Source organism: Actinomadura sp. ATCC 39365, assembly GCF_054392275.1.
The window spans coordinates 9958907-10013527 of sequence record NZ_CP184335.1 but is presented as its reverse complement, the minus strand read 5'-3'; the positions used below and the strand labels follow the sequence as shown (position 1 = coordinate 10013527).

General features: G+C 73.0%; 56 protein-coding genes and 1 pseudogene (2 of these 57 only partly in view). 28 read left to right on the top strand and 29 right to left on the bottom strand.

Going from position 1 to position 54621, the window contains the following annotated elements; genetic code table 11:
* Positions 1-852, bottom strand: the 5' portion of a protein-coding gene (locus tag ACNF49_RS47880) for a LysR family transcriptional regulator (RefSeq protein ID WP_482941868.1). The gene continues 42 nt to the left of window position 1, outside the view; only the first 852 of its 894 coding nucleotides appear in the window; its start codon is at positions 850-852; its stop codon lies beyond the left edge, outside the window.
* A 73-nt stretch (positions 853-925) separates the two neighbouring features.
* On the opposite strand from ACNF49_RS47880, the gene ACNF49_RS47875 reads away from it, so the two are divergent.
* Both ACNF49_RS47875 and ACNF49_RS47870 read left to right on the top strand, forming a co-directional pair.
* Positions 926-1582, top strand: a complete 657-nt coding sequence (locus tag ACNF49_RS47875) for a type 1 glutamine amidotransferase domain-containing protein (protein ID WP_482941867.1) — start codon at positions 926-928, stop codon at positions 1580-1582.
* Between the two features lie 138 nt (positions 1583-1720).
* The gene (locus tag ACNF49_RS47870; RefSeq protein WP_482941866.1) at positions 1721-2686 is read left to right on the top strand and encodes an alpha/beta hydrolase; all 966 of its coding nucleotides are present in this window, start codon (positions 1721-1723) and stop codon (positions 2684-2686) included.
* Here ACNF49_RS47870 and ACNF49_RS47865 read toward each other — a convergent pair.
* Complete coding sequence (locus tag ACNF49_RS47865; protein WP_482941865.1) at positions 2664-3182, bottom strand: helix-turn-helix domain-containing protein; 519 nt, start codon at positions 3180-3182, stop codon at positions 2664-2666. The two genes, ACNF49_RS47870 and ACNF49_RS47865, sit on opposite strands and share 23 nt — an antisense overlap.
* Before the next feature lie 27 nt (positions 3183-3209).
* Here ACNF49_RS47865 and ACNF49_RS47860 point away from each other — a divergent pair, with 27 nt between their 5' ends.
* The 4 genes from ACNF49_RS47860 to ACNF49_RS47845 all read left to right on the top strand — a co-directional run bounded on the left by ACNF49_RS47860 (position 3210) and on the right by ACNF49_RS47845 (position 6745).
* A complete protein-coding gene (locus tag ACNF49_RS47860) occupies positions 3210-3707 on the top strand; it encodes a hypothetical protein (protein WP_482941864.1) in 498 nt (165 codons plus the stop codon).
* A gap of 134 nt (positions 3708-3841) precedes the next feature.
* Positions 3842-4942, top strand: coding sequence for an acyl-CoA dehydrogenase family protein (locus ACNF49_RS47855; protein ID WP_357984021.1), 1101 nt, complete (start codon positions 3842-3844; stop codon positions 4940-4942).
* Between the two features lie 19 nt (positions 4943-4961).
* On the top strand, positions 4962-5936 hold the full coding sequence (locus ACNF49_RS47850; RefSeq protein ID WP_482941863.1) for an acyl-CoA dehydrogenase family protein: 975 nt from the start codon (positions 4962-4964) through the stop codon (positions 5934-5936).
* Positions 5933-6745, top strand: coding sequence for a TIGR03619 family F420-dependent LLM class oxidoreductase (locus ACNF49_RS47845; protein WP_357984015.1), 813 nt, complete (start codon positions 5933-5935; stop codon positions 6743-6745). The genes ACNF49_RS47850 and ACNF49_RS47845 overlap by 4 nt, the downstream gene beginning before the upstream one ends.
* Positions 6746-6761: 16 nt before the next feature.
* Here the strand turns inward: ACNF49_RS47845 and ACNF49_RS47840 are convergent, their stop codons facing one another.
* The 7 genes from ACNF49_RS47840 to ACNF49_RS47810 all read right to left on the bottom strand — a co-directional run bounded on the left by ACNF49_RS47840 (position 6762) and on the right by ACNF49_RS47810 (position 15953).
* Positions 6762-8744, bottom strand: a complete 1983-nt coding sequence (locus tag ACNF49_RS47840) for a CHAP domain-containing protein (RefSeq protein WP_482941862.1) — start codon at positions 8742-8744, stop codon at positions 6762-6764.
* A 266-nt stretch (positions 8745-9010) separates the two neighbouring features.
* On the bottom strand, positions 9011-9760 hold the full coding sequence (locus tag ACNF49_RS47835; protein ID WP_357984009.1) for a glucose 1-dehydrogenase: 750 nt from the start codon (positions 9758-9760) through the stop codon (positions 9011-9013).
* Positions 9747-11807, bottom strand: a complete 2061-nt coding sequence (locus tag ACNF49_RS47830; RefSeq protein WP_482941861.1) for an acetate--CoA ligase family protein — start codon at positions 11805-11807, stop codon at positions 9747-9749. The genes ACNF49_RS47835 and ACNF49_RS47830 overlap by 14 nt, the downstream gene beginning before the upstream one ends.
* Positions 11804-13318, bottom strand: a complete 1515-nt coding sequence (locus tag ACNF49_RS47825) for a class I adenylate-forming enzyme family protein (protein WP_482941860.1) — start codon at positions 13316-13318, stop codon at positions 11804-11806. Before ACNF49_RS47825 ends, ACNF49_RS47830 begins: the two co-directional genes overlap by 4 nt.
* Positions 13319-13333: 15 nt before the next feature.
* Positions 13334-13657, bottom strand: a complete 324-nt coding sequence (locus tag ACNF49_RS47820; protein ID WP_352319442.1) for a VOC family protein — start codon at positions 13655-13657, stop codon at positions 13334-13336.
* Positions 13654-14016: a Zn-ribbon domain-containing OB-fold protein gene (locus tag ACNF49_RS47815; RefSeq protein WP_357983999.1), complete on the bottom strand. Its 363-nt coding sequence runs from the start codon at positions 14014-14016 to the stop codon at positions 13654-13656. Before ACNF49_RS47815 ends, ACNF49_RS47820 begins: the two co-directional genes overlap by 4 nt.
* A gap of 113 nt (positions 14017-14129) precedes the next feature.
* Positions 14130-15953 carry a serine/threonine-protein kinase gene (locus tag ACNF49_RS47810; RefSeq protein ID WP_482941859.1) on the bottom strand — a complete coding sequence of 608 codons (1824 nt, stop codon included), beginning with the start codon at positions 15951-15953 and terminating at the stop codon, positions 14130-14132.
* A gap of 168 nt (positions 15954-16121) precedes the next feature.
* On the opposite strand from ACNF49_RS47810, the gene ACNF49_RS47805 reads away from it, so the two are divergent.
* On the top strand, positions 16122-16712 hold the full coding sequence (locus ACNF49_RS47805; RefSeq protein WP_482941858.1) for a cysteine hydrolase family protein: 591 nt from the start codon (positions 16122-16124) through the stop codon (positions 16710-16712).
* Entirely contained in the window at positions 16712-17449 is a 738-nt protein-coding gene (locus ACNF49_RS47800; RefSeq protein ID WP_357984133.1) for an SDR family NAD(P)-dependent oxidoreductase, read from the top strand. The genes ACNF49_RS47805 and ACNF49_RS47800 overlap by 1 nt, the downstream gene beginning before the upstream one ends.
* Before the next feature lie 14 nt (positions 17450-17463).
* On the opposite strand, the pseudogene ACNF49_RS47795 reads toward ACNF49_RS47800, so the two are convergent.
* Positions 17464-18659 (bottom strand): annotated as a pseudogene (locus ACNF49_RS47795) (serine hydrolase domain-containing protein).
* A gap of 29 nt (positions 18660-18688) precedes the next feature.
* On the opposite strand from ACNF49_RS47795, the gene ACNF49_RS47790 reads away from it, so the two are divergent.
* Positions 18689-19597, top strand: a complete 909-nt coding sequence (locus ACNF49_RS47790; protein ID WP_482941857.1) for a cyclase family protein — start codon at positions 18689-18691, stop codon at positions 19595-19597.
* A gap of 10 nt (positions 19598-19607) precedes the next feature.
* Here the strand turns inward: ACNF49_RS47790 and ACNF49_RS47785 are convergent, their stop codons facing one another.
* Positions 19608-20741, bottom strand: a complete 1134-nt coding sequence (locus ACNF49_RS47785; protein ID WP_482941856.1) for a cytochrome P450 — start codon at positions 20739-20741, stop codon at positions 19608-19610.
* A gap of 49 nt (positions 20742-20790) precedes the next feature.
* On the opposite strand from ACNF49_RS47785, the gene ACNF49_RS47780 reads away from it, so the two are divergent.
* Entirely contained in the window at positions 20791-20940 is a 150-nt protein-coding gene (locus tag ACNF49_RS47780; RefSeq protein WP_482941855.1) for a hypothetical protein, read from the top strand.
* On the opposite strand, the gene ACNF49_RS47775 is transcribed toward ACNF49_RS47780, so the two are convergent.
* The 3 genes from ACNF49_RS47775 to ACNF49_RS47765 are packed head-to-tail and all read right to left on the bottom strand — an operon-like array spanning position 20925 to position 24692.
* Positions 20925-22412, bottom strand: coding sequence for an AMP-binding protein (locus ACNF49_RS47775; protein ID WP_482941854.1), 1488 nt, complete (start codon positions 22410-22412; stop codon positions 20925-20927). The two genes, ACNF49_RS47780 and ACNF49_RS47775, sit on opposite strands and share 16 nt — an antisense overlap.
* Before the next feature lie 2 nt (positions 22413-22414).
* Positions 22415-23482, bottom strand: coding sequence for an LLM class flavin-dependent oxidoreductase (locus tag ACNF49_RS47770; protein ID WP_482941853.1), 1068 nt, complete (start codon positions 23480-23482; stop codon positions 22415-22417).
* A gap of 46 nt (positions 23483-23528) precedes the next feature.
* A complete protein-coding gene (locus ACNF49_RS47765) occupies positions 23529-24692 on the bottom strand; it encodes an MFS transporter (RefSeq protein WP_482941852.1) in 1164 nt (387 codons plus the stop codon).
* Between the two features lie 74 nt (positions 24693-24766).
* Between ACNF49_RS47765 and ACNF49_RS47760 the strand changes: the two genes are divergently transcribed.
* The gene (locus ACNF49_RS47760) at positions 24767-25768 is read left to right on the top strand and encodes an ROK family transcriptional regulator (protein WP_357983968.1); all 1002 of its coding nucleotides are present in this window, start codon (positions 24767-24769) and stop codon (positions 25766-25768) included.
* A 39-nt stretch (positions 25769-25807) separates the two neighbouring features.
* On the opposite strand, the gene ACNF49_RS47755 is transcribed toward ACNF49_RS47760, so the two are convergent.
* Both ACNF49_RS47755 and ACNF49_RS47750 read right to left on the bottom strand, forming a co-directional pair.
* Positions 25808-27238: an ATP-binding protein gene (locus tag ACNF49_RS47755; protein ID WP_352319971.1), complete on the bottom strand. Its 1431-nt coding sequence runs from the start codon at positions 27236-27238 to the stop codon at positions 25808-25810.
* The gene (locus ACNF49_RS47750; RefSeq protein ID WP_482941851.1) at positions 27235-28884 is read right to left on the bottom strand and encodes an NAD(P)/FAD-dependent oxidoreductase; all 1650 of its coding nucleotides are present in this window, start codon (positions 28882-28884) and stop codon (positions 27235-27237) included. The genes ACNF49_RS47755 and ACNF49_RS47750 overlap by 4 nt, the downstream gene beginning before the upstream one ends.
* 84 nt (positions 28885-28968) lie before the next feature.
* Here ACNF49_RS47750 and ACNF49_RS47745 point away from each other — a divergent pair, with 84 nt between their 5' ends.
* Entirely contained in the window at positions 28969-29541 is a 573-nt protein-coding gene (locus ACNF49_RS47745; RefSeq protein ID WP_482941850.1) for a TetR/AcrR family transcriptional regulator, read from the top strand.
* Here the strand turns inward: ACNF49_RS47745 and ACNF49_RS47740 are convergent.
* Complete coding sequence (locus ACNF49_RS47740; RefSeq protein ID WP_357983958.1) at positions 29531-30292, bottom strand: SDR family oxidoreductase; 762 nt, start codon at positions 30290-30292, stop codon at positions 29531-29533. The genes ACNF49_RS47745 and ACNF49_RS47740 overlap by 11 nt on opposite strands.
* A 24-nt stretch (positions 30293-30316) precedes the next feature.
* Positions 30317-31171: an RNA polymerase sigma-70 factor gene (locus ACNF49_RS47735; RefSeq protein WP_482945685.1), complete on the bottom strand. Its 855-nt coding sequence runs from the start codon at positions 31169-31171 to the stop codon at positions 30317-30319.
* A 95-nt stretch (positions 31172-31266) separates the two neighbouring features.
* Between ACNF49_RS47735 and ACNF49_RS47730 the strand changes: the two genes are divergently transcribed.
* Together ACNF49_RS47730 and ACNF49_RS47725 are read left to right on the top strand one after the other, a co-directional pair.
* On the top strand, positions 31267-31944 hold the full coding sequence (locus ACNF49_RS47730; protein ID WP_357983952.1) for a ThuA domain-containing protein: 678 nt from the start codon (positions 31267-31269) through the stop codon (positions 31942-31944).
* 51 nt (positions 31945-31995) lie between these two features.
* Positions 31996-32883: a hypothetical protein gene (locus ACNF49_RS47725; protein ID WP_482941849.1), complete on the top strand. Its 888-nt coding sequence runs from the start codon at positions 31996-31998 to the stop codon at positions 32881-32883.
* A gap of 63 nt (positions 32884-32946) precedes the next feature.
* On the opposite strand, the gene ACNF49_RS47720 is transcribed toward ACNF49_RS47725, so the two are convergent.
* The 3 genes from ACNF49_RS47720 to ACNF49_RS47710 all read right to left on the bottom strand — a co-directional run bounded on the left by ACNF49_RS47720 (position 32947) and on the right by ACNF49_RS47710 (position 35337).
* Positions 32947-33570 (bottom strand): MerR family transcriptional regulator, encoded by a 624-nt coding sequence (locus ACNF49_RS47720; RefSeq protein WP_482941848.1) that lies wholly within the window; start codon positions 33568-33570, stop codon positions 32947-32949.
* Between the two features lie 15 nt (positions 33571-33585).
* Complete coding sequence (locus ACNF49_RS47715; RefSeq protein ID WP_357983939.1) at positions 33586-34434, bottom strand: LysR family transcriptional regulator; 849 nt, start codon at positions 34432-34434, stop codon at positions 33586-33588.
* 93 nt (positions 34435-34527) lie between these two features.
* Positions 34528-35337 carry an alpha/beta hydrolase gene (locus tag ACNF49_RS47710; RefSeq protein WP_357983936.1) on the bottom strand — a complete coding sequence of 270 codons (810 nt, stop codon included), beginning with the start codon at positions 35335-35337 and terminating at the stop codon, positions 34528-34530.
* Between the two features lie 107 nt (positions 35338-35444).
* Here ACNF49_RS47710 and ACNF49_RS47705 point away from each other — a divergent pair, with 107 nt between their 5' ends.
* Positions 35445-36515 carry a thiolase C-terminal domain-containing protein gene (locus ACNF49_RS47705; protein WP_482941847.1) on the top strand — a complete coding sequence of 357 codons (1071 nt, stop codon included), beginning with the start codon at positions 35445-35447 and terminating at the stop codon, positions 36513-36515.
* A 3-nt stretch (positions 36516-36518) separates the two neighbouring features.
* Here ACNF49_RS47705 and ACNF49_RS47700 read toward each other — a convergent pair whose 3' ends face one another.
* On the bottom strand, positions 36519-37469 hold the full coding sequence (locus ACNF49_RS47700; RefSeq protein ID WP_482941846.1) for an N-acetylglucosamine kinase: 951 nt from the start codon (positions 37467-37469) through the stop codon (positions 36519-36521).
* 79 nt (positions 37470-37548) lie between these two features.
* Between ACNF49_RS47700 and ACNF49_RS47695 the strand changes: the two genes are divergently transcribed.
* Genes ACNF49_RS47695 through ACNF49_RS47675 form a run of 5 tightly spaced genes read left to right on the top strand, consistent with a single transcriptional unit; the run spans position 37549 to position 42413 of the window.
* Entirely contained in the window at positions 37549-38418 is an 870-nt protein-coding gene (locus ACNF49_RS47695) for a MurR/RpiR family transcriptional regulator (protein ID WP_357983927.1), read from the top strand.
* Between the two features lies 1 nt (position 38419).
* Positions 38420-39154 (top strand): sugar isomerase domain-containing protein, encoded by a 735-nt coding sequence (locus ACNF49_RS47690; RefSeq protein ID WP_357983924.1) that lies wholly within the window; start codon positions 38420-38422, stop codon positions 39152-39154.
* Between the two features lie 17 nt (positions 39155-39171).
* The gene (gene ngcE / locus ACNF49_RS47685) at positions 39172-40584 is read left to right on the top strand and encodes an N-acetylglucosamine/diacetylchitobiose ABC transporter substrate-binding protein (protein ID WP_482941845.1); all 1413 of its coding nucleotides are present in this window, start codon (positions 39172-39174) and stop codon (positions 40582-40584) included.
* Positions 40584-41495 (top strand): carbohydrate ABC transporter permease, encoded by a 912-nt coding sequence (locus tag ACNF49_RS47680; RefSeq protein ID WP_357983917.1) that lies wholly within the window; start codon positions 40584-40586, stop codon positions 41493-41495. The genes ngcE and ACNF49_RS47680 overlap by 1 nt, the downstream gene beginning before the upstream one ends.
* Positions 41496-42413 (top strand): carbohydrate ABC transporter permease, encoded by a 918-nt coding sequence (locus ACNF49_RS47675; protein WP_357983914.1) that lies wholly within the window; start codon positions 41496-41498, stop codon positions 42411-42413.
* Positions 42414-42655: 242 nt separating this feature from the next.
* On the opposite strand, the gene ACNF49_RS47670 is transcribed toward ACNF49_RS47675, so the two are convergent.
* A complete protein-coding gene (locus tag ACNF49_RS47670; protein WP_482941844.1) occupies positions 42656-43123 on the bottom strand; it encodes an NUDIX domain-containing protein in 468 nt (155 codons plus the stop codon).
* Positions 43124-43136: 13 nt separating this feature from the next.
* Complete coding sequence (locus ACNF49_RS47665) at positions 43137-43892, bottom strand: DUF5919 domain-containing protein (protein ID WP_482941843.1); 756 nt, start codon at positions 43890-43892, stop codon at positions 43137-43139.
* A gap of 287 nt (positions 43893-44179) precedes the next feature.
* Between ACNF49_RS47665 and ACNF49_RS47660 the strand changes: the two genes are divergently transcribed.
* Positions 44180-44392 (top strand): hypothetical protein, encoded by a 213-nt coding sequence (locus tag ACNF49_RS47660; RefSeq protein WP_482941842.1) that lies wholly within the window; start codon positions 44180-44182, stop codon positions 44390-44392.
* A 157-nt stretch (positions 44393-44549) separates the two neighbouring features.
* Here ACNF49_RS47660 and ACNF49_RS47655 read toward each other — a convergent pair whose 3' ends face one another.
* Together ACNF49_RS47655 and ACNF49_RS47650 are read right to left on the bottom strand one after the other, a co-directional pair.
* The gene (locus tag ACNF49_RS47655) at positions 44550-44711 is read right to left on the bottom strand and encodes a hypothetical protein (RefSeq protein WP_482941841.1); all 162 of its coding nucleotides are present in this window, start codon (positions 44709-44711) and stop codon (positions 44550-44552) included.
* Between the two features lie 201 nt (positions 44712-44912).
* Positions 44913-45389 carry a MarR family winged helix-turn-helix transcriptional regulator gene (locus ACNF49_RS47650; RefSeq protein ID WP_482941840.1) on the bottom strand — a complete coding sequence of 159 codons (477 nt, stop codon included), beginning with the start codon at positions 45387-45389 and terminating at the stop codon, positions 44913-44915.
* 67 nt (positions 45390-45456) lie between these two features.
* On the opposite strand from ACNF49_RS47650, the gene ACNF49_RS47645 reads away from it, so the two are divergent.
* From ACNF49_RS47645 to ACNF49_RS47630, 4 genes are all read left to right on the top strand, one after another.
* Entirely contained in the window at positions 45457-46299 is an 843-nt protein-coding gene (locus tag ACNF49_RS47645; RefSeq protein ID WP_482941839.1) for an alpha/beta fold hydrolase, read from the top strand.
* A gap of 486 nt (positions 46300-46785) precedes the next feature.
* The gene (locus ACNF49_RS47640; RefSeq protein WP_482941838.1) at positions 46786-46989 is read left to right on the top strand and encodes a hypothetical protein; all 204 of its coding nucleotides are present in this window, start codon (positions 46786-46788) and stop codon (positions 46987-46989) included.
* Positions 46990-46993: 4 nt separating this feature from the next.
* Positions 46994-47128 carry a hypothetical protein gene (locus ACNF49_RS47635; RefSeq protein WP_482941837.1) on the top strand — a complete coding sequence of 45 codons (135 nt, stop codon included), beginning with the start codon at positions 46994-46996 and terminating at the stop codon, positions 47126-47128.
* Positions 47129-47179: 51 nt separating this feature from the next.
* Positions 47180-47731, top strand: a complete 552-nt coding sequence (locus ACNF49_RS47630; protein WP_357983887.1) for a GNAT family N-acetyltransferase — start codon at positions 47180-47182, stop codon at positions 47729-47731.
* Here ACNF49_RS47630 and metE read toward each other — a convergent pair.
* Complete coding sequence (metE, locus tag ACNF49_RS47625) at positions 47722-49866, bottom strand: 5-methyltetrahydropteroyltriglutamate--homocysteine S-methyltransferase (protein WP_482941836.1); 2145 nt, start codon at positions 49864-49866, stop codon at positions 47722-47724. The two genes, ACNF49_RS47630 and metE, sit on opposite strands and share 10 nt — an antisense overlap.
* Before the next feature lie 82 nt (positions 49867-49948).
* Here metE and ACNF49_RS47620 point away from each other — a divergent pair, with 82 nt between their 5' ends.
* The gene (locus tag ACNF49_RS47620; protein WP_357984130.1) at positions 49949-50788 is read left to right on the top strand and encodes a LysR family transcriptional regulator; all 840 of its coding nucleotides are present in this window, start codon (positions 49949-49951) and stop codon (positions 50786-50788) included.
* Positions 50789-50815: 27 nt separating this feature from the next.
* Here the strand turns inward: ACNF49_RS47620 and ACNF49_RS47615 are convergent, their stop codons facing one another.
* Both ACNF49_RS47615 and ACNF49_RS47610 read right to left on the bottom strand, forming a co-directional pair.
* Positions 50816-51496 carry a DNA alkylation repair protein gene (locus ACNF49_RS47615; protein ID WP_357983881.1) on the bottom strand — a complete coding sequence of 227 codons (681 nt, stop codon included), beginning with the start codon at positions 51494-51496 and terminating at the stop codon, positions 50816-50818.
* Positions 51493-52164 (bottom strand): TetR/AcrR family transcriptional regulator, encoded by a 672-nt coding sequence (locus ACNF49_RS47610; RefSeq protein WP_357983878.1) that lies wholly within the window; start codon positions 52162-52164, stop codon positions 51493-51495. Before ACNF49_RS47610 ends, ACNF49_RS47615 begins: the two co-directional genes overlap by 4 nt.
* A gap of 98 nt (positions 52165-52262) precedes the next feature.
* Here ACNF49_RS47610 and ACNF49_RS47605 point away from each other — a divergent pair, with 98 nt between their 5' ends.
* Complete coding sequence (locus tag ACNF49_RS47605; protein WP_482941835.1) at positions 52263-53417, top strand: acetyl-CoA C-acetyltransferase; 1155 nt, start codon at positions 52263-52265, stop codon at positions 53415-53417.
* 124 nt (positions 53418-53541) lie between these two features.
* Positions 53542-54621 carry the 5' portion of a glycoside hydrolase family 3 protein gene (locus ACNF49_RS47600; protein ID WP_357983873.1) on the top strand. The gene runs 399 nt beyond the window's last position, so 1080 of the gene's 1479 nt are visible here — the first part of the coding sequence; its start codon is at positions 53542-53544; its stop codon lies beyond the right edge, outside the window.

Genomic DNA, 54621 nt, shown 5'->3' with positions numbered 1-54621 from the left:
CCGCACCCGCCCCACGGCCGGCCTGGCCGGCGCCCCCGACCGTACGGCCAGGTAGCCGGTGTTGATCGGCGGCTCCGCCGGCTCGGCCAGCACGACCAGCGTGCCCTCGGCCAGGTCACGCCGGCACAGGTACACGGGCAGGACGGACACGCCCATGCCGGCCCGCACCGCGCTCAGCACGCCGCGCAGGTCCGGGATGACGACCTGCGCGGCCATCGACGGCCGCCGCCCGAAGACGGCCCGCCAGTAGCGGCGCACGATGGGCAGGTCCTCGGCGTAGGCCACCACGGGGACCGCGGCCAGCTCCTTGGGCCCGACCCGGCCGGGCGGCAGCGCGCGGGCCACGGACGGCGCCGCCACCAGGACGAACTCCTCGTCGTAGACCGGGTCCGCCTGGACACCGCGCACCCGGGGCCGGATCGTGGACAGCACCAGGTCGAGCCGTCCGGCCGCGAGGTCGGCCAGCAGGTCGTCGGCCAGGCCGAGGGTGGTGCGCAGCCGCAGCCCGTCGCGTACGAGCGGGGCGAGCATCGGCATGACCTCCTCGCACAGGAACTCGGCCGGGCCGCCCAGGTGCACGGCCTCGTCCGAGGGCAGCTCCGAGCCGGCCACCTCCTCCAGCGCGTCGAGGGCGGGGGCGACCCGGCGGGCCAGCTCGTCGGCGGCGGGGGTGGGCGCGACGCCGCGCGGCAGCCGGTTGAACAGCGGCCGGTCGAGCGTCGCCTCCAGCGTCTTGACCTGGGCGGTCACCGCGGGCTGTGAGAGGCCGAGCGTCTGCGCGGCGGCGGTGATGGAGCCGGTCCTGTGGACGGCGAGGAAGGTCCGCAGCAGGTCCAGCGAGAGAGGGGACATATCAGTATTCTGATGCCACAACCGATGTTTCGCTATTTGCTGCTGATGGGGCTTCCCAGCCATGCTCGAACGCATGAGCAAGCGCATCCTGATCGTGTTGACCAGCCACGACGACCTCGGCGGCGTGGAGCGTACCGGATACTACGTCCCCGAGGCGGCCCATCCCTGGCAGATCTTCACCAAGGCCGGCTACGAGGTGGACGTCGCCAGCATCGCCGGCGGCCGGCCGCCGCGCGACGGCCACGACCCGGACGACCCGGCGCAGGCCGCCTTCCTCGCCACCGGCCTGGACGACGACACCGCCATGCTCTCCGGCGTGGACGCCTCGGCCTACGACGCCGTCCTGTACGCCGGCGGCCACGGCACCATGTGGGACTTCCCCGCCGACCCCGACGTGGCTCGGGTCGGCCGCGAGATCTACGAGCGCGGCGGCGTGGTCGCGGCGGTCTGCCACGGCCCGGCCGCGCTGGTCGGCCTGACCCTGTCCGACGGCTCCCACCTGGTGGACGGGCGGCGGGTGGCCGCCTTCACCAACAGCGAGGAGACCGTGCGCGGCGTGGCGGGGGTGGTGCCGTTCCTGCTGGCCGACGCGCTGACCGAGCGCGGCGCCCGGCACGAGCCCGCCCCCGACTGGCAGCCGCAGGTCGTCGTGGACGGCCGGCTGGTCACCGGCCAGAACCCGGCCAGCGCCGCGCCCCTGGCCGAACAGGTCGTCGCCCTGCTGGGCTGACCCCGATCGACCTCGACTGAGGTCGCCGGACGGCGGGTGTCGCGCGCGCAACGGCAGCCGGATGGCGGTTGCCGCACCCTCGCGCGGGGTCCGACCATCGAGGGGTACGGCAAGCCCCCTCCGTGGAAGGAAGTCCTCATGGCGTTCCACCCCAACCTCGATCCCGACCTGCGTGCCGCCCTGGAGAGCGCGCCGTTCCCGGCGTTCGACGTGACGGCGCTCGACGCCGAGGAGCTGGCCGGGCACCGGGCCCAGATCCACGCGATGCTGGCCGCCACGCCGCCCGCCGAGACCGAGGTGCGGATCGAGGACCGTCATGTTCCCGGCCCCGACGGCGAACCGGACATCCGGGTCCGCGTCTACCGCCCCGCGCAGGACGGCGCCGGCCGGCCCGGCCTCTACTGGATCCACGGCGGCGGCATGATCGTCGGCATACCGGAGGTGGACGAGGCCACGATGATCGACTACGTCGAGCGGCTCGGCGTCGTCGTGGTCTCCGTCGACTACCGCCTGGCGCCCGAGCACCCGCACCCCGCGCCGGTCGAGGACTGCTACGCGGGGCTGGTGTGGACCGCCAAGAACGCCGAAGAGCTGGGCATCGACCCGGCCAGGCTGGCCGTCGGCGGGGCCAGCGCGGGTGGGGGGCTGGCCGCCGGGACCGTGCTGCTCGCCCGTGACCGGGGCGGGCCCGAGGTGGTCCTCCAGCTGCTGGTCTGCCCGATGCTCGACGACCGCAACACCACCCCGTCGAGCCTGGAGTTCACCGAGGCCGTGGTCTGGGACCGGGCCGCGAACCTCTACGGCTGGTCCGCCCTGCTCGGCGACCGGGCGGGCGGGCCGGACGTCCCGCCGTACGCGGCGCCGGCGCGGGCCGAGGACCTGTCGGGGCTGCCGCCCGCGTTCGTCGACGTGGGCGAGCTGGAGGTGTTCAGGGACGAGGACATCGACTACGCCCAGCGGCTCGCGCGGGCCGGGGTGTCCACCGAGTTCCACCTCTACCCGGGGGCGTTCCACGGGTTCGACGTCATGGTGCCGGACACCCCGCTGAGCAGGCGGGCGCGGGAGACCCGGCTGGCCGCGCTCAGGCGGGCGTACCGCCTGTAGCGGTGGGGGTGTTCGCCAGGAGGCGCAGCAGGGCCAGGGCGAGGTGGGCGCGCAGGCGTCCGGCCGGGTCGGCGAGGGAGAAGCCCAGCACCGACTCCGCCCGCGTGATGCGGCCCGCCATCGAGCTGTGGTGCAGGTGCAGCCCGGTGGCGGCGGCGCGGACCGATCCGGCCGAGCACAGCGCGCGCACCGCGAGCAGGTGGTCCTCGCCCAGCCGCGCCATCACCCGCACGTCGGCCAGCTCCGCGACGGCCGGGCCGGGCAGGTCGGCGAACAGCGCGAGCGCGCCGAGCTCGGTCCAGCGCACCACCCGGTCGTGCGGGCCGGTGAAGCGCAGCGCCGTGCGGGCCTTGGCCCACGACTCGGCGGCGTGCGACCCGGGCAGCTCGGGGCCGATGCCCACGCGGGCGCCCTCGGGCAGCTCGCCCTCGACGGTGGTGGCCACCAGCACGGCCTGGGTGTCGCCGATCCGCGCCGTACGGACGCGGTGCCCCATCGCCCGCAACCCGGCCGCGAGCGGGTCGTGGGGGAAGCAGGCGTCGTGGTCTGGAGCGGGTCGGTGGGCAGGGCGAACGCCATGGCCTGGAGTGGGGTGGAGGGGACGAAGCCGAGCAGCCGCAGCGCCCGTGCCCGTTCCGCCTCGCCGGTCTCGGCCGACAGCACCAGCTCGACCAGCGCCGGGTCCTGGCCCTCGCGGGCCTGCGCGGCGGCGCGTTCCAAGGTCAGCTCGGCGGCGGCGGCGAACCGTTCGAGCACGATGTCGTCGAGGCCGTGGGGGACGCCCTCGCGTTCCATCCACACGCTGCCCAGGCCGCCGCTCAGCTCCCTGGCCCGCGCCCCCTCACCGGCCTTCTTCCCGGCCCCTGGCGTCTCCGCGTCGGCGGCCCGGCCGTCCGGGCCCGTCCGGAGGCGCCGGCCGCCGGTGGCGTCGTGCAGGCCGACCGGACATCGCGCCAGCCGCGCGGTGGCCGCGAGCAGCACGGGCACGGTCACGTGGTCGCGCACCAGCGAGTCGAAGTAGGCGATGACCCGCACCGCGCTCTCGGCGTCGGTGTCGAGCGTGGACAGCCGGAGCAGAAGACCCTGCACGACGTCCAGACTAGGCCGACGGGCGGCGGCCTGGCCAGTAGACCAAGCGTGCGCTAGTTTGGTTGCGTGGATCTCGACTTCTCCCCGGCCGAGCTGGACTTCCGCGCCGAGGTTCGCGACTGGCTGGCCGCCCACGTGCCCGAGCGGCTCCCGCCGATGGACACCGACGAAGGCTTCCGGGCCCACCGCGCCTGGGAGGCGCTGCTGGCCGGCGAGCGGCTGTCGGTCGTCTCCTGGCCCCGCGAGTACGGCGGCCGGGCCGCGTCCCTGATCGAATGGCTGATCTTCGAGGAGGAGTACTGGGCCGCCGGCGCCCCCGCCAGGGTCAGCCAGAACGGCATCTTCCTCCTGGCCCCCAGCCTCATGCGGTTCGGCACCCCCGAGCAGCGGCGGCGCTGGCTGCCCCGGATGGCGACCGCCGAGGACGTGTGGGCGCAGGCCTGGTCCGAGCCCGAGGCCGGCAGCGACCTCGCCGCGCTCACCGCCCGCGCCGAACGCACCGACGGCGGCTGGCTCCTGTACGGCCACAAGACCTGGAGCTCCCGAGCCGCCCACGCCTCCCACGGCTTCGGCCTCTTCCGCACCTCCGGCGCGCGGCACAAGGGCCTGACGTACTTCCTGTTCCCCCTGGACGAGGTCGCCGTCCGGCCGATCGCCCAGCTCGACGGCCTGCCCGGGTTCGCCGAGCTGCACTTCGACGGGGTGTTCGCGCCCGACTCCATGGTGCTCGGCGAGCCCGGCGACGGCTGGCGGATCGCGATGTCCACCACCTCCTCCGAACGCGGCCTGACCCTGCGCAGCCCCGGCCGCTTCCTCGCCACCGCCGACCGCCTCCTCGACCTGGCCCGGGACGCCGACCCCGCCCTCGCCGACCGGGCCGCGCGCTGCTGGACGGCGGCCGAGGCGTACCGGCTGCACACCTTCGCCACCGCCCGCCGGATCATGGCCGGGGCCGAGATCGGGGCGGCGGCCAGCATGGGCAAGGTGTTCTGGTCGGAGCTGGACCTGCGCATGCACGAGCTGGCCATGGAACTGCTCGGCGACCGCGCCGGCGGGACGGCCTGGCTGGACGGCTTCCTGTTCTCGCTGGCCGGGCCGATCTACGCGGGCACCAACGAGATCCAGCGCAACATCATCGCCGAGCGTGTCCTGGGCCTGCCCCGATGACCCCTCTGGAGTCGCCCTCATGCACTTCGCCTTCACCGACGAGCAACTCGCCCTGGGGGCGACCGTACGCGACGTGCTGCGGGCGCACTGCCCGCCCGGCGCGCTGCGGACCGAACGCCGTCCGGCCTGGGACCGGCTCGCCGAGCTGGGGTTCTTCGGGCTGCTCCTGCCGCCCGAGCTCGACGGGCTCGGGCTCGGGCTGACCGACGTGCTGCCCGCCGTCGAGGAGACCGGGCGGGCCTGCCTGCCGGGGCCGGTGGTCGAGACGGCGGTGGCGGCGGCGTTCCTGACGCCCGGGTTGTCCAAGCTGGCCGCGGGCGGGGTGTGCGTCGGGGTGCTGCTGCCGGGGGAGGCGTACATGGCCGACGCCGATCTCGCCGACGTGCTGGTCGTGGCGCGGGCGGGGGAGGGGGTGCGGGTGCTGCCGGGGCACGAGGCGCGGCTCACCGCCGTGCCGGGGGTGGATCCGTGCCGGCCGATGTTCGACGTCGCCTTCGATGCGCCGGGACATGATGATCCCGGCGCGGACCGGGTGGCGCTCGCGGCGCGGGCCGTCGCGGTGGCGACGGCCGCCCAGCTGGTCGGGGTCGCGCGGGAGCTGCTCGCGGTCTCGGTGTCGTACGCGGGGGTCAGGAGGCAGTTCGGCGCGGCGATCGGGTCCTTCCAGGCCGTCCGGCACCGGCTCGCCGACGTGGCGGTCGCCGTCGAGTTCGCCGCGCCGCTGGTGCACCGCGCGGCGCTGTCCGTGGACCGGGGCGCGCCCACGGCCGGACGGGACGCGAGCGCCGCCAAGGCCGCGGCGGGCGAGGCGGCGACGCTGGCCGCCCGGGTCGCCCTGCAGACCCACGGCGCGATCGGCTACACCGAGGAGCTGGACCTGCGGTTCTGGCTCGCGCGGGCCTGGTCGCTGTCGGCCGCGCACGGCACCACCGCCGCCCACCGCCGACACGTCCGCGCCTGCCTGCGCACCCGCGACCTGCGGAGGTACCCGTGAAGTACGGCGTGCCGCTGGGGCTGCTGCACCCGGACGCCTGGAAGGACGTGGCCGTGGCCGCCGACGAGCTGGGGTTCGAGTCGGTGTGGCTGCCCGAGCACCTGGTGTTCGCCACCGACCTGTCGCTCGCGGTCTACCCGGGCACCGAGGACCCCGGCATCAGGCCGACGACCCCGCTGTTCGACGCCCCGGCCTACCTGTGCTGGCTGGCCGGGCTCACCACCCGCGTCCGGCTCGGCACCGCCGTGCACCTGCTGGCCCTGCGCCACCCGTTCGTCTCGGCCCGCGCCTTCGCCACCCTGGACGTGGTGTCGGACGGACGGGCGATCTGCGGCGTGGGCGCGGGCTGGTACCGCGGGGAGTGGGCGGCGGCCGGGCTGCCCTTCGAGACCCGCGGCGCCCGCCTGGACGAGGTCATCGAGGTCGTCCGGCGGCTCTGGACCGAGCCCGTGGTCGCCCATTCCGGACGGTTCTACCGGTTCCCCGAGGTCGCCTTCGAGCCCAAGCCCGTGCAGGGGCGGCTGCCGGTGCTGGCCGGCGGGGAGTCGGCGGCGGCGCTGCGCCGGGCGTCCCGGCTGTGCGACGGGTGGATCAGCATGCCGCACACGATCGAGTCCATCAGGCCGCAGGTGGCGCGGCTGGGGGCGGGGGTGCCGGTCACGGCGCACGCGTACGCGCTGGGCTCTCCCGGGGAGGTGGCCGCCTGGGCGGAGCTGGGGGTGGAACGGCTGATCGTCCGGCCGTGGACGCGCAGCCGGGACGCGGTCACCCGCCTGGCCGCCTTCGCCGCCGAGTACGACGTGGCCTGACCCCGCCCGGTCGTTCTCAGGCGGGCTGACGCCCCCAGTCGGGGGTGCTGACGATCTCGCGGGTGGGGGTGCGGTGACGGCGGCCGCGCAGGGGGGCGTCCTGGACGAAGGCGTCGACGGTGCTCGTGCCGCCGGACTCCTGGTGCAGGCTCCGCGGCTGCTGCGGGACCGTCGTGGCGGCGCGACGGTGCCGGCGGCCGCGCGGGACGGAGTCGGCGGTGAACTCGTCCATGAAGAAGACGTGCTCGGAGGCGTAGGTGTCCGGGAGCGGCTCGCTGCGGCGCCGACGGCCCTGGTAGGTCGCGCCGATCCCGGACGCCTGGGCGGCCCGCGGCGTCGTCCTCGTCCGGGCGGCCACCTCGGCCCCGGGACGAGGGCCGGGGGAGAAGGCGCTGAACGTGCTCGTCGCCGGGGGAAGCGAGATCGGCACCATCGGGCCGGTGTCGAACATGGGCTCGAAGGGCGCCGTGTCGGGGGCGGGCCGGAACGAGGCGCTGTCCAGCCGCCGCGGCGGGGCCGTCCGGTCGGTGAACGCCTCGAACGCGTCCACACCGGCCGCGAGCTCCGCGCCGCCCGCGTGGTCGAACTCGGGGACGGGCGCGGCGAACTCGACGGTGCGGCTCCGGCCGGCCTCGAAAGAGCCCGCGGCGAGCTCGAAGCGGTCGCCCTGACCGGTCTCGTGAGAGGCGGCCGCGCGTTCGGAGCCCGTGCCGGAAGGGGTGGTGAGCTCGAAGGGCTCGGCGGTGGTCCGCCGCGGGGACGGGCGGGTGTGTTCGTGGCGCGTCTCCGCGGGACGGCGGCGACGCCGGTGGCGTGAGGGGGCGGCGTGGGTGCCGCGCCTGGAACGCGTCCCGGGAAGAGGCACGGCGACGGGCACGGGAACGGGCAGAGCGACGGGCACGGCGATGCCCGCGACGACGCCCGCAGAGGTGCTCTCCGCCGAAGTGACGCTCAGCGCGGCGGTGCGCAGGGTGACGCCTTCCCCTGTGGAGAGGCTCGGCGCGGAGGCGGCGCGTACGCGGGCGGTCTTCGCGGCGGTCGCCGGGCGGAGGCGGCCCTGGCGGGTCTTCGCCAGGGCGACCAGCGCCAGGGCGGCGATCAGCGCGGACCCCACCAGCGACGGCGAGCCGATCGTGGACAGCGAGCCGGGCGAGGAGGCGTCCACGAGCGCGGGAAGGGGCTCGGCGGTGGCCGACGTGGTGTCGGCGGTCGTCGCCTTGGCGTGCTTGGACTTCTGTCCCGACCTGCCGGCCGCCGCCGTCGGCACGGGCGCCGCCCCCGTCGCGGGCGAGGCGGACGCCGAGGGCGCGGCGGGCGACGCCGGAGTCGAGGACGCCGTGGTCCTGGCCGGCTCGTCGGACTTGGCCTTCGGACGCGCCGCGAGCGGGACCTCGGCGGCGCGCTCCTGCTCGACGTGCGGGATCAGGGAGCTGAGCGAGTCGGCGGGGAGCTGGAGCGTTCCCACGTCGGTGCCGGGCCTGGCGGGCGTCGCCGCCTGCTCGTCGGCCCGCTTCTGGGCCGCCTCCTCGTCGAGGCGGGCCTTGATGCGCTCGGGGTAGCCGTAGCCGACGACCTTGCTGGTGTCGCGCTCCTTGCGCTTGGCGACGCCGCCGTCGATGTTGCCCTCGATAGTGAAGATCGTGTCGCCCTCGACCCGCGTGACGATGCCGACGTGGTCGATGTTGTCGATCTTCCCGGTGCCGCTCCAGTCGTAGAAGACGAACGCGCCGGGCTTGGGCGTCTTCCCCCAGGCTCCCTGGGCCTTGAACCATTCGGCGTGCCGTACGGTCCAGGCGAACTGCCCGATCCACTCCTGGTAGCCGAGCTTGTGCGCGGCCCAGGAGAGGTACATGTCACACCAGGGTGCGGCGGAGTAGTCGGCGTCGAACTCGACGGTCTTGCCGTACCAGTCGCCGAACTTGGTGTACGCACCGGCCTTCTCGGAGTAGCCGAGCTGGCTTTCCAGCAGGTCGATGTACTTCTGCATCTCGGGCGTCATGGAAGTATGGGGGAACCTTCCGGTCAAGATCCGGATTTATCCGCACATGCTGGAGTACACGGGGGTAACCCGGGACATGTGTGGCAAAACCGGAAACCTGTAGTCTTCCGTGCGGTGCGAGGTTACCGCTTCGTGACCAAGGTCAAGCACACCCCAAGAACAGGTAAAGACATCACCGGGCGCATAACCGCAGCTCAACCGAGCTGTCGGGCGCGCCCAAGGTGGGTGATTTAACAGGAAAAGTGCCGCGTGTCGTGCCGGGGAGCCTAGTAACCGGCCCCTGTCAGCAGCCCTCCGTCCACCGTGAACTCGCTCCCGGTGCAGTAGCTGGCCCGGTCCGAGGCCAGGAACGCCACCACGTGCGAGACCTCCACCGGCTTCGCGAACCGCTTGATGACCATGGACTTCACGAACGCCTCCGCGTCCACCTCGGCCATCAGGTCCGGGTTCACCGCCATCGCCGTGTTGATCGCCCCCGGATGCACCGAGTTCACCCGGATCCTGAACCTGGCCAGCTCCCGCGCCGCGGACTTGGTAAGCCCGCGCACCGCGAACTTCGAGGCCGCGTACGCCGACAACCCCTCCGCCCCGACGAACCCCTCGATCGAGGAGATGTTCACGATGGCGCCGCGCCCGGCCGCCTTCATGGGGTCGATCACCGACTTGACCCCCAGCCAGGTGCCCTTGAGGTTCACGTCGATCACCCGGTCGAAGTCCTCGGGGGCCATGTCCTGGATGCGGCCGTAGGTGAGGATGCCGGCGTTGTTCACCAGGACGTCCAGCCGGCCGTGCAGCTCCGTGGCCGTGCCGACGGCCCGCCGCCATTCGTCCGGGCTGCGCACGTCGTGCCGCACGTACGTGGCCCCGGTCTCGGCGGCCAGCGCCTTGCCCTCCTCCTCCAGCACGTCGCCGAAGACCACCCGCGCGCCCTCCTCGAGGAACAGGCGCACGTGCGACTCGCCCATGCCCCTGGCCCCGCCCGTGATCAGCGCGACCTTGCCGTCAAGCAGTCCCACGACTACCTCCTGCCGCGACGGCCGCCGCGGCCGCCTCCATGGAGCGGTAGACGGGGACGCCCGCCGCCGCCGCGATCCGCCGTACCTCGTCCTCCACGCCCGCGGGCGCGCACTCGCCGTTCCTGGTCACGAGCGTGATCCTGACGTGCGGCAGCGCCTCCTGCGCGCCGGCCAGGGCCCGCGCGTAGGCGTACAGGGGCTCGGCCGCGTCGCCGTAGGTGAAGAAGCTCTGCACGTTCACGTGGGCGACCACGTCCGCGTACGGCTCCCGCCGGACGATCGCCTCGATCACCTCCGGCACCAGCCCGGGACGCCCGCGCGGGCCCACCGGCACCTCCAGCGGGTTGCCCGCGGCGGCCAGGCCGAGCCCGTCGAGCGCGCCGTCCGGCAGCGGGGCGAGCCGCACGCCGGCCCGGTCGAACGCGTCGGCGGCCAGCACCCCCGCGCCGCCGCTCGGCCCGATCACCAGCACCCGGTCGCCGTCCGTCACGCGGGAGCCGTGCGCCTGGAAGAAGGCCAGCACGCCGATCAGGTCGTCCTGGGAGGAGACCAGCGCCGTGCCGGTCTGGGCCGCGACCGCCGCCCACATCCGCAGGTCGCTCAGCATGCCGCCGGTGTGCGAGAGCGCCGCCCGCTGTCCCTGCGAGCTGCGCCCGCCGACCAGCAGCGCCACCGGCAGCCCGGCCGCGCGCAGCGCCTCGTGCAGCTCCCGGCCGCCGCGCGGGTCCTCCAGGTAGAGCCCGACGGCCCGCGTCTCGGGGTCGCGGGCCAGCCAGGACAGCAGTTCGGCGGGGGTCACGTCGGCCGCGTTCCCCACGGTGACGACCCGGCTGAACGCCAGCCCGCGCCGCTCCCCGACCTTGATCACCTCACCCGCGAGGCCGCCGCTCTGCGAGATCAGCGCGACCGTCCCCGCCGGTCCGACGCCGCCGCCGACGAACGTCTGCCGGCCGCGCGGGCAGTACACGCCCATGCAGTTGGGGCCGAGCAGCCGGGTGCCCGCCGCGCGGGCGGCCTCGGCCAGGTCGCGTTCCAGGTCCGCGCGTCCGGCCTCGCCGAACCCGCCGCTCATCACCTGCACGTACGGAATGCCCGAGGCCTGCCGCACGACCTCGGCGCACCGCTCGGCGGGCACCGCCACCAGCGCGTAGTCCACGTCGGCGGCGGCCAGCGACGGCACCGCGGGCACCCCCGCCACCTCGGCGGCCGACGGGTGCACGGCCACCAGCGGCACCCCGGCGGCCTGGTAGAAGTCGAGGAACATGTTCCCGAAGTTCGGCCTGCTCGCCGAGGCGCCGACGACGGCCACCGCGCGGGGCTCGAAGAGCGGCAGGAAGTCCGCCGGCTCGCGGACGGCGGGCGGGCGCGCCCGGCCGGGCAGGTGGCGCGCGTCCACCGCGGTCACGCCGGAAGGGGTGGCGATGACCGGGTTCAGCTCGAACTCGCCCAGTTCCAGCCGTTCCCACAGGCCGCCGGGGCCGCCGACCGTCATGAGCAGCTTGACCACGGCGTCCACGTCCACGGGCGGGCTGCCGCGGTGGCCGCGCAGGAGGGCCGCGCCGCGCAGCTCGTCCAGCATGAGCCGCGCGTCCCGCTCGGAGATCGGGCAGAGGCGCAGCGCCGTGTCGCGCATCGCCTCCGTCCAGACGCCGCCCAGCCCGGTCAGCAGCACCGGGCCGAACCCCGGGTCGCCGACCAGCCCGACGATCAGCTCCACCCCGGCGGGCGCCTGCTCCTCGACCAGGAACCCCTCCACGTCCAGCCGGGAGCGCATCTCCGCGGCCGCCGCGGCGAGGCCGTCCGCCCGCAGGCCGAGCCGTACGGCCCCCGCCTCCGACTTGTGCACCAGCCCCGGGCCGAACGCCTTCAGCACCAGCGGCTCGGCCAGCTCCCCGGCCGCCGTGAAGTCCAGGTCGCGCACCACGACCCCGCGCGGCACCGGCACCCCGGCCTCCGCGACCAGCTCCTTGACCTCGTGCTCGCGGGGGACGTCGTGGCTTTCCCCGTCGCCGTGGACGTCCCCGCTCCCGTGCTCCTGGGCGCTCACCCGAGCAGGTGCCCGTGCTGCTCGCGGATCCGGCGGCGCAGCAGCTTGCCGGGGCCGCCGGAGGCGTCCTGCGAGTGCGGCAGCTCGCCGGTCACCACGATGTGGTCGGGCCGCTGGTGCGGCGGCAGCGTGTCGGCCAGGGCGAGCGACAGCTTGGCGGCGTCCAGCGACTGCCCGGCGCGCGGCACGACCGCCAGCAGCACCCGCTGCTCGGCCGCTCCCTCGGGCACGCCCACCGCGCCGGCCTCGGCCACGCCGTCCAGGGCCGAGACGGCCTCCTCGATCGTGGCCGGCTGCGTCCACTGGCCGTGCTTGAGTATGGAGTCCTCGCGGCGGCCGAGGACGCGCAGCACGCCGTCGGCCGACAACGTGCCGAGGTCGCCGCCCACGTACCACTCGCCGCGCAGGACGCCGTGGTCGTCCGTCCCGTCGTAGCCCGCCATGCGGTGCGGCCCGGCCAGGTTGATCTCGCCGACCTCGCCGGTCACGGCGGCGCCGGACGGGCCGGTGATCCGTACGGCGTTGCCCGTGCGCGCCCGCCCGGACGACCCGAGCGGCGTCGAGCCGTCGTCCACGCGGCCCATGCACGTGTACGGCGCCTCGGTCTGCCCGTAGTAGGAGTAGACCCCGGCCCCGGGCAGCCTGGCCTTGATCCGGTCGAGCATGGTCGCGGTCAGCGGCTCGCCGCCCAGCATGATCACCTGGATCGACGACAGGTCCACGCCCTCGTGCTCGGACGTCCCCAGCAGCGCCGCGTAGAACGACGGGATCTGCGACACGTGCGTGACCCGTTCGCGCGGCACCACGCGCAGGAAGTTCGCCGGCCCCCAGTCCTGCTCCAGCACCAGGCGCATGCCCGCGTACAGGGCGGGGCCGACGATGGCCGGGAAGCCGATGCCCCAGATGATCGCGCCGGTGCCGAACACCGAGTCGGGGCCGCGCGGCACGTCCAGCCAGATCTGGGCGGTCGCCAGGGAGGAGGCGTGGGTGTGCACGACGGCCTTGGGCAGGCCGGTCGTGCCGGAGGTGTAGTAGAGGGCCAGCGGGTCGTCGTGGAAGCCGCCCAGCGGCGGTTCCTCCTCCTGGCCGCCGGTCAGCTCCCCGGCGTCGATCCAGGTGGTGACCTCCGGGAGGGCGTCCCTGATGCCGTCGACCAGCTCGGCGACCGTGGAGTCGTACACGAAGGCCGTGCAGCCGGAGGCGGCCACCACCGCCCGCAGCGTCTCGGCCGGCCAGTACGGGTTGAGCGCCGCCGTCACCGCTCCGATCTTGGCCTGGGCGAGGTAGACCTCGGCGACCAGCAGCGTCTCGTTGAGCAGCGCCGCCACCCGCTGCCCGGCGGTGATCCCGGCCGCCAGCAGCGCGTTCGCCCGGCGGTTGACGGCCCGGTTCAGCTCGTCGTAGGTGAAGCTCCGCTCGCCGCAGTACGTCAGCGCCACCCGGTCGGGCGTGCGCAGCGCTCCCGCGGTCAGGATCGCGTGGCCGTAGTTGCCGTAGGGTGATCGCGCCATGGGGGTGCCTCCAGGTCAGAGGGGCGAGTAGAGCACGAACGTGTTTCCTGAGGGGTCGCGCAGCACGGCCCGCCTCTCGTGCGGCCCGTCCTCGGGCGCGCGCACCACCTCGGCCCCGCGGGCCGCCATCTCGCGCACCGTCACCGCCACGTCGTCCACCTTGTACGACGGCGCCGCCGACGCGGTGACGTGCTCGGCGGGACCGGCCAGCGCCACGGTGACGCCGCCGCCGTCCAGCGCGGCGAACCTGTCGCCGTCCCTGAACTTCACCGGCAGGCCGTAGAAGGCGATCGCCTCGTCCAGGTCGGCTACGGGGATGAGCACGTTGCCGAGCTTCACACGGGCCTCCAATGCGGCAGATCGTCCACGAACGTCACCCGCACCGGCATCCCGACGCGGACCTCCTCCGGCGCGCACCCCACGACGTGCCCGAACGCGCGCACACCCTCGTCCAGGTCCACCCACGCCGGCACGTACGGCTCCCGCCCCCGGTAACCGGGCGCGAACGACCGGTGCACGACGGTGAACGTGTGGACCGTCCCCGTGCCCCTGGCGGGCTCGGCGGCCAGCTCGCCGCCGCCGCACGACGGGCACGACGGCTCGGGCAGGCAGCCGCGGCGGCCGCAGGACACGCAGCGCTGGATCACCAGCTCGCCGCGCGCCCCTGCGGCGCCGGTGGGGGAGGTGTCACCGCTCATCGCTGCCAAGCTAGCGCACGCTTGGTTACCCGACAAGAGCCACCGCCTCCCCGAACCGGCCCACCGCGCCCGCCCCCTGCACTGCGCGCTGCGCCCTCCTCATGGCCCTGCTCCTAGCGGCCTTCCCGCTCCTGACCGCCGGGCACCAGCCCGCCCTCCCCTGAGGGGGAGTCCGCCGGGGTGGGCGGGAGGGCGGCCGCCGGGGACGTCATCCCCGGCGTGGGACGTGCCACGGGCTGCCCGCCGGCCGGCGACGTCGCCCCCGGTGCCGGGTGGTCCACGGGCTGCCCGCCGGTCGGGGACGCGGTGCCGGTCGGGGTGGCCGGTCCCGAGCGGGTCGGCGGTGGGGTCGGGCAGGCGGGGCCGTCCACCGGGACCTCGCTCACCTGCGGCCCGTTGACCGCCGCCGGCTCGGTCATGACGACGATCCCGAGGTAGGCCCGCACCCCGCAGTCCACGCTGCCGGGATCGTGCCGGACGCCGCTGGTGTAAGCGGTGCTGCCGCGCAACGTGAGGGTCTCCCGCCGCACGGTGGTGACCGGCCCGTCGCCGAGCCGCCGCGTGTACGCGATCCGCAGCCGCACCGGCCCGGTGCCGTCCGCGGACACCCTGATCGCACCCGCCGAACCGCTCCACCGCGCGATGCTCGCCTCCCGCACGGCGGGCGGCGGCAGGGCGCTCCCGCTCTGCGCCCGCGTCGGCATCGGCGGCGGAATCGGCGGCGCGGCACTCGTGGGCGCGGGCGGGCCGGTGGAGACGTGCGGCCCGCCGGTGGGGGCGGGCGGGGGCGCGCTGCCGCGGGACGTGGCGGGCGTGCTCCTGCGGGGCGTCGGCGTGTGGGCGTCGACCGGCGCCGGGTTCAGCTCGCCCGACGGCTTCGGCTGCGGCATCAGGATCGTGCCCGCCCCCGGCGACAGCCGTCCGCCGGAGATCACGAGCGCGATCGCCACGGCGACCACCGTCGCGCCCGCCACCCACAGGTGCGGCGGCAGCGCGGGCAGCCGGACCGCCCGCCCGCGGATCCCGGCCAGGGTGCGGGCGTCCCGCTCGGTCCTGGCCGCCAGCGGGAAGCGCAGCGCCAGCAGCGTGGCCAGCTCGGCGAGCCGGCGGCGGCCCCGCTGCTCCCAGTCGGGCCCGTACCCGGCGACGGCGTCCTCCTCCAGCTCGGCGGCGAACTGCCGGGCCGAGGCGTACCGGGCCGCCGGGTCCTTCGCCAGCCCGCGCCTGAGCAGGTCGCGCAGGGCGTCCGGGACCACCTCCAGCGGCACCGGGTCCGTCAGGTGCAGCTCCCGCAGGGCCGCGACGTCCTGCTCGCCGTCCCCGCCCTCCTTGTACGCCCGGTAGGGCGGCCGCCCCCTGACCGCCTCGAACAGCACGCAGGCCGCCGCGTACAGGTCGGCCGGCGGCCCCGCCCGTCCCTGCGTCCACAACTCCGGCGACATGTACGCCGGGCTCCCCGCCGGCACCCCCGGCTCCTCGGCGTGCACGACCACGCCGAAGTCGGCCAGCTTGCTCGTGCCGTCCGCCTGGACCAGGACGTTCTCCGGCTTGACGTCCCGGTGCGGCACGCCTTTCTCGTGTGCGGCGGCCAGGGCGGCGAGGATGCCCTTGAGCAGCACCAGGGCCGCCTCCGGGGGCGTCCGGCCGTGCTCGGCCAGCAGTGTGCGCAGTGAGACGCCGTCCACCAGCTCCATGACGACGGCGGCCCGCGCCGGGGTCTCGACGTACTCGTAGATGCGGACCACGCCGGGGTCGTCGATCTCGACGAGCTGATGGGTGTCGGCCCTGAAGCGGTCCATGAACTCGGGGTCCCTGCGCAGGGTGGCGTTCAGGTACTTGATCGCGACGTAGGCGCCGGTGGACTGGTAGGTGGCGAGGAACACGCGGCCGGTGCGGCCCGCGCCGAGCTGACGAACTTCACGGTAACCAGGGACCAAGTCCAACCCCCATCAGGCATGCCGTCGTGCATTCGACGGTCTCACCCGGGGTGTGGGTTGTCACGTCTGGAGAAATTTCGCCGTTTGTGATGAAAGGTGAGGACGTGGGGGCGGTGTTATGCTGTGACGAACCCAAGCAAGCGCTCGGCTAAATAACGGAGGGTGCGGGTGGAGCGGTCGGCCGTGCTGGTGATGGAGCTGCAGCGGGGGGTCGTCGGCGATCTCACGAAATTTCCGGATTTGGTGGCGGCCTGTGCCCGTCACGACGTCGTCCCCAACGCCGCCCGCGTCCTGCGCACGGCCCGAGCGGCCGGGCTCCCGGTGATCCACTGCACGGCCGCCTTCCGGCCGGACCGGGCGGGCTCGCACACCGGCAACTGCCCGTTCATCGTCTCCCTGCTCAAAGATCCCGCGCACATGCTGGAGGGCACGGCCGCCGTGGAGGTGCTGCCCGAGCTGCGCGAGGACGGCGACCTGGAGAGCCGGCGGCACCACGGGTTCTCGCCGTTCACCGGCACCTCGCTGGACATGACGCTGCGCTCCCTCGGCGTCTCGTCCGTGGTCGCGATGGGGGTCTCGCTCAACCTGGGCATCCCGGGGCTGGCGCTGGAGGCGGTCGACCTCGGCTACCGGGTGACGGTGGTGCGGGACGCGGTGGCCGGGATCCCCGAGGACTACGCGCAGGCCGTCCTGCGCAACACGATCGGCCTGCTGGCCACCCGCGTCGCCGCGGCCGACCTCGTCCGGGCGTGGACGTGATGGACGGCCTGCGCCTCGACGGCCGCGTCGCCGTCGTCACCGGGGGAGCGGGCGCGATCGGCACGGCGGTCGCCACCGACCTCGCCGCGCTCGGCGCCCGCGTCACCGTCGCCGACGTGGACCTGCCGGGCGCCCGCCGGACGGCCGCGGCGCTGGCCGGGGCGCGGGCGCTGGCCGTGGACCTGGCCTCGCCCGCCTCCGTCGAGGCGTTCTGCGCCGAGGCCGGGCCGGTGGACGTGCTCGTGCACAACGCCGGGGTGTCGGTCGTGCGGCCGTTCACCGCGAGCGACCCGGCGGACTGGGACCTCATGTGGCAGGTCAACCTGCGCGGCCCGATGCTCATGACCAAGCTGCTCCTGCCCGGCATGACGGCCAGGGGCTGGGGACGGCTGGTGTTCGTCTCCTCCGACGGCGCCAGGGCCGGGTCGGGCGGCGAGGGCGCGTACGCGGCGACCAAGGCGGGCCTGTTCGGCCTGGCCAAGACGCTCGCCCGGGAGGCCGCGAGGGGCGGGGTGACCTCGAACGTCGTCTGCCCAGGGCCGACCGACACCCCGATGCTCCGGCGGATCTCCGAGGCCGAGCCGGGGCTCGTGGACAAGATCGCCAAGGGGATCCCGCTGCGCCGGCTGGGCACGCCCGCCGACGTCGCGGGGCTGATCGCCTACCTGTGCACCGACCGCGCCGCCTACATCACCGGCCAGACGCTGTCGGTGAGCGGCGGCGTGACCATGCAGTGACGCGGGCCATGGGGTCACAGGGAGCGGTAGACGGCCTCGATCAGGCGCAGGCCGCGCAGGTTGCCGGTGAGGCTGTCGGCCATCCGGTTCATCACGTACCCGAAGGCCAGGTTGCGGGCGGGGTCGCCCAGGCCGAGCGAGCCGCCCATCCCCGAGTGGCCGAACGCGGTCGCCGACGGCATCGGGAACGTGAACGACGGGCGCATGTAGCCGAGCCCGAACGCGGTGTCCATGAACAGCACGCGGTCCGGGCCGCTGACGCGGGGCCGCAGGGCGTCCTGGAGGGTCGCGGGGCTCAGCAGGTCGCCGCCGACCAGCGCGCGGTAGAACCCGGCCAGACCCTTGGCGGTGGTGACGACCCCGGCGGCGGGCCATCCGGCGCGCAGGATCACCGGGTTGTTCGCGCCGCCGTCGAGCAGGCGGATGGCCGGGTTGCCGAGCGCCCGGTTCATCAGACTGCCCGGATCGAGCACCGCCCGGCTCATCTCGCCCAGCAGATCCCGCCCCCACCGGTGCCGGGCCCGGTCCCGCCGCCGGAGGGAGCCGGGGTGTCTGGAGTACGGTTCTCGGGGTCGGGGCGAGGGCGGGCAGGGGCCTTGAGGCGGGCGGCGCGGGGGATCACGTCGTCGGGCGCGCCGACCCAGAGGTCCAGCCCCAGCGGCTCGGCGATCTCCGCCGCCACCAGCTCGCCCACCGACTTCCCGGTGACCCGCCGCACCACCTCCCCGGCCAGGAAGCCGTACGTCAGCGCGTGGTACCCGTGCGCCGTCCCCGGCTCCCACAGGGGTGTCTGGCCGGCGAGCCGGGCCGCGATGGCGGACTGGTCCTCGAACTCCGCCACCGGCACCGGCGTCTCGATCACCGGCAGCCCGCAGGAGTGCGTCAGCACGTGCTCGACCGTGACCGCGTCCTTGCCTCCGGCGGCGAACTCCGGCCACACGTCGGCGACCGGCGCCCGCACGTCCACCAGCCCCCGCTCGGCGAGCCGCAGCAGCACGGTGGCCGTCACGGCCTTGGTGCACGAGTACGCGAAGGCCGGGGTGTCCGCCTCCCAGGCCCGTCCCGTGTGCCGGTCGGCGACGCCGTCCCACAGGTCCACGACCAGCTCGCCGTCGAGGTGGACGGCCACCGCGGCGCCCAGCTCCTCGCCCTCGGCGAAGTTCCGCTCGAACGCCTCGCGCACGCGGGAGAACCGGGGATCGCAGTACATCAGACCTCCGCAGGAAAGGGAGCGCTTACTTGGTGCACGAGCCTAACAACTGGGGACGATTCGGCCCAGACGATCAGCGAGGCACCCTCAACCTGCTGACCCCCGCCGTCGTCCTGGAGGCCCTGCGCAGCGCCGTCACCGGCGAGGTGCTGAGCCTGGCCATGCCGATCAGGGGAGCCACCTCCTCGGCGGCCCCCACGACCGTCCCCCACCTGCGGGGCCGTCCGCTGCCGCAGCACTTCATGTCCGTGGACGGCGGCGACTACGCCGCGGGCGCGCGGCCGGTCGGCGACGGCCTGCGCGTGGCCGACGACGCCCTGTTGGTGAGCCACCACGGCACCACCACCCACATGGACGCGCTGTGCCACATGTGGACCGGCGACCGGCTCTACAACGGCCATCCGGCCGCCCGCGTCCGCTCCTACGGCGCCACCAGGTGCGGGATCGAGCACGTCGGCGGCGTGGTGGCCAGGGGAGTGCTGTTCGACGTGCCCCGGCGGCTCGGGCTCGACCACCTGCCGGCGGACTTCCGGATCCCCGCCGGGCTGCTCCAGGAGATCGCCACGCCGCGCCCCGGCGACGTCGCGGTGGTCCGTACGGGATGGCCGCTGGTGTGGCAGCGGTCGCGCGAGGAGTACTGGGCGGGGCAGCCGGGATTGTCGGCGGAGGCCGGCGCCTGGCTGGCCGCCCAGGACGTGTCGGCGGTGGCCTGCGACAACGCCGCCGTGGGCGGCCTGAACGAACGTCAGCTCGCCGACGAGTGCGCCGCCGACGACCTGCACCTCATCCTGCTCCACCGGCACGGCGTCCACCTGGTCGAGATGTTGTGGCTCGAAGAGCTGGGCGCGGCCGGGCGGACGGAGTTCGTCTTCGTGGCCGCACCGCTGCGCATCGAGGGAGGCACCGGCAGCCCGATCACCCCGCTCGCCGTCCTGTGAGCGCGCCCGGTCACCAGGTGACGGGCAGGCTCCTGACGCCGTACACCGAGGCGTCGTGCTTGACCGGCACCTCGGCCGCCGGCACGGCCAGGCGCAGGCCGGGGAAGCGCTCGAACAGCGCCCGGTAGCCGATCCGCAGCTCGATCCTGGCGAGCTGCTGGCCGAGACACTGGTGCACGCCGTGCCCGAAGGCCAGGTGGCGGCGCGCCTCCGGACGGTCCGGGACCAGCCGGTCGGGGTCGGCGTACACGGCCGGGTCGCGGTTGATCACGGGCAGGGACAGGGCCACGGTCTCCCCCGCCCTGACCGTCACGCCCGCCACCTCCACGTCCTCCAGCGCGGCTCTGGACGGCGCGCCGAGATGCAGGATCGACAGCCAGCGCAGCAGCTCCTCGACCGCGCCCTCCTCGTACGCGCACCCGCGCTCCAGCAGCGCGAACACCCCCAGTGCCAGCATGTTCGCCGTGGTCTCGTGGCCCGCCACCAGCAGGATCACCGCGAGCCCGGCGAGCTCGTCGTCGTCGAGCTCGCCGGTCAGGTCGCTGATCAGGCCGCCGTCCGGTTCCAGGCGCCTGCGGCGGACCAGGTCGCGCAGGTACCCGGTCAGCTCGACGAGCGCCCCCGCGCCGTCCGCGCCGAAGGTGACGAGCCGGGCGCTGAGCTCCTGGAACCGGCCGTGATCGGCGTACGGGACGCCGAGCAGCTCACAGATGACCAGCGACGGGATCGGCAGCGCGTACGCCGTCACGAGGTCGGCCGGCGGCCCGGCGGCGGCCATGGCGTCGAGGTGGTCGGCGGCGATGCGTTCGATCCGCGGTTCGAGCAGGCGCATCCTGCGCAGCGTGAACCGGCCGGTGAGCAGCCGGCGGTAGCGGGTGTGCCCCGGCGGGTCCAGGGCCGCGAAGAAGCCCGGCGGGGCGGGGACGCCGAGCCCGGCGGGGCCTCCGGGCGCGGCCCGGTGCTTGAGCTCCTGCCGGGCGCTGAACCGGGGGTCGCCCAGCACCGCGCGGGCCGCCTCGGCCGTGGTGGCCAGCCAGCCGAGATGGCCGTCGGCGAACTCCAGCCGGCTCATCGCCGGAAGGCCCGCCAGCCCGGCCGGGGGGTCGAAGGGGCATTCCGCGGGACGTTCGATGGGAAGTCGCATAATTCTGAGAGTAAACTCTCAAATAAGAGTTGCCTAGCAATATCTGTTGATGGTGGCCCTGTGGTTCGAACGGGTCCGCAACCCGGCCATGGACGGCCCCGCCGAGCTGGACAAGGCGCTCGCCCACCTGGAGGCCGGGCTTCCTGTGCGGCCCGGCCCGCACCGGGCGGCCGGGCTCGCGGGTCAGGCGCCCGGGTAGTTGCCGCCGCCGTACGCGGCGTCGAGGGCGTCGTAGTCGGGGGTGAAACCCTGCTTGGGGATGGCGTCGGCGAACACCACCTCCCGCGGCCTCTTGTACGCCGCCAGCTCACCCCGGACGTGCGCGACCAGGTCCTCCTGCGTGGCGGCGGCGTCCGGCCTGAGCACGACCACCGCCTTGACCGCCTGGTGCCAGCGGGGGTCGGGCACGCCGATCACCGCGGCGTCGGCGACCGCCGGGTGCGTCCTGAGGGCGCGCTCGACCTCGGCCGGGTAGATGTTCTCGGCGCCCGACTTGATCATGCGGAGCCGCGGGCCGATGAAGGTGATGGTGCCGTCGGGTTCGCGGCGGCCGAGGTCGCCGGTGTGATGCCAGCCGTACCGCGACTTCTCCGCATTTAAGTCGGGTCGGGCGAAATATCCGGAAAAGAGGGTCTTGCCCCTCGCGCAGATCTCGCCCACCTCGCCCACCGGCACCTCCACGCCCTCCGGATCCAGGAGGCGCACCTGGACCAGCGGCGACGGCCGTCCCGCGAACCCCGCGCCGCCCTCGGCCAGCCCGAGGAAGGTGAGCATGCCGCCCACCTCCGTCTGCCCGTACCCGCCCATCTTCGAGCGGCACCAGGGCGAGTCGTCCACGGTGATCATGTCGTCCCACTCGGCGGAGTGGGCGACGAAGCGCAGCGAGGACAGGTCGTACTTGCCGCCCGCGTTCGCCGCCGCGACCGCGTCGATCATCGGCCCGAACAGGAACGCCTGCGTCACCCGCTCGGCGTCGATGAGCCGGCAGACCTCCTCGGCGTCGAAGGCGGGCGTGAACACGTTCGTGCCGCCGATCTGGAGGGTGGCCAGGCAGAACATCATCGTCCCGACGTGGAAGAGCGGCCCGTCGTTGAGGAAGGTGAACCCCGGCTCCATCTGCCGTACGACGAGCAGCGTGGCGCTGTGGGCCACCAGGGCGGCGCTGCTGAGCAGGGCGGCGCCGGGCCGGCCACCGAAGGCGGCGGTGTAGAGGGCGAGCACCGGCTCGGCGTCGTCCACCTGCGGGAACTCGCGCGGCGAGCCCCCGGCGACCAGCTCCTCGTACGCCTCGCCCGCGCGCACCCACGTCGCCTCGTCGGCCAGCTCGGCGGCGGTGTCGGAGTGCTCCCAGACGACGACCCTCGGCGCCAGGTCGGCCAGGACGAACCGCAGCTCGTCCGCCGACTGCCGCCAGTTGGCCGGGCAGAGCACCGCGCCCAGGCGGGAGCAGGCCAGCAGCAGCTCCAGGACGGCGTGCGAGTTCTGGCCGAGCCACATCACCCGGTCACCGGCGGCCACGCCGCGCCCGGCCAGGGCGTCGGCCAGCCGCGTCACGCGGGCGTCCAGCTCGGGGTAGGTGAGCCGCACGTCCCCGTCCACCACGGCGGTGGCCCGGGGGCGGCTGCGGGCGTGGTCGGCCAGGACGTCGGACAGGGTGAGGCTGTGGATCATCGTCATCCTCCTGCGGGGGCGAAGGCCGGCATGACCTCGGCGGCGAAGAAGCGCATGACCCGCTTCATGTCCTCCAGCGGCATGGGCCTGGTGCTGCCGAAGTCGCACAGGAGGTTGCTGAAGCCGGCGTCCCTGAGCAGCGAGATCTGCTCGATCACGCGGGCGGGGTCGCCGATGACCTCCAGCTGCTCCCAGCGGAAGTCCGGCGAGACCGAGCCGCCCTTGAGGTAGCGGTCCTGGTAGTACTCGAAGCCCTGGGCGGCCTTGCCGGTCCTGGGGTCGATGGGCGCGCTGCGCTCGTTGAAGATGCGCGAGCGGTCGAAGGAGGCCTCGAACCTGGCCTGGTCCTCGCGGGCCCGCTCCAGCGTGGAAGCGACGTAGACGCTGCGGGCCACCACCAGGTCGGCGCCCGCCGGGTGGCCGGCCCGCGCGGCCGTCTCGCGCCAGGTCTCGGCCGCCCTGACGACTTTGCGGAACGTCGCCGCCGGGTCGGCCAGGACGGGCAGGCCGCGCTCGGCGTACATGGTGACGGTCTCGGGGGAGACCGCGGCCACGTGCAGCGGCGGGTGGGGTGACTGCAGCGGCCGGGGCGCGAGCGAGACCTCGGCGCCGGTCCGGTAGAACTTCCCCTCATGCCGGTACGACTCCCGCGTCCACAGCCCGAGGATCACCTCCAGCGCCTCGTTGAACCGGTCGCGCGCCTCGGCCAGGTCGATCCCGAAGCCCTCGAACTCGAAGCTCTGGTACCCCCGCCCGATCCCCAGGTCGAGCCGCCCGCCGGAGAGCACGTCCACCTGCGCGGCCTCCTCGGCCACATGGATGGGGTTGTGCAGCGGCAGCACCACGATGCCGGTGCCGAGCCGGAGCCGGGAGGTGCGGGCGGCGGCGTGGGCGAGCATGGTGAACAGGTTGGGCGCCACGCCGTAGTCGCGGAAGTGGTGCTCGGCCAGCCGCACCCCGTCGAAGCCCAGCTCCTCGGCCAGCTCGATGAGCTCCAGATGGTAGTCGTAGACGTCCTTGAAGCTCTGCCCGTCGAAGCGGTGGAAGAGGTGGAAGGTCGAGAACTTCATGCGGCGGCCTCTCCGTATGTAAACCAAGCGCTCGCTTGGGAGCGTATCACGCCGGCTGCCGCTCCAGGGCCACCTCCTGGGCCGCCGCGCGCGGCCGCAGCACCGGCGCGAGCAGCGTGAGCGCCACCAGGATCCCGGTGATCAGCGCGAACGCCGCCGGGTACGACACGCCGTCGGCCACCCATCCGGTCACCGCCGGCGCGGTCAGCCCCGACAGGTACGTGATCGTCGCGACCCCGGCGACCCCCTCGCCCGGCGTGGGCCCCGCGTTCCCCGCCGCCGCGAAGACCAGCGGCACGATGACCGCGACCCCCAGCCCGACCAGCGCGAACCCGACGATGCCCAGCGCGGGCGTGCGGGCCAGGACCACCAGCACGCCGCCCGCGACTGCGACGATCCCGCCCGCCCTGACCGCCCGCACCGGGCCGGTCAGGCGCACCATGCGGTCGCCCAGCAGCCGGGCCCCGGCCATGCAGAGCATGAAGATTGTGTAACCCGCGGCGGCCACCCCGGGCCCGGCGTCGGCGACGTTGGTGAGGTAGACCGCGGCCCAGTTGGAGCTGGCGCCCTCGGCGAACGTGCCGCAGAAGCCGACCACGCCGATGGCCGCGATGGCCCGCGAGGGCAGGGCGAAGCGGCGCGGCGCGGGCCCGGCGGCGGCCCGCGGCCCGTCGGGCAGCAGCCCGCGCCCGGCGATCCCGCCCGCGACCACCAGGACGGCGGCGACGACCCCCAGGTGCAGGCGGGCGTCGATGCCGGCGTGCGCGGCCAGGGTGCCGAGGCCGCCCGCCGCCAGGCTGCCGACGGCCCACATGCCGTGCAGGCCGGAGATGACCGGCTTCTTCAGGTGCCGTTCGAGCGTGACGCCGTGGGCGTTCATCACGACGTCGCACATGCCGGCCGACGCGCCGTACAGCAGGAAGATGACGAACAGCCAGACTGGGGCGGGGGCGAAGGCGGGCAGGGCCAGGCCGCCGCACCACAAGGCGAGCAGCGCGCGCGTGGTGGCGCGGCTGCCGAACCGGTGGGCCAGGCGACTGGCCAGCGGCATCGCGGCGAAGGCCCCGATCGAGGGGCAGAGCAGTGCGAACCCGAGCATGCCCGCGCTCAGGTGGACGTGCTCCTGGAGCCACGGGATGCGGGTGGCGAAACTGCCGGCGACGGCTCCGTGCGCGGCGAAGACGGCCGCGATGGCGCGATGAGGGCTCATGGCCAGAAAAACTATCAGGCAACCTTCCTGATGAAAAGAGCTATCAGGGAGCCTTCCTGACTATTATGGGCGGCGTGAAGACCGCGACCCCGTCCATGGCCCGTGCGATCAACGACCGGCTCGCCCTCGACCTGCTGCTGGAGCACGGTCCGCTGACCGCCCCGCAGCTTCGTGAGCTGACCGGCCTGTCCAGGCCCACCGTCTCCGACCTGATCGAACGGCTCAGGGGCGGCGGCCTCATCGAGGAGGCCGGCGAGCGCGGCGAGGACCGGCGCGGCCCCAACGCCCGCCTCTACGCGCTGGTCGCCGGCCGGGCCCACGTCGCCGGGGTCGACCTGCGCCGCACGGCGATCAAGGTCACGGTCGCCGACCTCACCGGCCACGTGGTCGGCTCGGCCGTCCGCGAGATCTCCGGCGACCTGGTCGGCCTCGTCGCGGCCACGGTCGCCGAGGCCGCCGCGGGCCGTCGGCTCGACAACGTGGTCATGGGCGCGCCCGGCCTGGTCAAGCCCATGGACGGCGAGCTGGCGGTGGCCAACGACGTGCCCGGGTGGCGGCCCGGCCTGGTGGGCGCGGTGCGCGAGCGGCTGGGCGTGCCCGTCGTCCTGGAGAACGAGGTGAACCTGGCCGCCGTCGCCGAGCTGCGCACCGGCGCCGCCCAGGGCAGCGACGACTTCGTACTGCTCTGGCTGGACGACGGCATCGGCGCCGCGGTCGTGCTCGGCGGGCGGGTGCGGCGCGGCGCGTCGGGGGGCGCGGGCGAGATCGGCTTCCTCGACGTGGAGGGCACGCCGTTGTGCATCCTGCTCCAGAACACGACCCGGCCCGAGGAGCTGGCGCGCCGGGTCGCCAAGGGCGCCTTCGCGTTCGTCACCCTGCTCGACCCCGGCCTGGTGGTGCTCGGCGGGGCCACCGGCCAGGAGGGCGGCGACGAGCTGGCCGAGCAGGTCGCCGTCCGGCTGCGCGAGCTGTCGCCCGCGCCCACCGAGGTCAGGGCCACCCGGGTCGGGGGCAACGCGGTGCTGGAGGGGGCCGTGCTGACGGCCCTCGACACGGCGCGGGACAACGTCTGGTGACCCGCGCCGCGTCAGAAGGCCCGGCTCAGCGGACCCGGCCTACTGGACGGCGGCGGGCTCGCGCAGCGGCAGGCGCACCTCGAACCAGGTCTCGCCCGGCACCGAGCGCACCTTGAGCTCGCCGCCGTGCCGCCCGGCCACGATGCGGTAGGAGATGTCCAGGCCGAGCCCGGTGCCCTCGCCCACGCTCTTGGTGGTGAAGAACGGCTCGAAGATCCGGTCCTTGATCGCCTCGGGCACGCCGGGGCCGGTGTCGCCGATCTCGACGATCGCCTCGTCCTCGTCGTGGGCCGTGCGGACGGTCAGCGTGCCCTCCTCGCCCATGGCGTCGAGCGCGTTGTGGATCAGGTTCGTCCACACCTGGTTGAGCTCGCCCGCGTAGCAGGGGATGAGCGGCAGCGTGCGGTCGTAGTCGGTGACCACACTGACGCCGGGCGGGGTCTTGCCGCGGAAGATGGCGATCGTGCTGTCGAGCAGGTCGTGCACGTCGATCATCTGGAACGGCGCCCGGTCCATCTGCGAGTACTGCTTGGCCGAGCGGATCAGCGAGGTGATGCGCTCGGTGGCCTCGGTGACCTCGTTCAGCATCTGGGAGATCTCGACGGCCTCGGCCAGCCAGTGGAGGGCGGCAGGGGTGTGCTCCTCGCCCACCTTGCCGCGGATCTTCTGCAGGTACTCGGCGGTGAAACCGGCGTTGACCAGCGCGGGAGCCAGCTCCCACGCGTCCTCGACGCCGACGTCCTCCAGGGCCTCGCCCAGCTCGTCCTCGGCGTCGGAGATCTCCAGCGGGGAGCGCTGCGGCTGGTTGCCCAGGTTGCTCGTGCACGCCTCCTGGGCCTCGATCAGCGTGCGCAGCTTCTCCGGCGGGATGCCGGCCTCGGCCAGCTGGGCGAGCTGGATGCGGGACGCCTTGATCAGCGAGCGCAGCTCGCTCACCGCGCGCACGGCCGCCGCCGCCGGGTTGTTCAGCTCGTGCGTGAGCCCGGCCGTGATCGTGCCGAGCGCGGTCAGCCGCTGCCGCCGGTCGATGATCTCCCGCTGCATACGCCCGCCCGACATCATGCCGTCGAGCAGGTGCATCGCCATCGGGAACCACTCGGCCACGATGTAGGCGAACTTCTTGGCGGGCAGCAGGAAGATCCGCGAGGGCGCGGTCGCGCGCAGCGTGTGCTGGTAGGTCTCCGGCGCCCGGTCGCCCAGGTACGCCGAGGTCGCGCCGCCGTAGACGCCGGGCTGGGAGGCGCGCGGCATGGCGACGGTGCCGGCGCTGACCGTCTCGTTGATCATCTGCACCTCGCCCTCCAGCAGCACGGCGAAGCACTCGGCCGGCTCGCCCTGCCGGACGATGTCCTCGTCCTGGGCGAACGAGCGCACCCGGCCGCTGGCGGCCAGCTTGCCGAGCTGCTCGTCGGTCAGCCGCTCGAACAGGAAGAGCTTGCGCAGTTCGTCGATGTCGACGGTGTCGGTCATTGCTTCTCCAGATAACGATGCACCAGCGCGACGGCCATCGCGCCCTCACCGACGGCGGAGGCCACCCTCTTGATCGACTCGGCCCGCACGTCCCCCGCGGCGAACACGCCCGGCACGTTGGTCTCCAGGTAGTAGGGCTCGCGGCGCAGCGCCCAGTTGCGCGGACGCCGGCCGCCCTGCACCAGGTCGGGCCCGGTGAGCACGAACCCCTTGGCGTCCCGCTCGACCGTCTCGCCCAGCCACGACGTGTACGGCTCGGCCCCGATGAACACGAACAGGTACTGGGCGTCGACCGTGCGCTCCTCGCCCTTGGTCGACAGCGTGAGCCGTTCGAGGTGGTCGTCACCGGCGCCGGCGACGACCTCGGTCAGGAGGCTGACCTCGATGTTGTCGATCGCGTTGATCTGCTCGATGAGGTAGTGGGACATGGACTTCTCCAAACCATCACCCCTCACCAACAAATGGACCTTGCGCGCGAATCCCGCCAGGTAGACGGCCGCCTGCCCGGCCGAGTTGGCCGCGCCGACGATGTAGACCTCGTTGTCCTTGCACGCCGGCGCCTCGGTCAGCGCGGCGCCGTAGAAGACGCCCCGGCCGACGAAGTCGTCCAGGCCGGGCGCCTCCAGCCGCCGGTAGGTGACGCCGGTGGCCAGGATCACCGCGTGGGCGGCGATCTCCCCGCCGTCCTTGAACCCGATCACCCGGGCCTGCCCGCGCGGCTCCAGATGGGTGACCTTGCGCGCGCTCAGCAGCTCGGCGCCGAACTTCAGCGCCTGCCGGCGCGCCCGGTCGGCGAGCTGCTGCCCGGACACGCCGTCGGGGAAGCCCAGGTAGTTCTCGATCCTGGAGCTCTGGCCCGCCTGGCCGCCCGAGGCGTGCGCCTCGACCAGCACCGTGTTCAGCCCCTCCGACGCGCCGTAGACCGCCGCGCCGAGGCCGGCGGGCCCGCCGCCGACCACGATCAGGTCGTAGAAGTCGGTGGCCGGCGTGGTGGACAGCCCGACCGCGGTGGCCAGCGCGGCCTGGTCGGGGGACTCCAGCGTGGTGCCGTCCTCGGTGACCACCAGCGGCAGGTGACAACCCTCGCCGGCCGCCTTGACGAGCTGCGCGCCCTCGGGGTCCTCGGCCAGCATCCACTGGTAGGGCACGTGGTTGCGGGCCAGGAAGTCCCGCACCTGGTACGAGCGCGCCGACCAGCGGTCGCCCACCACGCGCAGCTCGGGACGCGCCGTCCGGTCGGTCCGCATCCAGGCGTCGAGCTGGCCGTCGATCACCGGGTAGAACTTCTCCTCCGGCGGGTCCCACGGCTTGAGCAGGTAATGGTCGAGGTCGACCACGTTGATCGCCTGGATAGCGGCGTCGGTGTCGGCATAGGCGGTCAGCAACACCCGGCGCGCGTACGGGTACATGTCCATGGCGGCCTCGAGGAACTGCACGCCGTTCATCTGCGGCATCCGGTAGTCGGCCAGGATCGCCGCCACCTCGTCGCCGCGCAGCCGCATCTCCTTGACCGCCTCGATGCCGTCGTGGGCCGCCTCGGCGCGGACAATCCTGTACTCATGGCCGTACCGGCGCCTGAGGTCACGCGCCACCGCCCGCGACACCCCCGGGTCGTCGTCAACCGTCACGATGACCGGCTTGTCCATTCCCCTACCTTCTCCCCAATGGTCCCTAAGGGAAGGATGTCATGCACGCGTGGGTTGGTGAGCACTCGCTCATATCATGGGCGGATGAGCACCCGTGAGCGCATCCTCGACGCCGCCGAGCAGGCCATTCGGGAGTTCGGCATCTCGGGCGCGACCACCAGGCGCATCGCCCAGGCGGCCGGCTGCTCCGAGGCGCTGCTCTACAAACACTTCGCCGGCAAGGAGCAGATGTTCCTCTCGGTCCTGCTCGAACGGCTCCCCGCGCTCGCCCCCGCGCTGGCCCGGCTGCGGCTGAGCACGGGCGAGGGCGACCTGGCCGACAACCTCACCCGCTTCGCCCTGGCGGCGCTCAAGTTCTACACCGAGGCCGCCACCATCGCCTCCGGCATGCTGGCCGACCCCTCGCTGCTGGCCCGGTTCAAGCACATGCTCGCCACCACCGGCACCGGCCCCCACCTGCCGATCGGGGCGCTGGCCGAGATCCTCGACGCCGAGCGGGCCGCGGGCCGCGCCGACGCCGGCCTCGACCCCGGCGCGGCGGCCGCCCTGCTGATGGGCGCCTGCTTCCACCGGGCCAACCTGTCCTACTTCGTCGACCCGGCCGACAAGGACGAGGAGTGGGCGGCCGGCGTCGTCGCCACCCTGCTCAGGCGATGACCCGGCCGGCGCCGCCGTCGACCAGCATTGAGACGCCGTTCACGTACGAGGCCCGCTCGCTGGCCAGGAACGCGATCACGTCCCCCACCTCCTCGGCCTGCCCGACCCGCCCGACCGGCACGGCCCGGCCGCGCTCCTCGACCAGGTCGTCGCCGCCCGACATGCCGCGCAGGCGTTCGGTGTCGATCGCCCCCGGCAGCACGTTGTTGACCAGCACGCCGTCGCCGCCCACCTCGCGGGCCAGCGTGCGCACGAGCCCGGCGACGGCCGGGCGCATGGCGTTGGACAGCGCCAGCCCGTCGATCGCCTCGCGGACGGACGAGCTGGTGACGGTGACGATCCGGCCCCACCCCCGCGAGCGCATCTCCGGCAGCACCGCCTGGATCAGCCGGACGGTGCCGAGCAGGTTGCGCTGCACCGCGACGTCCCAGTCCTTGAGGCCGACCTCGTCGGCGCGGCCGGTGGGCGGGCCGCCCGCGTTGGCCACCAGGATGTCGATCGGGCCGAGCACGTCGCGCGTCTCGTCGGCCACCCGCTGAGCCGCCGCCGGGTCCTCCACGTCGGCCAGCACGGCGTGCACCACGTGGCCGAACTGCTGCAGCTCCACCACCGCGTCCGCGAGCCGTTCGGGGTTGCGCGCGCTGACGCACACGTCGCAGCCCTCGCGCGCGAGGCTCTTGGCGGCGGCCAGGCCGATGCCCGCGCTGCCGCCGGTGACCAGGGCGACCTTGCCCGAGATGCCGAGATCCATAAGCCGACTATAGTGACGGGCCGATCAGTCCGGCCGCACCCGGGTCAGCTTGTCCGGGTTGAGCATGCCGTAGAGCCCCTGGATGCGGCCGTCGCGCACGTCGAGGGCGATGAGCTGGTCGGTTCCGGCCACGTGTGTCCACAGGGCGGGGCGGCCGTTGGCCTCGACGAGACGCGCCCGGCTGAAGTCGTAGCGGGCCAGCAGGCCGCCGATGAAGGCGCTGACCTTGCGCCGGCCCAGGATCGGCCGCAGGGCTGCCCTGACCTTGCCGCCGCCGTCGTTCCACATGACGACGTCCTCGTGCAGCAGTTCGGTCAGCGCGTCGAGGTCGCCGCCGCCGGCCGCCTCCATGAACTTCGTCAGCAGCCTGGCGTGGTCCTCGTTCGTCGGGGTGAACCGGTCGCGGCCCTGCGACACCCGGACCGAGGCGCGGTGGTGCATCTGCCGGGCGTTGGCCACCGACGAGCCGACGATCTCGGCGATCTGGTCGTACGGCAGCTCGAACGCCTCCCGCAGCACGAACACCGCCCGCTCCGGCGGCGACAGCTTCTCCATCAGGTGCAGGGTCGCGAACGAGACGGTGTCGCGCAGCTCGGCCGTGTCCAGCGGCCCGGCCTCGCCCGTCGCGACCGGCTCGGGCAGCCACGGCCCGGTGTACGCCTCCCGCCGCACCCGGGCCGAGCGCAGCTGGTCGAGGGCCAGCCGCGAGACCACGGTCAGCAGGAACGCGCGCGGCTCCCTGATCCGGCTCCTGTCGGTGCCCTCCCACCGCAGCCAGGCCTCCTGCACGACGTCCTCGGCGTCCCACATGCTGCCGAGCAGGCGGTAGGCCAGGCCCAGCAGCATCGGGCGGTATTGCTCGAAGTCCACGTCCGGCATCATGCCCTGTCACCCGGCCGGGCGACTCGGCGGGGCGGCCCGGTGGAATGGCACGGTGGGTGGTCAAGGCGGGCCGGGCGTGATGGGCTGGGGGCGTGGCCAGAAATCTGATCCTGTCAGGAGGGCTCTTCCACGACTTCGCCGCCACGTCGGCCGTGCTCGCCGACGTGCTGGGCGAGGTGGGCGTCGAGTCCGAGATCACCGAGGACATCGCGGGCGCGCTGAGCGAGCCGCCGGAGGTGCAGCTCATCACCGTCAACGCGCTGCGCTGGCAGATGGGCCAGGAGCGCTTCGCCGACCTGCGCGGCGAATGGCGCTTCGCGCTGCCCGCCCAGGCCCGCACCACGCTCCTCGACCACCTCGACCGGGGCGGCGGCCTGCTGTGCCTGCACACGGCCGCGGTCTGCTTCGACGACTGGCAGGGCTGGCCGCGGGTGCTCGGCGGTTGCTGGAACTGGCCCAAGTCCCACCACCCGCCCCTGGGCTGGACCGGCGTGCGGGTGCACGGCGCCGCCCACCCCATCGTGGCGGGCCTGCGCGACTTCGACCTGGTGGACGAGGTCTACAGCGACCTCGACGTGCTGCCGGACGTACGCCCCCTGGCCTCCTCGAACGGCCAGCCGCTGGTGTGGGCGCGTCCGGTGCGCCGCGGCCGGGTGGTCTACGACGCGCTGGGGCACGACACCAGGTCCTACGACAACGAGATCCACCGGACCCTGCTCCAGCGGGCCGCCTCGTGGCTGCTGAAACGGCCGGTGGGCGACACCGGCTGACGTGTCCGGTTCGGACAAGACCCGAGCTCGCGCGGCGGGCACGATGGCCCTATGAACGTCAATCTCTCGGCGGTCGCCGGGTTCCTGGCCACGCACGCGCGGGTCCTGGACCGGCGCCGCTTCCACTTGCTCATGGCAGAGACCGGCCCGGCCTCCGTGCTCGACGCCCTCGACGCCTACCGCAACCCCGACGGCGGCTACGGCTGGGGCCTGGAGCCCGACCTGCGCTCGCCGGAGAGCCAGCCGGGCGCGGCGCTGCACGCCTTCGAGGTGTTCGAGGAGATCGGCCCCGACACCGCGCCGCAGGCCGTCGCGCTGTGCGACTGGCTGGAGTCGGTGACGATGCCCGACGGCGGCCTGCCGTTCGCGCTGCCGCTCACCCTGGCCGACGGCACCGCGCCCTGGTGGGCGGGCGCGGACACGAGCACCTCGTCGTTGCAGATCACGGCCGTCTCCGCGGCGGCGGCCCACGGCGTGGCCGCCCACGACCCGGCCGTGGCCGCGCATCCGTGGCTGGAGCGGGCCACCCGCTACTGCCTCGACGCGATCCAGGCGCTGGACGAACGGCCGCACGCCTACGTGCTCTCCTTCGCCGTGCGCTTCCTCGACGCCGTCTACAGGACGCGGCCCGAGGCGGCCGGGCTGCTCAAGCGGCTGGCGGCCCACATCCCCGAGGACGGGCGGGTGCCCGTGGAGGGCGGCACCGCGGAGGAGCGGCTGCACCCCCTCGACTTCGCGCCCTACCCGGGGCGGCCGGCGCGCGAGCTGTTCGCGCCCGAGGTGATCGCCGCCGACCTCGACCGGCTGGCCGGGACGCAGCAGCAGGACGGCGGCTGGGTCGTGGACTACGCGCAGATCTCGCCCGCCGGCGCGCTCGAATGGCGGGGCGCGGCCACCGTACGGGCCGTCGAGATCCTGCGGCGCAACGGCGTGCTCTGACCGGCCCTGATCGGCCCTGATCGGCCCTGACCGGCTCCGACAGGCTGCGACCGGCCCTGACCGCTAGCGCTGCCCCACCCGGCGGGCCGACTCCGACTCCTGGGCCATGCGGCGCAGCGTGTCGAACGCCTTGCCGTACAGGACGGTGCCCAGCACCAGGGCCTCCACGGCGGCGTCGCGCGGCCCGTCGAAGGGGATGGTGTCCATCTCGACCTCGGTCACCAGCTTCCTGACGGCCTCGACGTACGGCCTGAGGTCGACGCGCAGGCCGAGCTGGCGCATGCGGACCACCGTCTGCGCCAGCTCGTCGCGGGTGGGGGCGTCCTCGGCGACGGTCCAGCCGAGCTCGTCGAGCAGCCGGTCGACCTCGGCCCTGGCGGCCCGCCACTCCTCGTCCTGCTCGGGCTCGACGACCGGGCCGAGCGCGTAATGCGCGATCCCCAGCATGTGATGGATGGGCAGCGTCTCGTCGTCGACGGCGGCGATGACCTGCTTGATGGCGGCCACGGGGAGCCTGCCCACCTCCAGCAGGGCCCGGATCAGGCGCAGCCTGCGCAGATGGGACTCGTCGTACTCCGCGCGGGTCGCGGCGGTCTGCTCGCCCTGGTGCAGCATGCCCTCACGCAGGTAGTACTTGATCGTGGGGATGGCGACACCGGATCGGGCGCTCAGTTCTGAGATGCGCATCGATAGATAATAGCGCTATCCAGAGCGGGCGACGTGGCGGGCCGCGCTCACCACCTCGTGCACGTCGGCCTGCCGGTTCCACAGGAAGACCGCCTCCAGCGGCGGCACGTCCTCCTTGATGGGGACGAAGGTGAGCGCGTCGGGCACGGTGCTGCCCTCGTGGACGCACAGGCTGTAGCCGGCCCCCGCGCCCACCATGTCGATCACCAGGTCATGGGTGGCGGCGGCCGGGCCCAGCCGGGGATGCAGCCGATGCCGGACGAACCCCTGCAGGAACCGCCGGGCACCGGCGACCGCGTCCGACTCCGGCATGATCAGCGGCTCGCCGGCCAGGTCCGCCAGCGACAGCGCCTCCTGCCCGGCCAGGGGGTGGTCGCGGGGGAGCAGCGCGCGGACCGGGAAGCGGTGGACGAGCATGCGGGCCACGCCCCTCGGCAGCGAGCCGGGGGCGTAACCGAGGCCGGCCTGCAACGTGCCGTCGGCGATGGAGACCATCTGCTCGGCCGTGCTCATCGGCGCGATCCGCACTGGCACGTTCTGGAGCTGCGCGAGCAGGCGGGCGGCCACGTCGGCCAGCCCGTCGGCCACGCCCAGCCGGGCGGTGCGGCCCCTGCCGCGGGCGGCGGCCACGGCTCGTTCGTAGGCGTCGAGCGCGACCGTGGCCTGGGCCAGGAACGCCTCGCCCGCCTCGGTGAGCCGCACGCCGCTGGACGAACGGCTGAACAGCTCGACGCCTATCTCCTTCTCCAGCGCCCTGAGCTGCTCCGACAGCGTGGGCTGCGCGATGTGCAGCGCGGTCGCGGCGCGGCGGAGGCTGCCGGCGCGCGCGATCGCCATCGCGTATCTGACGTAGCGCAGATCCATCTCTCACCTCGGGGTGATGATGATGGGCTATCGGCTGATCACATCTCCGTATTACAAGACGGGGCAGCCCGCGTGAAGACATCCAGTCACGGCTTATGCCTTCCCGCTGCTCAGGACCTCGCCCAACCTGGCGGCGAAGGCCTTCGGACGGAAGACGCCGCCGTTGTGGCCGCCCGGAAACTCCGCGTACGGCACCCCCAGCGCCTCGGCCAGCAACACCCCGCAGCGGTACGGCATGATCGGCCCCGTGCTCACCCCCACGGCGGGCACCACGCGGTCGGCGACCGACCTGAGCGCGGCCAGGTCCAGCCGGTGGCGGCGCACGGCCGGGGCGTCGTGGGTGAGGAAGAACTCCAGGTTCGCCTGCCGCTGCCGGCCCGGCCGGGGCAGCACGGCGTCCCGCTCGCGGTCGGCCGGGTCGATGCCCGCCATGACCACGAACTTGGCCAGCGCGGCGAAGGCCCCCTCCGTCGCGAACGTCTCCTCCACCTCGCCCTGGGCCGCGTCGGCCGCCGCCCGCTCGGCCTCGGGCAGCAGCTGGACGGCGGGCGGCTCGTGGGCGACCAGCAGCCGCACCTGGCCGGGGTGGCGGGAGAGGTGCTCCAGGGCGATCAACGCGCCGATGCTGCTGCCGTAGACGTGGGCGGGCTCGGTGGTGAGCGCGGCCAGCAGCCGGTGGACGTCGTCGGCGTGGGTGGCCAGGGTGGTCGGCCGCGCGGGGTCGTCGACCGTGCTGGCCGACAGGCCGCGCCGGTCGTAGGTGAGGACGGTGTAGCGGTCGGCCAGCCCGTCGGCCAGCGCCGCGCTCGCCCGCGAGTCGCCGTCGCCGCCCGCGACGAGCAGCAGGAGTGGGCCGGTGCCGCGCAGCTCGTAGTGGAGGCGGGCGCCCGGAACGGTCAGCATGCTCGTCCTCGATTCCCTCGACGTTGCGCTACAGGTATACACGTCCCTATACCGAGCAAGCGCTTGTCTAGGCGTGTTATCGTGATCGCCGAGCTGGAGGGGGCGGGATGCAGTCCTTCGCCGGGTGCGCGGCCGTGGCCGGGATCGGGATGACCGCGCTGACCAGGCAGTCCGAGCGCACCGAGCTGGAGCTGGCCGCCGAGGCGTGCCGGGCCGCCTGCGCGGACGCCGGGATCGCGCCCGGCGACGTCGACGGGCTGCTCAGCTACCACATGAACGACTCCGCGCCGGTCGTCCAGGTCGCTCGCGCGCTGGGGATCGAGCGGCTGCGCTGGCACAACGACATCTCCGGCGGCGGCACGCAGGCGGCGTCCGTGCTGGGGGACGCGGCCATGCTGACCCACGCTGGCGTGGCCAGGAACGTCCTGGTCTTCCGGGCGCTCAACGGACGGTCCGGCACGCGCATGAACACCGCCTCCACCGGCCCCCTGGAACGCCACACCTACGGCCTGGCGGGGCCGATCCCGCTGTTCGCCATGGCCGCGACCCGCTACCTGCACGACACCGGGCTCACCGCCGAGCACCTGCACGCCGTGGTCGACCAGTCCAGGCGCAACGCCGCCGCCAACCCGCGCGCCCTGCGCCGCGAGCCTCTCGACCTGGCCGCCTACCTGGCCAAACCGTACGTCAGCACGCCGCTGCGCACCGCCGACTGCTGCCTGGAGACCGACGGCGCGTGCGCGCTGCTGGTGAGCGGCGTCCTGGACGGTCCGCGCATCCGGGCGGTGGTCCGCGGGGGCGGGCCCGGCTGCTCCTCCATGGACCGCTCGCCGGACGTGACGGCCGTCTTCTCCGCGCACGTCGCGCCGCTGTTGTGGGCGGCGTCCGGGATGCGGCCCTCGGACGTCCGGGCGGCGCTGCTCTACGACGCCTACTCCTGGCTGGTGCCCCGGCAACTGGAGGACTTCGGGCTGGCGGCACGCGAGGACCTGGGGGCGTACCTGCTGGAGCGGCGGCACGCCTGGGTGAACCCGCACGGCGGCCTGCTCTCGGAGGGGTACGTGCACGGGCTCAACAACGTGGCCCAGGCGGTGCGGGAACTGCGCGCCGGGCGCGAGACCGCCCTGGTGACCGGCTTCGGCGGCAGCTACGGCAGCGCGGCCCTGCTCACGCGGTGAACGTCAGGGAGTGAACGTGAACGCGGCGTGCGAGCTCCTGCCGTCGTCGCCGGGCAGCACGCCGCGGGCCGCCAGCCAGGCCGCCGCGCCCGCCGCGTCGCGCGCCGTGCGCACCCGCTCGCCGGACAGCCGCGCCAGCACGGCCCGGCGCACCGGCCCCTCGCTGGTCAGCACGCTGCCCGCGAGCACGACGTCGCCCGAGACGTGCACCCTGCCCAGGGTTGCCACCAGGCGGTCGGCGGCCTCCTCGGCGACCTTGAGCGCCATCGGGTCGCCGGCCTCGGCCGCCCGGCTGACCAGGGCGGACAGCGCGGCCAGCCGCATGTGATCGGCCTGCGCGAGCCGTACGAGCCGGTCGGCGACCGCCCGCGGCGACCCCGGACGTTCCTCGCCCAGGAAATGCTCCACGACGAGCGTGACCAGGCTGCCCGGCTCGCCCGTCGCGCCCCGGTCGAGGGCGGAGACCACGGCCTTGGCGGCGGCGCGGCCGATCCAGAAGCCCGAGCCCTCGTCGCCCAGCAGCCAGCCGAGCCCGTCGGCGATCGTCTCGATGCGGTGGCCCGTGACCCTGGCCGCGACCGCGCCCGTGCCCGACAGCAGCAGCGAGCCGTCGGGCTCGGCGGTGCCGGCGGCGTAGGCCACGGCCACGTCGCGCTCGATCAGGGGGCCCGCCTCGATGCCGTGGTCGGCCCACACCCGGGCCAGCTCGGGGACCAGCGTGTCGACCTGGCCCGCGACCCCGGCCAGCGAGGCCACGACCTGGCCGCCGTCGTGCGACCCCAGCGCCTGGCCGAGCGCCGTGCCGATCGCCGCCACCGCCTTGTCCAGGCCGTGCGCCGAGGGGTTGCCGGCGCCCGCCCGCGCGTAGCCGACGCGGGTGCCGTCGAGGGTGTGGACGGAGACGCGCGTCGAGGTGGCTCCCGCGTCGACACCGACCACCAGCGATTTGGTCACGGTCGAATTCTGGGGGTTGACGTGACCGGGAAGCAAGAATAATTTTCGCCAGAAGACCGAGTATTCGGAAGGAATATTCGTGACTTCAGGAGCCCTCGGGCGCGTCGAAACAGAACTGCCCGGCCTGCCGGAGGCGTTGCGCCGGGTCGGCGAGGTGATACTCGGCGACCCCGCCGAGGCCGCGCGGTCGACCATCATCGCGCTGGCCGAGCGGGCGGGCAGCTCGCCCGCCACCGTGACCAGGTTCTGCCGGGCGTTCGGCTTCTCCGGCTACGCCGAGCTGCGGGTCGCCCTCGCCACGGAGACCGGCCGGGCCGCGCAGGCCGGCTGGGGCGCGGGCGTCGGGCACGAGATCGGCCCCGACGACCCGCTCGACTCGGCCATCGAGGTGATGGCCGCCGCCGACGCCAGGCTCATCCAGGACACCGCCGCCCAACTCGACCTCGCCGTGGTGGCCCAGGTCGCCGACGCCGTCGTCAGGGCCCGCCGGGTGCTGCTGATCGGCGTCTCCACCAGCGGGAACGTCGCCACCATGCTCGAAGGCAGGCTGCGCCGCATCGGCATCCCGTGCTGGAGCGCCGGCGACGCGCACGTGGCGCTGTCGGAGGCGGCGCTGCTCGGCGCGGACGACGTCGCCATCGGCATCAGCCACCGGGGCCGCACCCGCGAGGTCATGGAGGCGCTGGCCGAGGCGGGCAGCCACGGTGCGACCACGGTCGCCGTCACTTCCTTCGCCCGCTCGCCGCTGGCCGAGCTGGCCGGTCTGGTGCTGACGACGGCCAGCAGGGAGACCACGTTCCGGCTGGGCGGGCTGGCGGCCGTGCACTCGCAGCTCTTCGTGCTGGACGCCGTCTACGTGGCGGTCGCGCAGCGCACGTACGAGCGCACCAACGAGGCGTTCGAGCTCACGATCAGCGCGGTGGAGAGCCACCGCGTGGAGAGAGGCTGACATGCGGTACGCGTCCACGGCCCTCGCCCTCGCCGGACAGGTCGCCGAGAGCCAGGCGGAGCCGGTGCGCCGGGCCGCCGCCCTGATCGTCGCCGCGCTGCGCGCCGGCGGGGTGGTCAACGCGTTCGGGTCGGGGCACTCCGAGGCCATCGCCATGGAGATCGCCGGACGGGCCGGCGGCCTGGTGCCCAGCAACCGCCTCTCCCCGCGTGACCTCGTCCTGTACGGCGGCCGGCCGCCGAGCGTGCTCACCCCGGAGCTGGAACGCGACCCGGCCGTCGCCCACGAGATCTACGACCTGGCCCCCGTCGAGCCGCAGGACGTGTTCGTCCTGGTCTCCAGCTCCGGGGTGAACGGCACGGTCGTGGAGCTGGCCACGCTGGTCAAGGAGCGCGGCCACCCGCTCGTCGCGATCACCTCGGTCGCGCACAGCACGCGCATGACCTCGCGCCATCCCTCGGGCGGCAAGCTCATGGACCTGGCCGACGTCGTGCTCGACAACGGCTCCCCGTACGGGGACGCCGTCCTCGACCTGCCGGACGGCGGCACGTACGGCGCGGTCTCCACGATCACCTCGGCGCTGCTGGCGCAGATGGTGGTCACCGAGGCGGTGGAGGAGCTCGTCGCCCTGGGCGAGCGGCCCCCCGTCTACCTGTCGGTCAACGTGACCGGCGGCGACGAGCACAACAAGGCCCTGGAGAGCCGATACGCAGGGCGAATACGACGAGGATCATGAACATCTAGGAGCCATCAATGTCTGACACCCCCCATATCAGTCGTCGTCAACTCCTGCGCGGCGCGGCCCTCGTCCCCGTCGCGGGGGCGTTGGCCGCCTGTGCCACCCCGGCCGCCAAGCCCACGGCCACCACCTCGTCCGCGCCGGTGGCGACCAGCGCGGCCAACCCGTTCGGCGTCGCGGACGGCAAGCCGCTGGAGGTGTGGATCTTCGACGGCGGCTTCGGCCAGGACTACGCCAAGAACATCCACGAGCCGCTGTTCACGGCGAAGTACCCGAAGAGCGAGATCAAGCACAACGCGACCAAGGAGATCACCAAGGTCCTCCAGCCGCGGTTCGCCGGCGGCAACCCGCCGGAGGTGATCGACAACTCCGGCGCCAACTTCATGGACTTCGGCGCCCTGTCCCAGGACGGCCAGCTCCAGGACCTCACCGCCCTCCTCGACGCGCCGAGCTGGGACGACCCCGCCGTCAAGGTCAGGGACACCATCGACCAGTCGTTCATCGACATCGGCACCTACGACGGCAAGTTCAGCGTGCTGGGTTACGTGAACTACATCCACGGCATCTGGTACTCACAGAAGGTGTTCAGGGACAACGGCTGGGAGATCCCCAAGACCTGGGACGAGTTCGTCAAGCTCTGCGAGACGATCAAGAAGTCCGGCAAGATGGCGCCCTTCACGTACGCCGGCAAGTTCCCCCAGTACCTGTACGAGCCGCTGCTGACCATGGCCGCCAAGATCGGCGGCAACGAGGTGCTGGTCAACATCGACAACCTGGAGGACGGCGCCTGGACCACCGAGGCCATGAAGACCGCCGCCACGGCCTGGGCCGAGGTGGGCGCCAAGTACCTCATGGAGGGCACGACCGGCCTCGACCACGTGCAGACCCAGACGGCCCAGAACAAGTACAAGGTGGCCATGCTGCCATCCGGGTCGTGGCTGGAGAACGAGCAGAAGAGCACCACCCCGCCCGACTTCGAGTACGGCATGTTCCCGATCCCCGACGTCACCGGCTCCGACAAGATGCCGTACGGCACCCTGCACACCCAGCCCGGCGAGAACTTCATGGTCTCGGCCAGGAGCGCCAACCCGCAGGCGGGCATCGAGTACCTGCGCGGCATGTTGTCGAAGAAGGCGGCCGGCGACTTCAGCGAGATGGTCAAGACGGTGACCGCGGTCAAGGGTGCGACCGAGGGCCGTACGATCTCGCCCGGCGTCACCAGCGCCTCCAAGGCCGTCGCCGACGCGGGCGCCAACACCGTCTACTACCGCTGGAACACCTGGTACGGCCAGCTCAAGGACGAGGGCATCGCCGCCACCGGCGAGCTGATGTCCGGCGGTCTGACGGCGGAGAAGTACCTGGAGCGCATGCAGAAGAAGGCCGACGAGATCAAGAACGACTCCTCGATCAAGAAGTTCAAGCGTTGATGTTGTTCAACAGGTATCGCCGCGGGCTGTTCATCACCGCGTTCCTGGCAGCCCCGGTGATCCTCTACCTCGTCTACGTCATCTCGCCGCTGCTCCAGGCGTTCCGCATCGCGATGACCGACTGGCGCGGCGTCACGGCCACACCGAACTTCATCGGGCTGGACAACTTCGTCCGGCTGTTCAAGGACGGCGTCTTCTGGAAGGCCGTCAGCCACAACGCCATGCTGCTCGTGCTGCTGCCGCTGCTCACGATCGTCATCGCGCTGTTCTTCGCCTTCCTGCTCAACGTGGGCGGGCGCAAGGGCTCCTCGGGCATCGCGGGCTCGAAGTTCTACCGCGTGGTGTTCTTCTTCCCGCAGGTCCTGGCCGTGGCCGTGGTGGGGGTGCTGTTCCAGCAGGTGTTCCGGCCCGACGGCAGCGGCATGCTGAACGGGCCGCTGATCGCGCTCGGCGCCAAGCCGGTCGGGTTCCTGTCCGACCCCGGCGTGGCCTTCTGGTCGGTGCTCGGCGTGCTGGTCTGGCAGGCGGTCGGCTTCTACGTCGTGCTGTTCTCGGCCGGGCTGGCCTCCATCCCGCGCGACATGTTCGAGGCGGCGCAGATCGACGGCGCGGGCCGGTTCAGCCTGTTCTTCCGCATCACGCTGCCGCTGCTCTGGGACACGATCCAGGTGGCCTGGGTCTACCTCGGCATCCTGGCGCTCGACGCGTTCGCGATCGTGTGGGTGATGACCGACCAGCACGGCGGCCCCGACTGGTCGACCACCGTCATGGCCGCCGAGATCTACCGCAACGCCTTCCAGTACTTCCGCTTCGGCTACGCCTCGGCCCTCGGCATCATGATGTTCTTCTTCACCGTCGGCTTCGCCATCCTCTCGCTGCGCCTGTCACGCCGCGAACGAATCGAGTACTAGATGACAACGACGACCACGTGGACGGTGGCGAACTCCCGCAAACTGGCCCGTCAGGAGCGCCGGCGACGGCTCGGGCCGATGGCCGTGCTCTCCCACGTCGCGCTCCTGGTGTGGACGGTGCTCGTCGTGGTGCCGATCCTGTGGACCTTCCTGGCCTCGGTGAAGAGCGAGGACGAGATCTTCGGCGAGGCATGGGGGCTGCCGGCCAAGCTCAACTGGGACAACTTCGCCCGCGCCTGGGAACAGGCACACATCGGGCAGTACATGCTCAACAGCGTCATCGTCGTCACCTTCAGCGTGGCCGGGACGATGCTGCTCGGCTCGATGGCCGCGTACGTGCTGGCCCGGTACCCCTTCCGCGCCAACCGGCCGATCTACCTCCTGTTCGTGTCCGGGCTGGCCTTCCCGGTGTACCTGAAGCTGACGCCGCTGTTCTTCGTCGTGCAGAACATGGGGGCGGTGCCGCTGGTGGGGCCGTACATCGGGTTGAACACGCACGCGGGGCTGGTGCTGGTCTACATCGCGTACTCGATGCCGTTCACGGTGTTCTTCCTGACCGCGTTCTTCCGTACGCTGCCCACGGCGGTGGGGGAGGCGGCCATGGTGGACGGCGCCTCGCACACCCGCGTGTTCTTCCAGATCATGTTGCCGATGGCGCGGCCGGGCATCATCAGCATCACGATCTTCAACGTGCTCGGGCAGTGGAACCAGTACCAGCTTCCACTGGTGCTGCTCCAGGACCGGGACAAATGGGTGCTCACGCAGGGGATCGCCGACATCTCCACGTCGGCGGGGTACGACCAGGACTGGTCGGCGCTGTTCGCCGCCCTGACGTTGGCGATCCTGCCGATGCTGGTCGTCTACACGGTGTTCCAGCGCCAGATCCAGTCCGGCCTGACCTCTGGAGCCCTCAAGTAGGGGGACGTCGCCTTTGGGTCGATGGTCCTCGCCGATGGGCGCTTCGCGCCTCGGGAGCTCAGGCGGTTCTTCCTGAGGCGCCTGGCGGCGCAACCCCCGCGCCTGGCGGCGCCATGGTCCGGCCCGCTCACGGCCGGCCACCGGGTTGCCTCTGAGCCCTATCACCGTCGGCATGGTGTCGCCTGGGACGGGCGCGAAGGTCGTTCCGGTCCCACGAGACATCGACGACAACGGAATCCAGGTCAATCGATGTGAGGATGCCTCTGCTCCAGATAGTCGTTGAGCTGTCGCCACTGGGTCGGATGGATGTCGAGCGTGTGCAGTTCGCCCGGCTCGACCCAGCGCACGTCGCTCGCCTCGTCGTTGGCCTCCGGACGGCCGCCGACCGGGCGGGCGATCAGCATCACCTCGTACTCCTGGCGGACCTCGCCGTCGGTGTAGGCCACGATGTGGCCCGGGTCGGAGTAGACGCCGAGGAGGCCGGTGGGCTCGACGCGGACGCCGGTCTCCTCCTCCGTCTCCCGTACGGCGCACTGTGAAGGGGTCTCGCCGATCTCCATCTTGCCCATCGGCAACGCCCACTGACCGGTGTCGCGCCGGCGCTGCATGAGGATGCGGCCGGCGTCGTCCACGGTCACCGTTCCGCAGGCCGGCACCAGGCTGTTGGCCTTGGGGGCGTCCGGGTCGTTCCAGTACTCGACTCGTCCCATGGGGAATGCCTCCTCAGACTTCCGCGCCGGACCACGGAACGGCTCCGGCCCAGACTCGCTCGAAGGATGACATGTAGTGCTCGGCCATCGTCCCCCCGTCGAGGCGGTGGAAGTGGAAGTTCGGGTTGGCGGAGGCTTGTTCGCCGTACGCGTGCGGGTTGACCAGGATGTCGTCGTCGTAGCGGAACAGCGAGGCGTACAGAGTGGTCGCGTGCAGACGAATCTCGCAGCCATCCAGGTCCGGCAGCGTCCGGTAGTAGGTCAAGGATGAGCGGATCTTGGCGGGCAGCGTTCCGCCCAGCCCTCCCTCGCGATCTCGCGTCTCCACCGACTGCGCGTCGGGGTCGCCGAAGCACAACCTGATCGCGACACCGCGCTGTGCGATCCCGGTGAGCAAACGGGCGATCCTGGGTTGTGTCTGAGCGTAGAAGGTTCCTGAGAAGACGAGAACGTCCACCCGCTCCTGAGCGTCGGTGAGGAGTCGAAGCCACAGCTCACGAGGCACGCTGGCACGGTCGGGAAAGACCTCCACGAGTTCGGACCGGTTCGCCCTGCCGCGGCGAGCCCCGCTGCTCTCCAGCACGTCGGGCCACAGGTACGTCTCGTCGGCGGTCAGCAGCTTCGCCGCCGCCCACCTGTGCCTCCGGTGCGGAACACGGCCGGTGTTGATCCAGTGTTCGACTGTCTTGGGCTCGACGCCGCAGGTCTCGGCCAGGTCCTCCCGGGCCACACCATGACGGAGCATCGCTGTGCGTAGGCGCTCGTTCACGCATCCAGTGGACGCGAACGTCCGGGACGTTTCAAGGCCGTCCTGGGACGTTTCCGTGTGCCGTGACACGTCCAGGCAACGGGCTGCGGCGAGGTTCAAAGGTCCCCTCCATCTGGCTTCACTTGGCGTACCGGGACCGGCATCACTGGAGGCAGGTGGATGAACCCACAGCAGGAGTCGAGGCACCCACTTCCGGGGCCGGAAAGAGCGGCACGGCGAGTCGCTCTCCGCTGCGCGGAACTGCGCAGGTCGCATCAGAGCGCCGCGCTCACCGTGGGAGCGTGGGCATGAGCCTGACCTTGCAGGAAGTTCTCGGCAGGTTTCCCGGGTGGCGGATCATCGACGTGACCGGCGGCTGGGTCGCGTTCCGCGTCCCCCTCGTGTCCAGGGACAGCGGGCTCTCGAACGTCCGCTGCGGGGCGACCCTGGCGGAACTGGCCGGGAACCTCCAGGCCGAGAGCAGGCTCCACGAGTCGCGCTCACCCACGACGAGCAACTGATCAGACGGAGGCCGGCCGGGCATGCCATGACTGTCCCGCCGCCCCCGAAGCAGTCGTTCTCAGAGTCTTTCTGGCAGGAGGAGCAGCGAATGGATCGCTATGACGGAGGCGTCGACCGCGCCCAGAGGCAGGTTCGCATAGGCGGCGACCAACCTGCTCATACCTCCGCCCGCAGGATCTCCTCGGCGCGTTCCGCGAAATCAGGCTCTGCCTCGAGCATCCCGATGAACGGCAAGTCCCGCACCGCCTGCTGATCGTCGAGCTGATCCCGGACCAGACGGAGCAGAGGCGCGACCTTCTCTTCGGGCAGCCGGTCCACCAGGTGATGAAGTTCTCGCGCATCACGCTCATGCCATCCAGCCTACGAGACATGAGCGTCCTGAGCCTGGGACACCCTTGTCCTGGCGGGAAGGCCGTCCCGTCGAGCTCCGGCTCGCCGGAGGTGAGGCCGACCGGGCAAGCGGCACCTCGTCGATGACGGCGCCGAAGCGCATTCTGATCGCGACGCCGCGCCGCCGGCCTAACCCTGGGTGACGGCCTTGTGGACGTCGCTGAGGAAGCGTTCGATGGTGGCCTGTTCCGTGGTGTCGTACCGGTCCATGAGGGCGACGATCTCCTGGATGAGCGGGCCGAAGAAGCTCCAGCCGAGCGTGACGGCGCTCTCGTCGACCTTCAGCAGCACCCGCCGCCGGTCCCGGGTGTCGCGTTCCCGGCGGACGTGACCGAGCCTCTCCAGGCGGTCGATCACCGCCGTGGTGCCCGCGGAGTTGAGGCCGAGGTGCGTGCCCAGCGTTCCGGGGGTGGCGGGGGTACCGGTGCGGGCGGCGTCGAGGAGGCAGATGAGGGCGCGGACGTCGGTCGGGTGCAGGGCGTGCGCGGCGGCGAACCGCTCGCCCATGCGGTCGAGTTCCACGGTGACGGCGCGCAGCAGGTGGACCAGCCGCATCCCGGCGTCCTGATCGTCCACGTTCCCGGCATCCTCCAGCGGCGACGTCATGCCACCAGTATGGCATTATCTCGCCCAACGAGATTGTTGTTGAGCAAGCTATTCAGTGAGGTACGGCATGTCCGACTTCCTCTTCGCGTACGACGCCGTCCTCGAACGCTGGCCGGTTCCGGTCGAGCCGATCGACCTGCCCTCGGCGTACGGCACGACCCGGGTGAACGCGTGCGGCCCCGCGGACGGCCCGCCGCTGGTCCTGTTGCACGGCGGCGGCACCACGGCGGCGATGTGGTTCGCCAACGTCGCCGAGTTCGCCCGCCGCCATCGCGTCTACGCCGTCGACCGCATCGGCGAGCCGGGACGCAGCGTCCGGGGCGAACGACCCCCGCGCAACGTCCAGGACCTGCTCGGCTGGCTGGACGGCGTGCTCGACGGCCTCGGGATCGACAGCGCCGCGGTGTGCGGACACTCCTACGGCGGGTGGATCGCCCTGACGTACGCACTCCACGCGCCCCGGCGGGTCCGGCGGCTCGTCCTCCTCGACCCGACGCAGTGCTTCGGCGGGTTCCGGGCCGAATACCTGGCCCGCGCGCTGCCCACCCTGCTGCGGCCGACGGCCTCGCGCGCGCGGGCCTTCCTGGAGTGGGAGACCGGCGGCGCGCCCGCCGACCCCGCCTGGCTGCGGCTCTACGGCCTGGCCGCGGAGTTCCCGGACACCAAGATCGTCACCGGGAAGCGGCCCGAGCCCGGATCGCTGCGCGCGCTCACCACGCCGGCCCTCGTGCTCGTCGCCGGACGCGGCAGGGCGCACTCCCCGCACCGCGTCGCGTCGGCCGCCGCCCGCCTGCTGCCGGGCGCGCGGACCGCGGTGCTGCCGCACCTGTCCCATCACGCGATGCCGTGGCACGAGCCCGCCGACCTCAACACCCGCGTCGTCGATTTCCTGGACGGACGAGCCGTCTGACCCGACGTCGGCGCCCACGCGGAACCGCGCCCCTCGCAGGCTCGCAGGGCGTCCCTGCCGGAGGCGCGCGAGAGCGCCCGCCCCGCCACGCCGGAGCCTAGACTCCTGGGCATTCCGCGACGCAGCAGGCCGTGAGGGGACTCCCATGTCATCCGCACCCGAACAGGAATCACTCGCCGCCCTCGCGACCCGTCACGGGCCGCGGCGAGCCACGGCCCGCCCGGACATGCACGTCTACCTGCGCCGATTATGGGAACGCCGGCATCTAATGGGTCATGTTCGGCCTCGTCCTCGGCGGACAGGAGCACGTCGAGAACTACGCGGCGTTCCTCGTCACGGGGATGTTCGCCTTCACCTACAGCCGGCGGTCGGCCTCGGCGGGGGCCAGGTCCGTCTCGGGGAACCTCTCGCTCATCCGCGCCCTGCACTTCCCCCGCGCCGCGCTGCCCCTGGCCTACACCCTTCAGGAACTGCGGCAGTCGGCCGGTGGGGGCCGCGCTGCGCGACGTGAACCAGCTCCTGCCGTTCGTCCTGCGGACCTGGCTGTACGCCTCCGGGGTCTTCTACTCGATCCAGTACAAGATCGTGGGTTATCCGGACCCGGTCACCGGCAGGCCGGTCGGCGGGGTCGGGCGGCCGCAGTGGGTGGCCGACGTCATGTACCTCAACCCCGCCGCCCTCCACCATTGAGTTCATGCGCGACATCCTGATCCACGCGTACAGCCCTCGCCCGCTCGTCTGGCTGAGCTGCGCGTTCTGGGCGGTCGCCGGACTGATCTCCGGGCTCTGGTACTTCTGGCGGGCCGAGGACACGTACGGGCGCGGGTGAGGGCCGGAAAAGGGTTCGCGCGCGGGGGCGTGCTCTGGTTTGCTCCCCTTCATGACGTCTGCGTGGGTCGGCGAGCGGGTGCGCCTGAGGGCCATCGAACCGGAGGACTGGGCGGCGTTCCTCGCCTTCGACGAGGACACCGACGCGGCCAGGAACGGCTGGCGGGTGCCTCCGCCCCGCTCGGCCGCCCAGGCGCAGAAGTGGGCCAGGGAGCTGGCCGAGCAGGAGTCCGACATGGACGAGCTGCGCCTGGTGATCGCCGACGCCGGCGACGGCCGGCCGGTCGGCATGCTCAACACGCACGAGGTCGAGCGTGTGCACGGCACGTTCTGCTACGGCATCTCCATCGGCACGCCCCACCACCGCAAGGGCTACGCCAGCGAGGCGATCGTGCTGCTGCTGCGCTACATGTTCGCCGAGCGCCGCTTCCAGAAGGCCGAGGCGTGGGTCTACAGCTCCAACGACCCGTCGCTGGCCCTGCACCGGCGGCTCGGCTTCGTCGAGGAAGGCCGCCGGCGCAGGAGCCGCTTCGCCGCCGGGCGCTACGACGACGGGATCCTGTTCGGGATGACGGTCGAGGAGTTCACCGCGCTCTACGGCTGAAGCTCGGTCCGCAGCCGCCGGGTGGCCTCGACGACGTGCGCCAGCGAGGCTTCCACCTGCTCGTACGTGCGCGTCTTCAGCCCGCAGTCGGGGTTGACCCAGACCCGCTCGGCCGGCAGCGCCGCCAGCGTCCTGCGCAGCAGGTCCTCGACCTCGTCCGCGCCGGGCACGCGCGGGGAGTGGATGTCGTACACGCCGGGGCCGAGGCCGCGGCCGAACGCGCGCACCGCGCCCAGGATGCGCGCCCCCGAGCGGGCCGACTCGATCGTGGTGACGTCGGCGTCCAGGCCGTCGATGGCGGCCAGGATCTGGTCGGCGTCCGAATAGCACAGGTGGGTGTGGATCTGGGTGCGGTCGGCCGCGCCCGAGGTGGCCCGCCGGTAGGCCGCCACCGCCCACTCCAGGTAGTCGGCCTGCGCGGCCCGCCGCAGCGGCAGCAGCTCGCGCAGGGCGGGCTCGTCCACCTGGATGATCGACACTCCGGCCGCCTCCAGGTCGCGCACCTCCTCGCGTACCGCGTCGGCCACCTGGAACACCACGTCCCGCAGCGGCAGGTCGTCGCGGACGAACGACCAGGCCACGATCGTCACCGGCCCGGTGAGCATGCCCTTGACCGGCTTGGCGGTGAGCGACTGCGCGTAGGAGGCCCAGCGCACGGTGATGGGCGCGGGACGGCCGACGTCGCCGTGCAGGATCGGCGGCCGGGTGCAACGCGACCCGTACGACTGGACCCAGCCGTTCCTGGTGACCGCGAACCCGTCCAGGTGCTCGGCGAAGTACTGCACCATGTCGTTGCGCTCAGGCTCGCCGTGCACGAGCACGTCCAGGCCGAGGCGTTCCTGCACCCTGACGACGTGCTCGATCTCGGCCTCGACGCGCCGCTCGTAGTCCTCCTCCGACAGCGTGCCGGCCACCACGGCCGCCCGCGCCGCGCGCAGCTCGCCGGTCTGGGGGAACGAGCCGATGGTGGTGATCGGCAGCACGGGCAGGCGCAGGTGGGCGTCCTGGGCGGCGGCCCGTACCGCGTACGGAGCCCGCTCCTCCGGCGCGGCCGGCGCGGTCAGCGGCACCGAGGGCCCGGCCGGGACCGGCCCCCGGAAGTCCGACCGGGCCAGCGCCACCACCTCGGCCACCTTCTGCTCGGCGAACGCCAGCCGTTCCCGCAGCGCCGGATCGAGGTCGGGCTCGGCGTCCACGTCGTAGGGCACGTGCAGCAGCGAGCACGACGTGCTCACCGTCACCCGGTCCGCGCGCACGCCGCCGAGGGCGGCCAAGGCGCGTTCCGGCGAGGTGCGCCACACGTCGCGGCCCGACACCACACCCGCGACCACGGTCTTGCCCGGCAGGTCGGGCACGGCGCCGCCGCGCACCAGGTCCACGCCGATCGCCTCGACGGGCGTGCCGGCCAGCACCGGCAGCGCGGGCCCGAGGTCACCGAAGTAGGAGGCCACGAACAGCCCCGGACGGACGGCCGCCGACCCCAGCCGGTCGTAGGCCAGCCGCACGGCCGCCAGTTCCTCGGGCGTGCGGTCGCCGACCAGCGCCGGCTCGTCGAGCTGCACCCACTCGACGCCCTCGGCGGCCAGCGCCGCGAGCAGCTCCTCGTAGCAGCCGAGCACGTCCTCCAGCCGCTCGGGCGCCCCGGCCAGCAGCAGGAACGTCACCGGCCCGACCACGACGGGCCGCGTCTCGTAGCCGAGCGCGCGGGCCTCGCGCACCTCGGCGAGCGGCTTGGCGGCGTCCAGCTTGAAGACGGTCTCCGGGCCGATCTCCGGCACGATGTAGTGGTAGTTGGTGTCGAACCACTTCGTCATCCGCAGCGGCGCCAGGCCCTCGGTGCCCCTCGCCATCGCGAAGTAGGGGTCCTCGGCCGCGCGGTAGCGCTCGGGCACCGCGCCCAGCAGGACCGCGGTGTCCAGCACGTGGTCGTACAGGGAGAAGGTGTTGGACGGCAGGCCCGCAAGGCCCAGCTCGGCCAGCCGGCGCCAGGTCCGCTCCCTGATCTCCGCGCCCGTCCGCTCCAGCTCCGCCCGGCCGGACCGCCCGTCCCAGTACGACTCCAGGGCCCGCTTCAGCTCCCGTCGCGGCCCGATCCTCGGATACCCGAGCACCGTGGACGTGGGGAATGGCGACATCTCAGCTCCTCGATCACGTCGGTCAGATGCGGGAATCGTGTCCGGCGGAGCGGAGGTGGTGCATCATCGATAAGTGCTGCTTATGCTCAAGGAGATCCACTGCTTCCTCCTGGTCGCCGAGCGGCTAGGGTTCTCGGCCGCCGCCGCCGACCTGGGCATGTCGCAGCCCGCCGTCAGCCAGGCCATCAACCGGCTCGAACGCGCCGCCGGGGTCAGGCTCTTCGAGCGCAGCGCCCGCGAGGTGCGGCTGACGGCCGAGGGGAAGGGGCTGCTGCCGTACGCCAGGCAGGTGCTCGAATCGGCTCAGACGTTCACCGCCGAGGCCGCCAGACTGGCCCGTCCGACCATTCACCTGGCTTATCCACCGATGGTGGGCACGCTCGCCGCGCGCATCGCCAGGCGGCTGGCCGGGCGCGCCCCGGCGATCGGCGTGGAGCTCGTCGCGGCCGGACGGGGCGCCGCGGCCCGGGCACTGGGCAGCGGGGAGGTCTCGGCCGCGATCCTGGCCACGCCGGCGCCCGCGCAGTTCGTCACGGCGGCCCGCTTCCACGTGACCGTCGACCATCTGGCCGTCCCGCTCGGGCACCGGCTGGCCGGGCACGGCAGGGTCACGCCGGACGACCTGGGCGGGCAGGTGCTGCTGACGCCCGGGAGCCGGCCGTGGGCGGGGCTGCCGGGGCGTTCGCGGATGGTGGCCGACGACGACTTCGCCGCCGCGCTCGATCTGGTGGCCGCCGGGGCGGGGCTGCTGCCGATCCCGCAGCTCCTGGTCAGATCCGTCAGGCGGGACGACGTGCGGTTCGTGCCGCTGGAGGCGGGGGAGCTGCGCATCACCTACGCGCTGGCCTGGGCGCGGGAGCGGGTGACGCCGGAGCTGATGGCGCTGGTGCAGGCGGTGCAGGACGCGCTCTGGACCCGGTGAGGCCGGGTGAGGCCGGAAAGGGAGGGGCTAGCTGACGGGCAGGTTCTTCAGGGCCTCGCGGCGGCTCAGGCCGGAGATGCCCTTGGCGCGGACGTACCGGATGACTTCGTCGGGGTTGGTCTTGGCGTACTCGCGTAAGGACCAGCCGATGGCCTTGCGGGCGAAGAAGTCGGTGTCGGACAGGCTGGGCTCGATGCAGGCGTACAACAGGGCCGTGTCGGTGCGGGACCTGAAGCGGTTCTGGCACAGGATCGCGGTGCGGCGCTTCCACAGGTCGGCGTCGGCCGCCCACTCCAGCATGAGCCGGCGCATGGTGTCGGGGTAGGCGGCCAGCAGGCCGCCGACGCGGTGGGTGGCCAGCTCGTCGACCAGGTCCCACCAGGCGCCGGTGACGATCATCTCCTCGTACATCGGCACGGTGTAGAGGGTCTGGAAGTCGCGGTAGTAATGGTGGCCGGTCAGCTCGACGGCGGCGTAACGCTCCTCGCGGTATTCGGCCTCCCGCCACAGCGAGAGCACCGCGCGCCGCCACTCGGGCGCGGAGTCGATGCGGTGGCCGGCGAACACCCGCCTGAGCGCCGCCCGCCTCGGCGTCGCCTGCACGCCGAGGAAGGGCATCTCCGACTTCATGTACGCGCGCATCGGCTCGGCCTTGTCCGGCTCGGCGACCTCCTCAAGGGCCAGCCGCACCGCCTTGCCGAGGCTCATCCCTGACGCTGGGTCGTGCGCTCGCCGGTGGCGAGCCCGTCGAACAGCACGGTGATGTAGTGCTCGGCCAGCGCGGTGGTGTTGAGCCTGCCGCCGGGACGGAACCAGCGCACGGCCACCCAGATGGTGTCGCGGATCATCCGGTAGGTCAGCTTGGGGTCGACGTCGGCCCTGAACAGCCCGGCCGCCTGACCGGCCTTGATCTGGGTCACCCAGATCTGCTCGACCTCGTCCTCGGCCTTGACCAGGTAGTTGAAGCGCTCGAACTGGCGCAGGTAGTTCCAGTCGTTCTGCATGACGGTGATCGCGGCGCGGTGGGGCTCCAGCGTGCCGAAGCCGATGCGGACCATCTCCGACAGGACCGTGCGGGCGTCGGAGTTGTTGTCGACGGCGGCGCGGTAGCGGGCGATGAGGTCGTCGAGGAAGGTGGACAGCACCTCGTCGACGATCGTCTCCTTGGAGTCGAAGTGGTGGTAGAGGCTGCCGGACAGGATGCCCGCCTCGTCGGCGATCTCGCGTACGGTCGTGGCCTGGAAGCCCTTGCGCGCGAAGAGCTCCGCGGCGAGTTTGACGAGGTGGTCGCGCCGCTCTGAGGCCGCCCCGGTGGAGGAGGCACGCTGGCGCTTCGCCGGTGACGTGGTGGTGCCGGAGTTCTTTCGCGTGGTCACGTTTCCCATTATGAGCCCTCAGACAATCGCTTGTTCACACGTCAGGCCCAGCTCGTAGGGCATTATCTTGCTTACCAAGCGCTTGTTAGGATGCGGAGATGAACGAAGCTTACATCGTCGCCGCCGTCCGTACCCCCGTCGGGCGCAGGAACGGCGGGCTGGCCGCGGCCCACCCGGCCGACCTCGGCGCGCACGTGCTGCGCGAGCTGATGGACCGCGCGGACGCCGATCCCGCCGCCGTCGAGGACGTGATCTTCGGCTGCGTGGACACGATCGGGCCGCAGGCCGGGGACGTCGCGCGTACCTGCTGGCTGGCCGCCGGGCTGCCCGAGGAGGTGCCGGGCGTCACCGTCGACCGCCAGTGCGGCTCCTCGCAGCAGGCCCTGCACTTCGCCGCCCAGGCCGTGCTGTCGGGCACCAGCGACCTGGTGGTGGCGGGCGGCGTGCAGAACATGAGCATGATCCCGATCTCCTCGGCCATGCTGGCGGGCCGGCCGCTCGGGCACGAGACCCCGTTCGCCGGGTCCAAGGGCTGGGCCGCCCGCTACGGCACGGCGGAGGTCTCCCAGTTCGCCGGGGCCGAGCAGATGGCGGTGGCCTGGGACCTGTCGCGCGAGGACATGGAGCGCTACGCCTACGAGTCCCACCGCCGCGCGCTGCGGGCCGTGGACGAGGGGCGCTTCCGGCGCGAGATCGTCCCCTGGGAGGGCGTCGCCGACGACGAGGCTCCCCGCAGGGACACCACGCCGGAGAAGATGGCCGCGCTCAGGCCGCTGGCCGAAGGGGGGCGGCTCACGGCGGCGCTGGCGTCCCAGATCTCCGACGGCGCGGCGGCGCTGCTGGTCGCCTCGCCCCGGGCCGTACGCGACCACGGGCTGACCCCGCGCGCCCGCGTGCACCACCTCTCGGCGCGCGGCGCGGACCCGATCATGATGCTCTCCGCGCCCATCCCCGCCACGGCCCACGCCCTGGGCCGGACCGGCCTGGCCGTCGACGACTTCGACGCGATCGAGATCAACGAGGCGTTCGCCTCCGTCGTGCTGGCCTGGCTCAAGGAGACCGGCGCCGACCCGGCCCGGGTGAACCCCAACGGCGGCGCCATCGCACTCGGCCATCCGCTCGGCGCGACCGGCGCGGTCCTGACCGTGAAGCTGCTGCACGAACTGGAGCGCACCGGCGGCCGGTACGGCCTGCAGACCATGTGCGAAGGCGGCGGACAGGCGAACGTCACCGTCATCGAACGCCTCGGCTGAAAGGCGCGCCGCGCCAACTGAAGTGAGCATTTCCGGCAATGGTTGAATAAGACACGGAAGGAACCGGGCTGACATCAGAAAATGCCTCTAGCAAATAGGAAACTTTCCTATTAGATTTCGGGTCATGCCCCTCAGCGGTGACCTTCTTCGCCTCGCCGACGCCGTCCTCCTCCCTGGTTTCGCGGGACAGATGCCTCCGGACTGGATCCGCCGACGACTCGGCGAGGGACTGGCCGGTGTGGTGCTGTTCTCCCGCAACATCGCCGACCCCGCGCAGGTCGCCCGGCTCACCGCCGCGCTGCGCGCGGAGAACCCCGCGGTGCTCGTCGGCACCGACGAGGAGTCCGGCGAGGTCACCCGGCTGGAGGTGAGCACCGGCAGCAGCCGTCCCGGCGGGTACGCGCTCGGCGTCGTGGACGACATCGGCCTCACCGAGGCCCTGGCCAGGGACATGGGCGGCGAACTGGCGGCCGCGGGCATCACGATCGACTTCGCCCCTTCCGCCGACGTCAACTCCAACCCCGACAACCCGGTCATCGGCCTGCGCTCCTTCGGGGCCGACCCGGCGCTCGTCGCCCGGCACACCAGGGCGTTCGTCCGCGGCCTGCAGTCGGCCGGGGTGGCCGCCTGCGCCAAGCACTTCCCCGGCCACGGGGACACCACCGTCGACTCCCACCACGGCGTGCCCGTGGTGGCCGACGCCGGCATCGAGGAGGCGCTCTTCCCGTTCCGGGAAGCGATCAAGGAGGGGGTCAGGTCGATCATGACCGGCCACCTGCTCGTGCCCTCCTACGACGCCGAGCTGCCCGCCACGCTCAGCCCCAAGGTCCTCACGGGCCTGCTGCGCGAGGAGCTGGGCTTCCAGGGAATGATCATCACGGACGGCATAGAAATGGCCGCGGTGTCGGGGGCGTACGGGATCGGGGGCGCCTCCGCCCGCGCCATAGCCGCGGGGGCCGACGCGATCTGCGTGGGCGGCGAGCGGGCCGACGAGGCCACCGCCGTCGAGGTCCGCGACGCCATCGCCGCCGCCGTGACCGAAGGACTGCTGCCCGAGGAGCGACTGGCCGACGCCGCACGCAGGGTCCGCGAGCTGGCCGCCTGGACCACCTCCTCGGGCAGCCCCGTACCGGAGGACGGCTACCTCGGGCTCTCCGCGGCCCGCCGGGCCGTCCGCGTCACCCGCAGGTCCACGGCCCCCGTG

Coding starts and splice junctions, on each gene's coding strand:
- ACNF49_RS47620 (WP_357984130.1), top strand. CDS start 49,949: ATGCTCAAGGAGATCCACTGCTTCCTCCTGGTCGCCGAGCGGCTAGGG.
- ACNF49_RS47650 (WP_482941840.1), bottom strand. CDS start 45,389: ATGACGTCGCCGCTGGAGGATGCCGGGAACGTGGACGATCAGGACGCC.
- ACNF49_RS47850 (WP_482941863.1), top strand. CDS start 4,962: ATGCACTTCGCCTTCACCGACGAGCAACTCGCCCTGGGGGCGACCGTA.
- ACNF49_RS47740 (WP_357983958.1), bottom strand. CDS start 30,292: ATGGATCTCGGCATCTCGGGCAAGGTCGCCCTGGTCACCGGCGGCAGC.
- ACNF49_RS47865 (WP_482941865.1), bottom strand. CDS start 3,182: ATGGGGCACCGCGTCCGTACGGCGCGGATCGGCGACACCCAGGCCGTG.
- ACNF49_RS47875 (WP_482941867.1), top strand. CDS start 926: ATGAGCAAGCGCATCCTGATCGTGTTGACCAGCCACGACGACCTCGGC.
- ACNF49_RS47670 (WP_482941844.1), bottom strand. CDS start 43,123: ATGGGACGAGTCGAGTACTGGAACGACCCGGACGCCCCCAAGGCCAAC.
- ACNF49_RS47690 (WP_357983924.1), top strand. CDS start 38,420: ATGCGGTACGCGTCCACGGCCCTCGCCCTCGCCGGACAGGTCGCCGAG.
- ACNF49_RS47615 (WP_357983881.1), bottom strand. CDS start 51,496: ATGAGCCTCGGCAAGGCGGTGCGGCTGGCCCTTGAGGAGGTCGCCGAG.
- ngcE (WP_482941845.1), top strand. CDS start 39,172: ATGTCTGACACCCCCCATATCAGTCGTCGTCAACTCCTGCGCGGCGCG.
- ACNF49_RS47630 (WP_357983887.1), top strand. CDS start 47,180: ATGACGTCTGCGTGGGTCGGCGAGCGGGTGCGCCTGAGGGCCATCGAA.
- ACNF49_RS47680 (WP_357983917.1), top strand. CDS start 40,584: ATGTTGTTCAACAGGTATCGCCGCGGGCTGTTCATCACCGCGTTCCTG.
- ACNF49_RS47755 (WP_352319971.1), bottom strand. CDS start 27,238: ATGACCGACACCGTCGACATCGACGAACTGCGCAAGCTCTTCCTGTTC.
- ACNF49_RS47765 (WP_482941852.1), bottom strand. CDS start 24,692: ATGAGCCCTCATCGCGCCATCGCGGCCGTCTTCGCCGCGCACGGAGCC.
- ACNF49_RS47705 (WP_482941847.1), top strand. CDS start 35,445: ATGCAGTCCTTCGCCGGGTGCGCGGCCGTGGCCGGGATCGGGATGACC.
- ACNF49_RS47635 (WP_482941837.1), top strand. CDS start 46,994: ATGCGCGACATCCTGATCCACGCGTACAGCCCTCGCCCGCTCGTCTGG.
- ACNF49_RS47725 (WP_482941849.1), top strand. CDS start 31,996: ATGAACGTCAATCTCTCGGCGGTCGCCGGGTTCCTGGCCACGCACGCG.
- ACNF49_RS47605 (WP_482941835.1), top strand. CDS start 52,263: ATGAACGAAGCTTACATCGTCGCCGCCGTCCGTACCCCCGTCGGGCGC.
- ACNF49_RS47825 (WP_482941860.1), bottom strand. CDS start 13,318: ATGGCGCGATCACCCTACGGCAACTACGGCCACGCGATCCTGACCGCG.
- ACNF49_RS47770 (WP_482941853.1), bottom strand. CDS start 23,482: ATGAAGTTCTCGACCTTCCACCTCTTCCACCGCTTCGACGGGCAGAGC.
- ACNF49_RS47735 (WP_482945685.1), bottom strand. CDS start 31,171: ATGCCGGACGTGGACTTCGAGCAATACCGCCCGATGCTGCTGGGCCTG.
- ACNF49_RS47815 (WP_357983999.1), bottom strand. CDS start 14,016: ATGAGCGGTGACACCTCCCCCACCGGCGCCGCAGGGGCGCGCGGCGAG.
- ACNF49_RS47660 (WP_482941842.1), top strand. CDS start 44,180: ATGAGCCTGACCTTGCAGGAAGTTCTCGGCAGGTTTCCCGGGTGGCGG.
- ACNF49_RS47785 (WP_482941856.1), bottom strand. CDS start 20,741: ATGCGACTTCCCATCGAACGTCCCGCGGAATGCCCCTTCGACCCCCCG.
- ACNF49_RS47870 (WP_482941866.1), top strand. CDS start 1,721: ATGGCGTTCCACCCCAACCTCGATCCCGACCTGCGTGCCGCCCTGGAG.
- ACNF49_RS47675 (WP_357983914.1), top strand. CDS start 41,496: ATGACAACGACGACCACGTGGACGGTGGCGAACTCCCGCAAACTGGCC.
- ACNF49_RS47715 (WP_357983939.1), bottom strand. CDS start 34,434: ATGGATCTGCGCTACGTCAGATACGCGATGGCGATCGCGCGCGCCGGC.
- ACNF49_RS47710 (WP_357983936.1), bottom strand. CDS start 35,337: ATGCTGACCGTTCCGGGCGCCCGCCTCCACTACGAGCTGCGCGGCACC.
- ACNF49_RS47800 (WP_357984133.1), top strand. CDS start 16,712: ATGGACGGCCTGCGCCTCGACGGCCGCGTCGCCGTCGTCACCGGGGGA.
- ACNF49_RS47745 (WP_482941850.1), top strand. CDS start 28,969: ATGAGCACCCGTGAGCGCATCCTCGACGCCGCCGAGCAGGCCATTCGG.
- ACNF49_RS47780 (WP_482941855.1), top strand. CDS start 20,791: ATGGTGGCCCTGTGGTTCGAACGGGTCCGCAACCCGGCCATGGACGGC.
- ACNF49_RS47840 (WP_482941862.1), bottom strand. CDS start 8,744: ATGACGCCCGAGATGCAGAAGTACATCGACCTGCTGGAAAGCCAGCTC.
- ACNF49_RS47750 (WP_482941851.1), bottom strand. CDS start 28,884: ATGGACAAGCCGGTCATCGTGACGGTTGACGACGACCCGGGGGTGTCG.
- metE (WP_482941836.1), bottom strand. CDS start 49,866: ATGTCGCCATTCCCCACGTCCACGGTGCTCGGGTATCCGAGGATCGGG.
- ACNF49_RS47775 (WP_482941854.1), bottom strand. CDS start 22,412: ATGATCCACAGCCTCACCCTGTCCGACGTCCTGGCCGACCACGCCCGC.
- ACNF49_RS47720 (WP_482941848.1), bottom strand. CDS start 33,570: ATGCGCATCTCAGAACTGAGCGCCCGATCCGGTGTCGCCATCCCCACG.
- ACNF49_RS47645 (WP_482941839.1), top strand. CDS start 45,457: ATGTCCGACTTCCTCTTCGCGTACGACGCCGTCCTCGAACGCTGGCCG.